This window comes from Pseudomonas sp. KNUC1026 (assembly GCF_021650705.1).
Lineage (GTDB): Bacteria > Pseudomonadota > Gammaproteobacteria > Pseudomonadales > Pseudomonadaceae > Aquipseudomonas.
Window position 1 is genome coordinate 399,751 of sequence record NZ_CP087138.1, and the last position, 57,671, is coordinate 457,421.

General features: G+C 63.4%; 33 protein-coding genes and 10 pseudogenes (2 of these 43 only partly in view). 29 read left to right on the forward strand and 14 right to left on the reverse strand.

Annotated elements, in window-relative coordinates:
* The 17 genes and pseudogenes from hscA to LN139_RS24625 form a co-directional block, all read left to right on the forward strand.
* Positions 1-1,068, forward strand: the 3' portion of a protein-coding gene (gene hscA, locus LN139_RS01595; RefSeq protein WP_236358206.1) for a Fe-S protein assembly chaperone HscA. 795 nt of this gene lie to the left of the window's left edge; 1,068 of the gene's 1,863 nt are visible here — the last part of the coding sequence; the start codon falls outside the window, past its left edge; its stop codon occupies positions 1,066-1,068.
* Between the two features lie 3 nt (positions 1,069-1,071).
* Positions 1,072-1,411: pseudogene (fdx, locus tag LN139_RS01600) on the forward strand (ISC system 2Fe-2S type ferredoxin).
* A gap of 13 nt (positions 1,412-1,424) precedes the next feature.
* Positions 1,425-1,625, forward strand: coding sequence for a Fe-S cluster assembly protein IscX (gene iscX / locus LN139_RS01605; protein WP_236358208.1), 201 nt, complete (start codon positions 1,425-1,427; stop codon positions 1,623-1,625).
* Positions 1,626-1,713: 88 nt separating this feature from the next.
* Positions 1,714-2,145: a nucleoside-diphosphate kinase gene (ndk, locus tag LN139_RS01610; protein ID WP_236358209.1), complete on the forward strand. Its 432-nt coding sequence runs from the start codon at positions 1,714-1,716 to the stop codon at positions 2,143-2,145.
* Between the two features lie 28 nt (positions 2,146-2,173).
* Positions 2,174-3,324: pseudogene (gene rlmN / locus LN139_RS01615) on the forward strand (23S rRNA (adenine(2503)-C(2))-methyltransferase RlmN).
* Positions 3,325-3,351: 27 nt separating this feature from the next.
* Entirely contained in the window at positions 3,352-4,107 is a 756-nt protein-coding gene (pilW, locus tag LN139_RS01620; protein WP_236358211.1) for a type IV pilus biogenesis/stability protein PilW, read from the forward strand.
* Positions 4,107-5,117 (forward strand): RodZ domain-containing protein, encoded by a 1,011-nt coding sequence (locus LN139_RS01625; protein WP_236358213.1) that lies wholly within the window; start codon positions 4,107-4,109, stop codon positions 5,115-5,117. Before pilW ends, LN139_RS01625 begins: the two co-directional genes overlap by 1 nt.
* A 1-nt stretch (position 5,118) precedes the next feature.
* Positions 5,119-6,229 (forward strand): annotated as a pseudogene (ispG, locus tag LN139_RS01630) (flavodoxin-dependent (E)-4-hydroxy-3-methylbut-2-enyl-diphosphate synthase).
* Between the two features lie 21 nt (positions 6,230-6,250).
* Positions 6,251-7,542 (forward strand): annotated as a pseudogene (gene hisS / locus LN139_RS01635) (histidine--tRNA ligase).
* Positions 7,543-7,578: 36 nt separating this feature from the next.
* On the forward strand, positions 7,579-8,220 hold the full coding sequence (locus LN139_RS01640) for a tetratricopeptide repeat protein (protein ID WP_236358215.1): 642 nt from the start codon (positions 7,579-7,581) through the stop codon (positions 8,218-8,220).
* Positions 8,213-9,364, forward strand: coding sequence for an outer membrane protein assembly factor BamB (gene bamB / locus LN139_RS01645; protein WP_236358218.1), 1,152 nt, complete (start codon positions 8,213-8,215; stop codon positions 9,362-9,364). Before LN139_RS01640 ends, bamB begins: the two co-directional genes overlap by 8 nt.
* 101 nt (positions 9,365-9,465) lie before the next feature.
* A pseudogene (der, locus tag LN139_RS01650) lies at positions 9,466-10,922 on the forward strand (ribosome biogenesis GTPase Der).
* A 54-nt stretch (positions 10,923-10,976) separates the two neighbouring features.
* Positions 10,977-12,124, forward strand: a pseudogene (locus LN139_RS01655) (pyridoxal phosphate-dependent aminotransferase).
* Positions 12,112-12,909, forward strand: a complete 798-nt coding sequence (locus LN139_RS01660; protein WP_236358220.1) for an amidohydrolase — start codon at positions 12,112-12,114, stop codon at positions 12,907-12,909. The pseudogene LN139_RS01655 and the gene LN139_RS01660 overlap by 13 nt, the downstream one beginning before the upstream one ends.
* Positions 12,910-13,035: 126 nt before the next feature.
* A complete protein-coding gene (locus LN139_RS01665) occupies positions 13,036-13,368 on the forward strand; it encodes a hypothetical protein (RefSeq protein ID WP_236358222.1) in 333 nt (110 codons plus the stop codon).
* A complete protein-coding gene (locus LN139_RS01670; RefSeq protein WP_236358224.1) occupies positions 13,301-17,386 on the forward strand; it encodes an RHS repeat-associated core domain-containing protein in 4,086 nt (1,361 codons plus the stop codon). The genes LN139_RS01665 and LN139_RS01670 overlap by 68 nt, the downstream gene beginning before the upstream one ends.
* 525 nt (positions 17,387-17,911) lie before the next feature.
* On the forward strand, positions 17,912-18,040 hold the full coding sequence (locus tag LN139_RS24625) for a hypothetical protein (protein ID WP_268944804.1): 129 nt from the start codon (positions 17,912-17,914) through the stop codon (positions 18,038-18,040).
* Positions 18,041-18,074: 34 nt separating this feature from the next.
* Here LN139_RS24625 and leuA read toward each other — a convergent pair whose 3' ends face one another.
* The 3 genes from leuA to xseA form a co-directional block, all read right to left on the reverse strand.
* On the reverse strand, positions 18,075-19,745 hold the full coding sequence (gene leuA / locus LN139_RS01675; RefSeq protein ID WP_236358226.1) for a 2-isopropylmalate synthase: 1,671 nt from the start codon (positions 19,743-19,745) through the stop codon (positions 18,075-18,077).
* 309 nt (positions 19,746-20,054) lie between these two features.
* On the reverse strand, positions 20,055-20,885 hold the full coding sequence (locus LN139_RS01680; RefSeq protein ID WP_236358228.1) for a M23 family metallopeptidase: 831 nt from the start codon (positions 20,883-20,885) through the stop codon (positions 20,055-20,057).
* Positions 20,886-20,891: 6 nt separating this feature from the next.
* Positions 20,892-22,271 (reverse strand): exodeoxyribonuclease VII large subunit, encoded by a 1,380-nt coding sequence (xseA, locus tag LN139_RS01685; RefSeq protein ID WP_236358230.1) that lies wholly within the window; start codon positions 22,269-22,271, stop codon positions 20,892-20,894.
* Positions 22,272-22,355: 84 nt separating this feature from the next.
* Here xseA and LN139_RS01690 point away from each other — a divergent pair, with 84 nt between their 5' ends.
* The 3 genes from LN139_RS01690 (at position 22,356) to guaA (ending at position 26,167) form a co-directional block, all read left to right on the forward strand.
* On the forward strand, positions 22,356-22,904 hold the full coding sequence (locus LN139_RS01690) for a sugar ABC transporter ATPase (RefSeq protein WP_236358232.1): 549 nt from the start codon (positions 22,356-22,358) through the stop codon (positions 22,902-22,904).
* A gap of 80 nt (positions 22,905-22,984) precedes the next feature.
* Entirely contained in the window at positions 22,985-24,454 is a 1,470-nt protein-coding gene (guaB, locus tag LN139_RS01695; protein WP_236358234.1) for an IMP dehydrogenase, read from the forward strand.
* 135 nt (positions 24,455-24,589) lie between these two features.
* A complete protein-coding gene (gene guaA / locus LN139_RS01700) occupies positions 24,590-26,167 on the forward strand; it encodes a glutamine-hydrolyzing GMP synthase (RefSeq protein ID WP_236358236.1) in 1,578 nt (525 codons plus the stop codon).
* A gap of 144 nt (positions 26,168-26,311) precedes the next feature.
* Here the strand turns inward: guaA and LN139_RS01705 are convergent, their stop codons facing one another.
* Both LN139_RS01705 and LN139_RS01710 read right to left on the reverse strand, forming a co-directional pair.
* Positions 26,312-27,406 (reverse strand): hypothetical protein, encoded by a 1,095-nt coding sequence (locus LN139_RS01705; protein WP_236358238.1) that lies wholly within the window; start codon positions 27,404-27,406, stop codon positions 26,312-26,314.
* A 37-nt stretch (positions 27,407-27,443) separates the two neighbouring features.
* The gene (locus LN139_RS01710; protein WP_442964365.1) at positions 27,444-29,282 is read right to left on the reverse strand and encodes an ATP-binding protein; all 1,839 of its coding nucleotides are present in this window, start codon (positions 29,280-29,282) and stop codon (positions 27,444-27,446) included.
* Between the two features lie 309 nt (positions 29,283-29,591).
* Between LN139_RS01710 and LN139_RS24630 the strand changes: the two genes are divergently transcribed.
* Together LN139_RS24630 and LN139_RS24635 are read left to right on the forward strand one after the other, a co-directional pair.
* The gene (locus LN139_RS24630) at positions 29,592-30,590 is read left to right on the forward strand and encodes a type VI lipase adapter Tla3 domain-containing protein (RefSeq protein ID WP_268944805.1); all 999 of its coding nucleotides are present in this window, start codon (positions 29,592-29,594) and stop codon (positions 30,588-30,590) included.
* Between the two features lie 63 nt (positions 30,591-30,653).
* Positions 30,654-31,103: pseudogene (locus LN139_RS24635) on the forward strand (type VI lipase adapter Tla3 domain-containing protein); the annotation flags it as partial.
* 38 nt (positions 31,104-31,141) lie between these two features.
* On the opposite strand, the gene LN139_RS01720 reads toward LN139_RS24635, so the two are convergent.
* Positions 31,142-32,530: a surface-adhesin E family protein gene (locus tag LN139_RS01720; protein ID WP_236358242.1), complete on the reverse strand. Its 1,389-nt coding sequence runs from the start codon at positions 32,528-32,530 to the stop codon at positions 31,142-31,144.
* A 206-nt stretch (positions 32,531-32,736) separates the two neighbouring features.
* On the opposite strand from LN139_RS01720, the gene LN139_RS01725 reads away from it, so the two are divergent.
* From LN139_RS01725 to LN139_RS01740, 3 genes are all read left to right on the forward strand, one after another.
* Positions 32,737-35,901, forward strand: coding sequence for a T6SS effector BTH_I2691 family protein (locus LN139_RS01725; protein WP_236358243.1), 3,165 nt, complete (start codon positions 32,737-32,739; stop codon positions 35,899-35,901).
* A gap of 64 nt (positions 35,902-35,965) precedes the next feature.
* The gene (locus LN139_RS01730) at positions 35,966-36,616 is read left to right on the forward strand and encodes a DUF6708 domain-containing protein (protein WP_236358245.1); all 651 of its coding nucleotides are present in this window, start codon (positions 35,966-35,968) and stop codon (positions 36,614-36,616) included.
* Between the two features lie 715 nt (positions 36,617-37,331).
* A complete protein-coding gene (locus LN139_RS01740; RefSeq protein WP_442964366.1) occupies positions 37,332-37,631 on the forward strand; it encodes a hypothetical protein in 300 nt (99 codons plus the stop codon).
* A 13-nt stretch (positions 37,632-37,644) separates the two neighbouring features.
* Here the strand turns inward: LN139_RS01740 and LN139_RS01745 are convergent.
* The 5 genes and pseudogenes from LN139_RS01745 to LN139_RS01755 form a co-directional block, all read right to left on the reverse strand.
* Positions 37,645-39,142, reverse strand: a pseudogene (locus LN139_RS01745) (MFS transporter).
* 148 nt (positions 39,143-39,290) lie between these two features.
* Positions 39,291-39,392: a WGR domain-containing protein gene (locus tag LN139_RS25050; RefSeq protein ID WP_329610994.1), complete on the reverse strand. Its 102-nt coding sequence runs from the start codon at positions 39,390-39,392 to the stop codon at positions 39,291-39,293.
* Positions 39,389-42,154 (reverse strand): AAA domain-containing protein, encoded by a 2,766-nt coding sequence (locus LN139_RS25055; protein ID WP_329610995.1) that lies wholly within the window; start codon positions 42,152-42,154, stop codon positions 39,389-39,391. The genes LN139_RS25050 and LN139_RS25055 overlap by 4 nt, the downstream gene beginning before the upstream one ends.
* Positions 42,151-44,757 carry a DUF4011 domain-containing protein gene (locus LN139_RS25060; RefSeq protein ID WP_329610996.1) on the reverse strand — a complete coding sequence of 869 codons (2,607 nt, stop codon included), beginning with the start codon at positions 44,755-44,757 and terminating at the stop codon, positions 42,151-42,153. Before LN139_RS25060 ends, LN139_RS25055 begins: the two co-directional genes overlap by 4 nt.
* The gene (locus tag LN139_RS01755) at positions 44,754-45,623 is read right to left on the reverse strand and encodes a hydrolase (protein WP_236358247.1); all 870 of its coding nucleotides are present in this window, start codon (positions 45,621-45,623) and stop codon (positions 44,754-44,756) included. The genes LN139_RS25060 and LN139_RS01755 overlap by 4 nt, the downstream gene beginning before the upstream one ends.
* Positions 45,624-46,127: 504 nt before the next feature.
* Here LN139_RS01755 and LN139_RS01760 point away from each other — a divergent pair.
* Positions 46,128-47,501, forward strand: coding sequence for a multicopper oxidase family protein (locus tag LN139_RS01760; RefSeq protein ID WP_236358248.1), 1,374 nt, complete (start codon positions 46,128-46,130; stop codon positions 47,499-47,501).
* On the opposite strand, the pseudogene LN139_RS01765 reads toward LN139_RS01760, so the two are convergent.
* Positions 47,502-48,421, reverse strand: a pseudogene (locus tag LN139_RS01765) (LysR family transcriptional regulator).
* A 105-nt stretch (positions 48,422-48,526) separates the two neighbouring features.
* Between LN139_RS01765 and LN139_RS01770 the strand changes: the two are divergent.
* Entirely contained in the window at positions 48,527-49,591 is a 1,065-nt protein-coding gene (locus LN139_RS01770; RefSeq protein ID WP_236358250.1) for an SDR family oxidoreductase, read from the forward strand.
* A 48-nt stretch (positions 49,592-49,639) separates the two neighbouring features.
* Complete coding sequence (gene tadA, locus LN139_RS01775) at positions 49,640-50,122, forward strand: tRNA adenosine(34) deaminase TadA (protein ID WP_236358253.1); 483 nt, start codon at positions 49,640-49,642, stop codon at positions 50,120-50,122.
* Positions 50,123-51,926: 1,804 nt separating this feature from the next.
* On the opposite strand, the gene LN139_RS25065 is transcribed toward tadA, so the two are convergent.
* Complete coding sequence (locus tag LN139_RS25065; RefSeq protein WP_329610998.1) at positions 51,927-53,057, reverse strand: dermonecrotic toxin domain-containing protein; 1,131 nt, start codon at positions 53,055-53,057, stop codon at positions 51,927-51,929.
* A 73-nt stretch (positions 53,058-53,130) separates the two neighbouring features.
* Positions 53,131-54,591, reverse strand: coding sequence for a membrane-bound lytic murein transglycosylase MltF (gene mltF / locus LN139_RS01785; protein ID WP_236360210.1), 1,461 nt, complete (start codon positions 54,589-54,591; stop codon positions 53,131-53,133).
* Between the two features lie 178 nt (positions 54,592-54,769).
* On the opposite strand from mltF, the pseudogene purL reads away from it, so the two are divergent.
* Positions 54,770-57,671, forward strand: a pseudogene (gene purL / locus LN139_RS01790) (phosphoribosylformylglycinamidine synthase); it runs 999 nt beyond the window's last position.

Genomic DNA, 57,671 nt, shown 5'->3' on the forward strand with positions numbered 1-57,671 from the left:
CAGTTGCTGCAGATCGCCTGTGCTGCAAAGGAAGGCCTCAGTGACGCCGCCCGGGTGCCCTTGGCTTATGCCGATTGGGCTGGTGAGCTGACCCGTGAAGCGTTCGAGGCGCTGATCGAGCCGATGGTTGCCCGTAGCCTCAAGGCCTGCCGCCGTGCAGTGCGCGATGCGAACATCGAGATCGAGGAAGTCAGTGCGGTAGTCATGGTTGGCGGTTCGACCCGCGTGCCTCGCGTACGCCAGGCCGTAGGTGGCCTGTTCGGCCGCGAGCCGCTGATCGATATCGATCCCGACCAGGTGGTGGCTGTAGGTGCCGCTGTGCAGGCTGACCAGCTTGCCGGCAACCGCCGCGATGGCGGCGAACTGCTGCTGCTGGATGTCATTCCGCTGTCGCTGGGCCTTGAGACCATGGGTGGGTTGATGGAGCGGGTCATCCCGCGCAATACCACCATTCCGGTTGCGCGTGGCCAGGATTTCACCACTTATAAAGATGGCCAGACGGCCATGATGATCCACGTGCTGCAAGGCGAGCGCGAGCTGATCACCGACTGCCGTTCGCTGGCGCGTTTCGAGCTGCGCGGCATTCCGCCGATGGTGGCGGGCGCTGCGAAGATTCGCGTGACCTTCCAGGTCGACGCCGACGGCCTGCTCAGCGTGTCGGCCCGTGAGCTGGCCTCGGGCGTCGAGTCGAGCATTCAGGTCAAGCCTTCCTATGGCCTGACCGACGGCGAAATCGCTCGCATGCTCAAGGATTCCTTCGCCCACGCAGCCACCGACAAGGACGCCCGCCAGCTGCGCGAGTACCAGGTGGACGCAGAGCGCCTGGTCGAGGCTGTTCGTGCGGCAGTGGCTGTGGACGGCGAGCGCCTGCTCGGCGCCGACGAGCGCGAGATGATCGAGCAGCACGTCAACGAGCTGGCCGAGCTTGCAAAAGGCAGCGACGGTGATGCGATCGAGGCCCAGACCAAGCGCCTTTCGCAATTGACCGACGCCTTCGCCGCGCGGCGTATGAATTCTACTGTCCAGGCCGCTCTGGCCGGGCGCACCCTGGACGATATCGAGGACTGACCCATGCCGCAGATCATCTTTCTGCCCCACGCCGAGCACTGCCCTGAAGGGGCGGTGGTCGAGGCCCAGCCAGGCGAGACCATCATCGCCGCGGCCAAGCGCAACGACATCGACATCGAGCACGCCTGCGAGATGTCCTGTGCCTGCACCACCTGCCATGTGATCGTGCGTGAGGGTTTCCAGTCGCTGGAGGCCTCCGATGAGCTGGAGGACGATATGCTCGACAAGGCCTGGGGCCTGGAGCCTCATTCGCCGGCTGTCGTGCCAGGCAGTGGTCGGTGACAAGGACCTGACTGTCGAAATCCCCGAATACACGATCAACCAAGTGTCCGAAGGCCACTGACAGGAAGCGACCAGTGAGTCTTCAATGGGTGGATGTGCAGGAAATCGCCATTCAATTGGCCGAAGCCCATCCTGAGGTGGACCCGCGTACCGTGAATTTCGTCGCCTTGCGCACCATGGCGATGCAACTGGACGGTTTTGATGATGATCCGAACCGCTGCGGCGAGAAGGTTCTGGAGGCTATCCAGGCCTTGTGGATCGAAGAAGCGGATTGAAACGCACCGCGGTTAGGAATTACCCGAGAACCCGCGTATAATTCGCGGGTTTAATTTTTGGCTTCACTCACTCTTTTCGGAGTTTCAAATGGCTGTTCAACGCACTTTCTCCATCATCAAGCCTGACGCTGTCGCCAAGAACGTGGTCGGCAAGATCGTTTCCCGCTTCGAAGAAGCCGGCCTGCGCGTCGTTGCCTCGCGCATGGTACAGCTGTCCGAGCGCGAAGCCGGCGGTTTCTACGCAGAGCACAAAGAGCGCGGCTTCTTCGGCGACCTGGTCAAGTTCATGACCTCCGGCCCGGTCATCGTTCAGGTTCTGGAAGGTGAAAACGCCATCCTGAAAAACCGTGAGCTGATGGGCGCCACCAACCCGGCCAACGCCGAGCCAGGCACCATTCGCAAGGACTTCGCCGAGTCCATCGACGAGAACGCCGTCCACGGTTCGGATTCCGAAGCTTCGGCCGCTCGCGAAATCGCTTACTTCTTCTCCGAAACCGAAGTGTGCGCTCGCATCCGCTGATCGCGGCTGCAGCCAAGGTGTTGTGACCATGACCGCTACGACCGGTAAAACCAACCTGCTGGGCCTGACCCAGCCGGAAATGGAAAAATTCTTCGATTCGCTCGGGGAAAAACGCTTCCGCGCCGGTCAGGCGATGAAATGGATTCACCACTTCGGCGTCGACGATTTCGACGCGATGACCAATTTCGGCAAGGCCCTGCGCGAACGGCTCAAGGCTACTGCCGAAATTCGTGGCCCGGAGGTGGTCAGTGAAGACATCTCCGCCGACGGCACCCGCAAATGGGTGGTGCGTGTGGCTTCGGGCAGCGTGCGTCGAACCCGTCTACATCCCCCAGGGCAAGCGCGGCACCTTGTGTGTTTCGTCCCAGGCGGGCTGTGCGCTGGATTGCAGTTTCTGCTCTACCGGCAAGCAAGGCTTCAACAGCAACCTGACCGCCGCCGAAGTGATCGGCCAGGTCTGGATTGCCAACAAATCCTTCGGTAGCGTCCCGGCCACCATCGACCGTGCAATTACCAACGTGGTGATGATGGGGATGGGCGAGCCGCTGCTGAACTTCGATAACGTCATCAGTGCCATGCACCTGATGATGGACGACCTGGGCTATGGCATCTCCAAACGCCGGGTCACCCTGTCTACCTCGGGCGTCGTGCCGATGATCGATGAGCTGGCCAAGCACATCGACGTGTCGCTGGCGCTCTCCCTGCACGCGCCGAACGATGCGCTGCGCAACGAGCTGGTGCCGATCAACCGCAAATACCCGCTCAAGGTGTTGCTCGACTCCTGCATGCGCTATATGAAGGCCCTGGGCGAGAAGCGCGTGCTGACCGTCGAGTACACGCTGCTCAAGGACGTCGACGACCGCCCCGAGCACGCCGTCGAGATGATCGAGCTTGCTGCGCGATGTGCCCTGCAAGGTCAACCTGATCCCGTTCAACCCTTTCCCGCATTCGGGCTACGAGCGGCCGAGCAACAATGCCATTCGTCGTTTTCAGGATGCCTTGCACCAGGCCGGCTTCAACGTGACCGTGCGCACCACGCGTGGCGAGGACATCGATGCCGCCTGTGGCCAGCTCGTGGGCCAGGTAATGGACAAGACTCGCCGCAGCGAACGCTATATCGCCGTGCGCCAGCTGGCCGCCGATGGCGAACCGGCACAGGTGGCCACTTCCAGGCAATGATGCCCGCACCCTGAAGAGAGGAACTCCATGACGTTGCGCGCCGCGCTCCTGCTGTTGCTGGTTGGCCTGTTACCCGGTTGCGTGACCACCGGGAAGGTCAACCCGATGGACACCCAGAAGGGCCGCAACGAAGCCCGCGACGCTTACGTTCAGCTGGGGCTGGGCTATCTCATGCAAGGTGATACCGAGCGCGCCAAGGTGCCGCTCAAGAGCGCGCTCGATCTCGACTCTTCCAGCCAGGACGCTAACGCGGCCCTGGCGCTGGTGTTTCAGGCCGAACGCGAGCCGAAGCTTGCCGAGGAGTATTTCCGCAAATCGCTGAGCAGCGGCGAGAACGCGCGAATTCGCAATAATTACGGGAGCTTCCTGTTCGAGCAGCAGCGCTACCCGGAAGCTTATGAAATGTTTCAGAAAGCGGCGAGCGACCCGTTGTATCCTGAGCGCTCGCGGGTATTCGAGAACCTCGGCATGGCTGCGCAACAGCTGAATCGGCCTGATGAAGCCCAGGGCTGGCTGGAAAAAGCCATCGCCATGAACGGGCGCCAGCCACGCGCGCTGCTTGAGTTGGCCGAAATCGCGTATGATCGCAAGCAATTCGTGCCCTCGCGTGACTACTTCCAGCGTTTCAGCCAGTTGAGCGAGCAAAACGCGCGCAGCCTGTTGCTGGGCATCCGCCTGGCGAAGGTATTCGAAGACAAGAACACGGCCGCCAGTTATGGCCTGCAACTGAAAAGACTGTATCCCGGGACGCCGGAATACCAGCAATACCTGTCGGAGCATTGATGAAAGTGGCTGACCCAGAAGTTGTCGCAGCGGCTCGCACGAACCCCGGGGAAACACTGCGTCTGGCTCGCGAAAGCAGGGGCTGGACCCTCCCTGAGGTCGCGACGCGGCTGAACCTCACCCAGGTGTCGTTGGCGAACCTTGAGGCGGGCGCATTCGATCGCCTGCCTGGCCACGCATTTGCCCGAGGTTATATCCGCGCTTACGCCAAGCTGATGGGCATGGACCAGGGCCCGCTGGTCGAAGCCTTCGACCATGCCACCGGCACCAACGGCAAGGGCAGCGAAGTGCACGGCCTGGGCCGCATCGAGGAGCCGGTGCGCCTGTCGCACAACCTTTTGCGCATTGTCAGCCTCGTGCTGCTGGTGGCGCTGGTGGGCGGCGGTTTCGTCTGGTGGCAGGATCAGTACGGTAGCCACCGCGAAGCCTCCAACGTGCCAATGGAGCATGTCGAGGTAGAAAGCGCTGACGGCACCACCCAGATCCATACGATCGACGAGCCCGAGGCTCCGGCCGGGAATGCCACTCAGAGCGGCGTGATACAGCCGCCGGTGCCCGGCCAGGTCGAACAGCCTGCACCTTCTGCTCCATCACAGCCTGCGCCTGAGGCCGCCGCGCCAGCGCAGCAGCCCGCGCCGGCTCAGAATCACGGGCAACCTTCGGTTTCTGCCCCGGCCAACCCAGCTGCTACCGCACCGGCAGGCAGCACTTCGGGTGCGGCCTCGCAGGTACCCGCGCCCATTACCCAAGCCGCACCGCCTGCAGCAGGCGAGGGCCAGGTACGCATCGCTTTCGTTGCCGATTGCTGGTACCAGATCACCGATGGCAACGGCAAGGTCGTGCTCAACGGCCTCAAGCACAAAGGCGACAGCGTCGACTACAACGGCAAGCCACCCTTCCAGATACGCCTGGGCTTTGCCCGAGGCGCCGAAGTGAGCTACAACGGCCAGCCTGTCGACCTGAAGCCTTTTACCAGCGGCGAAACCGCACGCGTCAAACTGGGGCAATAACATGCACGGTGAAAATCCGATCAAACGCCGGCCTTCCCGCAAGATCTGGGTAGGCTCGGTGCCGGTTGGCGGCGACGCGCCCATCGCGGTGCAGAGCATGACCAACACCAACACCCTCGATGTGGCCGCGACCGTGGGCGCAGATCACCCGCCTGGAAGACGCGGGTGTCGACATCGTCCGGGTATCGGTCCCCGACATGGACGCCGCCGAAGCGTTCGGCAAGATCAAGCAGCTGGTCAACGTGCCACTGGTCGCCGATATCCATTTCGACTACCGCATCGCATTGCGCGTGGCTGAGCTTGGCGTTGACTGCCTGCGGATCAACCCCGGCAATATCGGCCGCGAGGACCGCGTGCAGGCGGTGGTGTCGGCTGCGCGCGACCGTGGCAGTTCCGATCCGGATCGGCGTGAACGCAGGCTCCCTCGAAAAGGACCTGCAGAAGAAGTACGGCGAGCCGACGCCTGCCGCGCTGCTCGAGTCGGCCATGCGCCACGTCGAGCACCTCGACCGCCTCGATTTCCAGGACTACAAGGTCAGCGTCAAGGCCTCCGACGTGTTCATGGCCGTGGAAGCCTATCGCTTGCTCGCAAGGCAGATCAGCCAACCGCTGCACCTGGGCATCACCGAGGCCGGGGGCTGCGTTCCGGTACGGTCAAGTCGGCCGTGGGCCTTGGCATGCTGCTGGCCGAGGGCATCGGCGACACCATCCGCATTTCGCTGGCGGCCGACCCGGTCGAAGAAGTGAAAGTCGGCTACGACATCCTCAAATCGCTGCACCTGCGCTCACGCGGCATCAATTTCATCGCCTGCCCCAGCTGCTCACGGCAGAACTTCGACGTGGTCAAGACCATGAACGAGCTCGAAGGGCGCCTTGAAGACCTGCTGGTGCCGTTGGATGTGGCCGTGATCGGCTGCGTGGTGAATGGCCCGGGTGAAGCCGAGGAAGCCCACGTCGGGCTTACCGGCGGCACGCCGAACCTTGTGTACATCGATGGCAAGCCGGCGCAGAAGCTCAACAACGACAACCTGGTGGATGAGCTGGAGCAGCTGATCCGCCGAAAGGCCGCCGAAAAGGCCGAGGCCGACGCGGCAGTGATTGCCCGCGGCTGAATACCCGTTTAAGGATTATTTGTGAGCAAGCCCTTGCAAGCCATTCGTGGCATGAACGACATCCTGCCGGAGCACACGCCCCTGTGGCGTTATTTTCGAAGGCACCGTGGCCGGCCTGCTGGACGGCTACGGCTACGCCCAGATTCGCATGCCCATCGTCGAATTCACCGAGCTGTTCAAGCGCTCGATCGGTGAAGTCACCGATATCGTCGAAAAAGAGATGTACACCTTCGCCGACCGCAACGGCGATTCGCTGACCTTGCGCCCTGAAGGCACCGCAGCCTGCGTGCGCGCCGTGCTCGAGCATGGCGTCACCGGCGGCGGGCAGCCGCAGAAGCTGTGGTACATCAGGCCCGATGTTCCGCCACGAGCGCCCGCAAAAGGGCCGCTATCGGCAGTTCCACCAGATCGGCGTGGAAGTGTTCAACCTTGCAGGCCCGGATATCGACGCCGAACTGATCGCCCTCACCTGGCGCTTGTGGGGTGCGCTGGGCATTCGCGATGCGGTCAAGCTCGAACTCAACAGCCTGGGCACCGCTGAGGCGCGCGCGCGTTACCGTGATGCACTGGGTGGCCTATCTGGGCGAGCGCCACGAGCAACTCGACGAAGACAGCCAGCGTCGCCTGAAGAGCAACCCGCTGCGGATCCTCGACAGCAAGAACGCCGATACCCAGGCACTGCTGGTGGACGCGCCGAAGCTCGCCGATTACCTCGACGAAGAGTCGCGCGTGCACTTCGAGGGCCTGAAGACCCGCCTGGATGCTGCCGGCATTCCCTACGTCATCAATACCAAACTGGTGCGTGGGCTCGACTACTACAGCAAGACCGTATTCGAGTGGGTTACCGACCAGCTTGGCGCTCAAGGCACTGTTTGCGCCGGTGGCCGTTACGATGGCCTGGTCGAACAGATGGGCGGCAAGGCTACCGCAGGTGTGGGCTTCGCCATGGGTATCGAGCGGTTGATCCTGCTGCTCGAAACCCTCGGCAAGGTGCCCGAATCCATAGCTCGCACCGTCGACCTTTACCTGTGCGCCTTTGGCGAGCCGGCCGAAGTGGCCGCACTCAAGCTGACCGAGCAGGTCCGCGACCAGTCGCCGGAGTTGCGCCTGCAGGTGAACGCCGGCGGCGGCAGTTTCAAGAGCCAGTTCAAGAAGGCCGACAAGAGCGGCGCGCTGTACGCGCTGATTCTGGGGACGACGAGCTGGCCCGCGAAGTGGTAGGGTTCAAGCCCCTGCGAGGGCAGGGCGAACAACAGAATATCGCCTGGGATGACCTGGCACGTTTCCTGGGCAGCGTCGACCTCAAGGGTTGAGCCGCTGGCGCCAAATTCGAAGATAGGAGTATTGGGGTGTCGGGTACCGAAGATGAAGAGCTGGCCCATTTCAAGGACTGGTGGCAGCGCAACGGCAAGCCGCTGGTAACGGGCGGGCTGCTGGCGTTGATCGCCGTGTTCGGCTGGCAGTGGTGGCAAAAGCATCAGGCCAATCAGGCCCAGGGTGCATCGATCCTCTACCAGCAATTGGTCGAAGCTTCGCTGGCCCCGGGTGGCAAGCCTGATCTGCCCAAGGTGAACTACCTGGCAGGTGAGCTCGACAAGAATTTCGCCGGCACTGCCTATGACCAGTACGGCAAGCTGTTCGTGGCCAAGGTGTCGGTGGACGCCGGCAAGCTCGACGACGCGGCCGTTCAGCTCAAGGCGGTAGTCGACAAACCCGCCAACGCTACTTTGGGCGAAGTCGCTCGCCAGCGCCTGGCGCAGGTGCTGGCGGCGCAGAACAAGGCAGACGACGCGCTCAAGCTGCTCGACGGTGAAGCCGACAAGGCCTTCGCTGCCAGCCGTGAAGAGCTCAAAGGTGACCTGCTGGTGCGCCTGGGCCGCCAGGCCGATGCCTATGCGGCCTACAAGAAAGCCAAGGCTGCTCTGCCGGAAGACGCGGCGGTGGGTGGCCTGCAGACCAAGCTCGACGATTTGGCCAAAGGGGATGCCTGACGTGATCGGATGGAAACATGTAGCGCTGTTGGCACTGGCCCTGGCTGTCGTGGGCTGCAGCAGCAACAGCAAGAAAGAACTGCCCCCGGCCGAACTTCACGATTTCAAGGAAGAGGTCAGCCTCAAGAAGGTCTGGAGCCGCAGCATCGGTGATGGCCAGGGCAAGACCTACAACATGCTGGTGCCGGCGATCGAGAACAACACCATCTACGCTGCCGACGTAACTGGCGTGGTAATGGCCATCGACCGCATGAACGGTAATGTCGAGTGGAAGAAGGACTTCGACCGCCCGATCTCCGGTGCCATCGGCGCAGGCTACGGCCTGCTGACCTTCGGTACCCTGCGTGGTGATGTGGTGGCGCTGGATTCGGCCACCGGCGAGAAGAAGTGGATCGCCAACGTCAAAGCCGAGGTACTGGCGCCGCCGGCCAACAACGGTGATGTAGTGGTGGTGCAGACCCAGGACGACCGTGTCGTCGGGCTCGATGCCAGCACCGGCGAACAGCGCTGGGTGTATGACAGCACGCCGGCCGTGTTGACCCTGCGTGGCACTGGCGCTCCGCTGGTGACCAATCGCCTGGCCATTGCCGGCCTGTCCTCGGGCAAGGTCGTCGCGCTGGACATCAGCACCGGTACCCCGATCTGGGAAACCCGTGTGGCGATCCCGCAAGGCCGTTCGGAGCTTGACCGCGTAGTGGATATCGATGGCGGCCTGCTGCTGTCGGGCGGCGTGCTTTATGTTGCCAGCTACCAGGGCAAGATGGCCGGGCTGGACGTGGACAGCGGCCGTACCCTCTGGGAACGTGATGCTTCAAGCTATGCAGGCGTCGCCCAGGGTTTCGGCAGTGTCTACATCGCTGAAGCCAGCGGCACCGTCGAGGGTGTGGATGAGCGTTCGACCACCGGCCTGTGGAGCAACGACCAACTGGCCCGCCGCCAACTGAGCGCGCCTGAGGTGTACTCCAGCTACATCGCCGTGGGTGATTTCGAGGGCTACCTGCACCTGCTCAGCCAGGTCGACGGCCGTTTCGTAGGTCGCACTCGTGTCGACAGCGATGGCCTGCGGGCCCGCCCGCTGGTCGACGGCGACATGATCTACGTCTACGGCAACAGCGGCAAACTCGAGGCGCTGACCGCCAAGTGACCGCTTGACTATGCTTGGGCAATACGTTGCCCAGCTGCTGCAACACGGCCGCTGCCTTGCAGCGGCCTTTGCATTTTCAGAAATTCGAAGTGGAGAGCCGCATGGTTCCCGTAATCGCCCTGGTGGGCCGCCCGAACGTGGGCAAGTCCACGATGTTCAACCGCCTGACCAAGAGCCGCGACGCCATCGTCGGCGATCTCTCGGGCCTGACCCGCGATCGCCAGTACGGCGAGGCGCAGTGGCAGGGGCGCTCTATATCGTCATCGACACCGGCGGGATTTCCGGTGACGAAGAAGGCATGGACGAGAAAATGGCCGAGCAGTCGCTGCTGGCCATCGAAGAAGCCGATGTGGTGCTGTTCCTGGTCGATGCCCGCGCAGGCTTCACTGCTGCCGACCAGATGATCGCCGAGCACCTGCGCAAGCGGAACAAGCGCTCGCTGCTGGTGGCCAACAAGATCGACAACTTCGACCCGGACGCGGCCCGTGCCGAGTTCTCCCCGATGGGCATGGGCGATGCGATCCCGGTGGCCGCTGCTCATGGCCGTGGCATCAACAACCTGCTCGAAGCGGCGCTCGGTGAATACCCGCGCGACCCGGAAGAGCCCGTGATCGAAATCGCCGAGGGCGAGGACGCTGCGCGCATTCCGGGGCCAAGCGAGAAGGATGGCATCAAGATCGCGATCATTGGCCGGCCCAACGTGGGCAAGTCGACGCTGGTCAACCGCATGCTCGGCGAAGAGCGCGTGATCGCCTATGACGAGCCGGGCACCACCCGCGACAGCATCTACATCCCGTTCGAGCGCGACGGTGACAAGTACACCTTCATCGACACTGCCGGGGTACGCAAGCGCGGCAAGATCCACGAGGAAGTCGAGAAGTTCTCGGTGGTCAAGACGCTGCAGGCCATCAAGGATGCCAACGTCGTGATCTTCGTGATGGACGCCCGTGAAGGTGTGGTCGACCACGACCTGAACCTGCTGGGCTTCGCACTGGAAGCGGGCCGGGCGATCGTCATCGCGCTGAACAAGTGGGACGGCATGGCCCCGGGCGAGCGCGACTACGTCAAGACCGAGCTGGAGCGCCGGCTGTTCTTCGTCGATTTCGCCGACATCCACTTCATCTCGGCATTGCACGGTACTGGCGTGGGCCACCTCTATGGCTCGGTGCAGGCCTCGTTCAGGTCGGCGGTCACTCGCTGGCCAACCAGCCGCCTGACCCAGATCCTCGAAGACGCTATCAGCGACCACGCCCCGCCCTTGGTCAACGGCCGCCGCATCAAGCTGCGCTATGCCCACCTCGGTGGTGCCAACCCGCCGCTGATCGTGATCCACGGCAACCAGACCGAGAAGGTGCCCAACTCCTACGTACGTTACCTGGAGAACACCTACCGGCGCGTGCTCAAGCTGGTCGGTACGCCGATCCGCATCGAGTTCAAGGGCGGTGACAACCCCTTCGAGGGCAAGAAGAACACGCTCACCGACCGCCAGGTCAACAAGAAGCGCCGCTTGATGTCGCACCACAAGAAAGCCGAGAAAAAGCGCAGGGACAAACGCTGAGGGCCGGGTTAAGCTCGGAAGCCTTTGTCAGCAAAGGTTTTCGGGCACCAGACCATGATCGACAGCAAGTTGCCCAACCTGGGCACTACCATTTTCACCACCATGTCGCAGCTCGCCGCCGAAACGGGGGCGATCAACCTCTCTCAAGGCTTTCCTGATTTCGATGGCCCGCAAGCATTGCGTGAGGCGGTCACTCGCCATATCGCAGCGGGCCACAACCAGTACCCGCCCATGACAGGCTTGCCCGCGTTGCGCGAGCAGGTCGCCTTGAAGATTCAGCGCTTCTATGGCGTCCAAGTGAACGCCGAGCACGAAGTCACCATTACGCCGGGGGCAACCCAGGCGATCTTCTGCGCAATTCAGGCATTGGTGCGCGCGGGTGACGAAGTCATCGTGTTCAACCCCACCTACGACAGCTACGAGCCCTCGGTGCAATTGGCCGGTGGCCGTTGCGTGCATGTGCCACTGGTTGCGCCAGCGTTCGGCATCGATTGGCAGCGGCTGGCCGATGCCATCGGCCCGCGCACCCGGCTCATCATGCTCAACAGCCCGCACAACCCCAGCGGCGCGCTGCTGAGCATGGCCGATTTGAACCGGTTGGCTGAGCTGATCGCAGGCCGCGACATCTATGTAATCAGCGATGAAGTCTACGAGCATCTGGTCTATGACGGCGTGGCCCACGCCAGTGTGCTGGCCTGCCCGGCGCTTTACGAGCGTGCCTTCGTGGTCAGCTCGTTCGGCAAGACCTACCACGTGACCGGCTGGAAAACCGGCTATGTGATCGCCCCGCCTACGCTGACTCGCGAGTTGCGCAAGGTGCATCAGTTCGTCAGCTTCTGCGCGGTTACACCGCTGCAATGGGCCTTGGCCGACTTCATGGCAGCTCATCCCGAGCACCTCGATGAGCTGCCCGCGTTCTACCAGGCCAAGCGCGACCTGTTCTGTGGTCTGTTGGGCGAGTCCAGGTTCGGCTTCACGCCAACGCCTGGGACTTACTTCCAGCTGGTGGACTATGCTCAGGTTCGCCCGGACCTGAACGATGTCGAGATGTCTCTATGGCTCACCCGTGAACACGGTGTGGCCTGCATCCCGGTCTCCGTGTTCTGCCAGCAGCCCGACCCACCTGGCGCATGGTGCGCCTGTGTTTTGCCAAACGTGAGGAGACGCTGCGCGATGCGGCGGCACGACTATGCGCAATCTGAAGGAACAGCCAGACCTCAAGCTGGCGATGGTGCAAACCACCCTGGCCTGGCATGACCGCGCCGCCAACCTGGTGCAGTTCGATTCCCTGCTGGAAGCGGCCAGGGGCGCGGACCTGATCGTACTGCCGGAGATGTTCACCACTGGCTTTTCCATGGATTCTGCCGGCCTCTGTGAAGCAGAGGAGGGGCCCACCACCGATTGGCTGCGGCGCAAGGCTGCTGGCCTGAATGCGGTCGTTACCGGTAGCGTGATCATCCAGGCTGCAGACGGCAGCCACCGCAATCGCCTGCTGTGGGCTGAACCAGGCGGCCAGGTACTTCACTACGACAAGCGCCACCTGTTCCGCATGGCCGGCGAGCACAAGCACTACACCGCAGGCGACACACGTGTTCAGTTCGAGCTCAAGGGATGGCGAATCCGCCCGCTGATCTGCTACGACCTGCGCTTCCCGGTGTGGAGCCGCGATGGCGAAAACACCGACCTGCTGCTCTACACCGCGAACTGGCCTGGCGCGCGTCGCCATCATTGGAATCGCCTGTTGCCGGCGCGGGCAATCGAGAATTTGTGTTACGTGGCCGCAGTGAACCGCGTAGGCACCGACGGCAAGGGCTATGCCTACACCGGCGACAGCCAGGCACTGGATTTTCAGGGTGAGACACTGGTCTGCGCTGGGGATGCAGATGGGGTGTTCAACGTGACGCTCAGTGCGCAGGCGCTGGCAGCGTACCGGGAGAAATTCCCGGCCTATCTGGATGCCGATGGGTTCGAATTGGCTGCCTTATAGCCAGCATTGTCATCCCGCCAGGCGCTGTTAATATCCGCGCCTTCTCGTTTGTACCGGGCCACAATGGAATTGCACCCGATGCTCACCCCTTTCAATGCCTGCAGCGCCTCGGTCATGGAGTGCTGCATGTCTGACGCCCTCTTCGCCGCCCGCCTGGGCGACGACCTGTTTCACACCTCGTTCATGGCCGACCTCACCTCCGGTGTGCTGGAGCTGGCTGCCTATGCCGCCGTAGGCGCCGCCGCCACCGCACTCGCCGGCGCGGCCTTGGCGGCGGTGGGCCTGACGGTACTCACGGCTGGTGTGGGCGCCTGCGTGCTCGGCGCTGTGGTCGGCATTGCGGTGGGCGTGGGCATGAGCCTGAGCGGCATGGACACCGGCCTCACCCAGTATGTGCGACGCGATCGGCAGCGGGCTGTTCCCGCCGACGGTGCAGGCGCACATCGCCACCGGCGCTAAAAAGACTTTCACCAACGGCAAGCCCGCCGCCCGCGCTGCCGGCAAGCTCGGTGCGCCGCAGCCGCCGGCCGGCGAGGCGGCGATCAAGCAGGCCGAGCCCAGCTACCTGGACATCGCCAAGTCGATCTTCTCCGAGCTCTGGCAGCCCACGGTCGAACCGGCGCCGCACCCGCTCGCGGTGCCCTGCGACGACGACAAGATTCTCTGCGACAAACACCCGCCCGGCACGCCGCAGTACATGGCACAAGGCTCGAGCAAGGTCAGCATCGAAGGGCAGCCGGCGGTGCGCAGTGGCGACAAGTCCACCTGCGAGGCCATCGTGGTGGACGCCGGCAACATCTCGCCCAATGTGCGCATCGGCGGGCCACCGGTCACGGTTCGGCCGATCAAGAGCGGCAAGACCCCAGGCATCGGCCTGGCCTTGACGGTGCTCGCGGCCCTGCGCGGGCGGCCGGGCAAATTCCTCAGCAAGCTGCCGTGCATGATGCTGGGCATGGTCAATGGCTTTGTGATGAGCCAGGTCACCAGCGCGATCACCCGCGCCATCAGCGCGTCGCCCAACCCGGTGCATGCCAGCACCGGCGCCAAGGTGCTGGGTGATGAACAGGAGCTGGACTTCAGCCTGCCGAGCCTGGTGCCGCTGGTGTGGCAGCGCTTCTACAACAGCCATGACGCACGACGCGAGGGCCTGCTTGGCGCCGGCTGGAGCCTGCCGTGGGAGGTCAGCGTACACAGCGGGCCGCTGGACGGGGGCGGCGAGCAACTGGTGTACACCGACGAGCAGGGCCGGCCCATCGAGATGGGCGCCATCGCTCCCGGCAGCGCCACCTACAGCGCAGGCTTCGGCCTGGTGGTGCGCCGCCACGCCAGCGGCGCGGTGCTGATCGAGGGCGACGACGGGCTGTACCGGCTGTTCGAGGCCACGCCCGGCCAGCCGGGGCGGATGCGCCTGGTGTTGCTCGGCGACCGCAACGGCAACCGCCTGCTGCCTGAATACGACGCGCTGGGCCGCCTGCGTGCGCTGGCCGACGACAGCGGCCACTGGCGCGTGGAAATCGCCTTCGACCCGGTGCATGCACGGCGCGCCGCCAGCGTCAGCCAGGTGCTGGGTGAGCAACGCGACGTGCGCGTCAGCTACCGCTACGACGCCCAGGGCGACCTGGCCGAAGTGATCGACGCCGAAGGCCGTCTGTGCCGGCGCTTCGCCTACGACAGCGGCCGGCGCATGGTCTACCACCGCCGCGCCGAGGGCCTGGAGTGCCATTACCAGTGGGCCGAGTTCGGCGACCACTGGCGCGTGGTGCGGCACTGGACCGGCGAAGGCGAGCAGTACGATTTCCACTACGACCTGGCCCAACGGCGGATGCACGTGCGCGACGGCCTGGGCCGGGTGAGCCAGCGCCAGTGGAACGCGGCGAACCTGATCACCGACTACCACGACACCCTCGGCCAGCACTGGCAGTTTCGCTGGAACGACGACAGCCAGCTCATCGCCATGCTCGACCCGCAAGGCGGCGAGTGGGCCATGGCCTACGACGCGGCCGGCAACCTCAGCGAACGCCGCGACCCGCTGGGCCGCACCGTCAGCACGCAGTGGCTGGGGCACTGGCCACTGCCGATCAGCGAAACCGACGCGGCCGGCCACAGCTGGCGCTACCAGTACGACCCGCGCGGCAACCTCAGCGCCGAGACCGACCCGCTGGGGCACGGCGCTCAGTACCGGTACGACGCCGATGGGCTGCCGGTGGAGATCATCGATGCCACCGGCAAACGCAAGGTGTTGCGCTGGGCCGCCAACCATCTGCTGGCCGAGTACACCGATTGCTCGGGCTACAGCACCCGCTACGCCTATGACGCGCAGGGCAACCTGGCCCAGGTTACCGATGCGCTGGGCGAGCGCACCCGCTTCAGCTACGACAGCCACGGCGCGCTGCTCAGCCAGCAGTTGCCCGATGGGCGCGTGGAGCGCTTCGAGCGCGATGCCGCCGGCAACCTGCTGCGCCACATCGACCCGGCCGGCAACGTGGTGCAACTGCGCTACAACACCCGCGGCCAGGCGCAGGAGCGCATCGACCCGCTGGGCCGGCGCCAGCAATACCAGTACGACGCCTACGGCCGGCTGCAGCGACTGACCAACGAAAACGGCGAGCATTACGGCTTTGGCTGGGACATGGGCGACCGCATCGTGACCCAGGCCAACCTCGACGGCAGCGGCCAGCAGTTCGCCTACAACGCGCTGGATCAAGCCGTAAAGGTCACCTGGCAACCCCGCCCGCAAGCCCCGGAAGCGCCCATTGCGCATGAGCTGGAGCGTGACGCCGCCGGCCAGCTCGTCGCCCTGCACACCGCCGACGGCACCACCCGCTACCAGCTGGGCGCCAACGGCGAGCTGCTCGAAGCCGCGTTCACCGACCTGGTAGGCAACCAGACCAGGGCCGCCTTCAGCTACGACGCGCTGGGCCAGGTCACCGCCCAGCAGGGCACAGCCGGCACCCTGGCCTTCGCCTACGACGAGCTGGGCAACCGCCAGCGCACCGGGCTGCCGGACGGCCGCTGGCTGAACCGCCTGTACTACGGCAGTGGCCACCTGCACCAGCTCAACCTCGATGGCCAACTGATCAGTGACTTCACCCGCGACCGCCTGCACCGCGAGGTGTCACGCACACAAGGCGCGTTGCTGGCTCATAGCGACTATGACCGCTGCGGCCGCCTCACCGCGCGCAGCCGCCGGCCGTTGAGCACGCCGCCGCAACTGCCGGCACAAGCCCTGAAGCACCTGCGCTGGGACGCCAGTGACCAGTTGGTGCTGCGCCACGAACAGCGCCCGGCGCTGGACCTGCGCCAACACCTGCACTACGACGCCAGCGGCCGCATCATCGCCAGCCAGAGCAACCTGGCTCACGAACAATTCGCCTTCGACCCGGCCGCCAACCTGCTTGACCCGGCGCACCCCGGCGGCTACGTCAAACACAACCAGCTGCTCACCTGGCAAGACCGGCGTTACCGCTACGACGGCTTCGGCCGCCTGGCGGAAAAACGCAGCGGCAGCCAGCGGGTGCAACGCTTCGAATACGACGCCCAGCACCGGCTGATTGCCGTGCACGACCGCCAGGGCCTGCGCGAAACCGTCACGCGCATGGCCTACGACCCGCTCGGCCGCCGCGTGGGCAAAACCCACAGCGACGCCAGCGGCCAGGTGCTCAGCGACACGCGGTTCCAGTGGGACGGCCTGAGCCTGCTCAGCGAACAGCGCCACGGCCGGGTGAGCCTGTACGTCTACGAAGACGACGGCTACACGCCGCTGGCGCGCATCGACGGCCAGGGCGAGCAGCAGCGCATCCGCTACTACCACGCCGACCTCAACGGCATGCCCGAGGAGCTGACCGACAGCGACGGCTCGACGGTGTGGAGCGCGCAGTACAAGGTGTGGGGCAGCACGCTGCACGAACAGCGCGACCCGGCGTTCATCGAGGAGCAGAACCTGCGTTTCCAGGGGCAATACCTGGACCGCGAGACGGGGCTGCACTTCAATACCTTCCGGTTCTACGACCCGGAGGTGGGGCGCTTTACTACACCGGACCCGATTGGGTTGGCGGGTGGGGTGAACCTGTATCAGTACGCGCCGGAGCCGATGGGGTGGGTGGATCCGTGGGGGTGGGCGGGCTGTAACGCACGTTTCCCATCACGGCGGGCAGCGCTGAGAGCTGCAAAAAAAGACGCGGGCATTCTGAAAAATGCTGTTGCACAAATGAGGTATGCACCGTTAACCGACAGAAACGGGAAACAGGTCATAGGGAAAAATGGGATGCCTGTGCAAACACGCGAATACTTCTATCAAAATAGACACGGCAAGACTGTCGTCATTCAGGAGCATTCCCAAGGGCATATCTACGGGCCTCCCGGTACCCAAGGCAACCAGGGTGCGCATTTCAATGTCAGAGAATATGACCCGTTGAATCCGGCCGCCTATCGAAACAAGACTTTCCCGGGAGTGTTTGATCATTATGAGTTCCCTTGAGCCTATCCAATGGTGGGAGCCCTTGCAGGGTGCGGAAAAAGCAAGGTTCATGTTTTCCGGCAAGGTATCTTTCGCTGAAGTTTACATCGAGAGCTTTTCAAACATTGCTCGGTCGATGATAAAGATGATCTTCTTGCACAAGGGGTTGCCCCAGGCAGTCCAAAGAAATGGGAGGCGGCCGGGTTCGATGCGGTTCGGCTGATCGTCAGCTTTACCGAAGTGGAAGCACTGGCGATGCAAGGCGTTGGCGCGGGGCTATGCTGCAGGCCTGTTTGTGCAGTTGAAGGTGGCAGATTATCGGTACGCGTGCCCGCTCATTCTTTCGAGCTCTCCTTCCAGGCAGGCTTTGGTTTTCTCGAGGGTATCGAGGGTATCCGTTTACTCGCTGAAGACGACTACTTTGATTAGTGACTTGCTGCCAGCAAATGTGACGGCAGAGCCTAAGGGATTGTTAATGCATTACCGCCTTTTCAGAGCTTTGGTATCGCTGTGAAGTGGCAGGCATCATTAGCGGCAAGGAGCAAGATGGCAACGCGCAGAGCCTTCGAAGAGGCCGTTCTGGCCGACGTCAGGCGATTACTGGGCCAGGCCGCAGAGGAGGGAGGTGCGGTGGCTGACTTGCGCAAAGTACTCAAGGCGTTCACCGCAAACTAGAGAGAGGCGCCTTGCGGCACCTCCTCAAAAGCGATCAGGCCGCTTTCGCTTCCTTGCCGCTCAACGCACGGTTCAGTGCACTGAACAGCGCTTTGAAGCTGGCAGTGGTGATGTTCTCATCGATACCTACCCCATGCAGCGGCCGTTCGCCGGCTACGCGCAGCTCGATGTAAGCCGCTGCCTTGGCGTGGGTGCCGGCGCCGATGGCATGTTCGCTGTAGTCCATGATCTCGACGTTGATCGGCAGGCTGGCGACCAGTGCTTCCAGCGCGCCGTTGCCTTTGCCTTTCCAGTGGAGTGTTTCACCGTCGCTGCTGACTTCCACGTTCACCGTGCTGTTGCTGTTCTCCTCGGTGAGGCGGTGGCTGACCAACGCATAGGGCAGGTTCGCCTGCAAGTATTCCTTGTTGAGCAGGGCGTAGATCTGCTTGCCGGTCATTTCCAGGCCCAGGCGATCGGTTTCACCCTGCACTACCTGGCTGAACTCGATCTGCATGCGGCGCGGCAGGCTGATGCCGTATTCCTGCTCGAGCAAATAAGTGATGCCGCCCTTGCCCGACTGGCTGTTGACACGGATCACCGCCTCGTAGCTGCGGCCAATGTCGGCCGGGTCGATCGGCAAGTACGGCACTTCCCACAGAGCGTCGTCTTTCTGTTGGGTGAAACCCTTGCGGATCGCATCCTGGTGCGAGCCGGAGAACGCTGTGTGCACCAGGTCGCCCACATAGGGGTGGCGCGGGTGTACAGGCAACTGGTTGCACTCTTCGACCACCTTGCGTACGCCATCGATGTCGGAGAAGTCCAGTTGCGGGTCGATGCCCTGGGTGTAGAGGTTCAGTGCGCAGGTGACCAGGTCGACGTTACCGGTGCGCTCGCCGTTGCCGAACAGGCAACCTTCGACGCGGTCGGCGCCTGCCATCAGGCCCAGCTCGGTGGCTGCAACGCCGGTGCCGCGGTCGTTGTGGGTGTGCAGGCTGATGAGCACGCTGTCACGGCGATTGATGTGGCGGCAGAACCATTCGATCTGGTCGGCGTACACATTCGGTGTAGCGACTTCCACGGTGGCCGGCAGGTTGAGGATGATCTTGTGGGCGGGCGTCGGGTTCCACACCTCGATCACCGCATCGCAGACTTCCTTGGCGAATTCCAGCTCGGTTGCGCTGAAGGTTTCGGGGGAGTACTGGAAGGTCCACTCGGTTTCAGGTTGTTGGGCGGCGTATTTGACGAACAGCTTGGCCGCGCTCACCGCGATGGCCTTGACGCCTTCCTTGTCCTGGTTGAAGACGATGCGGCGGAAAGACGGGCAGGTTGCGTTGTACAAATGCACGATGGCTTTCCTGGCACCTTTGAGCGACTCGAAGGTGCGCGCGATCAAATCTTCGCGGGCCTGGGTGAGCACCTGAATGGTGGTGTCGCTGGGGATGTGGCCGTCTTCGATCAAGGTGCGCACGAAGTCGAAATCGGTTTGCGAGGCGCTGGGGAAGGCCGCTTCGATTTCCTTGACGCCCACTGCGACCAGCGTCTTCCAGAAGCGCAGCTTTTTCTCCGAATCCATCGGCTCGATCAGCGACTGGTTGCCATCACGCAGGTCGGAACTGCACCAGATCGGCGCCTCGGTGATGGCTTTGGATGGCCAGGTACGGTCGGGGAGGTCGATGGTCGGGAAAGCGCGGTACTTGCGGGAAGGATCTTTGAGCATGGTCATGGGGCTGTTCCTTGTACGGGCAGCCGCTTGATCGCGCGGCGCGCCCTTGAATCGAAAAAGGTGAACGCTGGAGGGCAGGGCTCAGGCCGATAGTCGATAGCTGACCAGGCACAGGCTGCGGTGCTGGCGAAGCAGAATATGGTTGTTGGTGTTTTTCATGGCTAAAACCCTAACCAGTGCGCGTTAACATCGCAAGTAGCTTGGAAAAATTGGTAACAAAACCTAATTATTCAGCAGGTGAGGCGAATTCTGCCGCTTTGCAGGCCGTGCCTTACTGGCAATTGCCCGCCCTGCGCGGCGCGCGCAACGCTATGGCTCGAATGCGCCGATGAAGATCGCAGGGTCGACGCGCGCGTCGTTCAGGCTGACGTTCCAATGCATGTGTGGCCCGGTGGCGCGGCCAGTGGAGCCGACGCGCCCCACCACCTCGCCACGGGCCAGTACCTGGCCGTTCTGCACATCGATCTTCGACATATGGCAAAACATGCTGATGAAGCCTTGGCCATGGTCGACGAACACGGTGTTGCCATTGAAGAAATAGTCACCGATCAGGATGACTTTGCCAGCGGCCGGAGACTTGATCGGGGTACCGGCGGGTACGGCGAAGTCCAGGCCAGCGTGGGGGTTGCGTTCCTCGCCATTGAAGAAGCGGCGTACACCGAAGCGGCTGGAAAGCTTGCCGCCGACTGGCCTGTCTAGCAGCAAGTTGCTCGGGGTGTTGGGGCTGAAGCTGCGGTAGGCGCGGGTCTGCTCGGCCAGCTCTTTGTCGATGCGTGCGAGGTCCGCCGGGTTGGGATTGACCTGCCGCTGGTTCTTCAGGGTGATGCGTTGCTCGGGGTAGCGCTTGCTGCCGAGTCCGAAGCTCAGGCTGCGTTGTGCTGCGCCCTCGCGCACCTGAATCGACTGCGCGCCCGGCTTGGCGGACAGCGGCAGGCCCACGATAGCGCGCCAGTTGGCTTGTTCCTTCACTACCAGCACTGGTTTGCCGTCGTAAAACGCCTCTGGCGCGCTGGGCGCCTTGCCCAGGTCGAGCACAGCGACCCCACCCGGAACGGGGTGGTTGAGCTGGCGGGTCAGGTAGCTGTCGGCCAGGGCCGGCAGGGAGGCGAGGCAGAGCAGGGCGGCAAGCAGCAGGCGCATGGGCGGTCAATCCAGCAGGGGCAGGGTGATGGGGGCCAAATGGTTGTCCTCGACGCGTACGCTCAGTTCACCTTCGCCCAGTCGGGCACTCAGGCGCTGGCCTGGCTGCGTTTGCGCGGCGTTGCGGATGGCCTGGCCACGCTCGTCTAGCAAGATGCTGTAGCCACGGCCGAGGGTCGCCAGCGGGCTCACCACATGCAGGGTTTGCATCTGGCCTTGCAACAGCAGGCGGCGAGCCCTGAGCTGGGCGTTGATCGCGCCCGGCAGGCGAGCGGCCAGCGCGGCGAGGCGCTGGCGCAACTGGCCGACCGCTCGGCCGGGATGTTGTGCCGCCAAGCGATTTTGGAGCTGTTCGAGGCGTTGCTGGCGAGCTTGCAGCGCGCGCTGGTGAGCGCGGCGCAGGCGCATGTCCAGATCGTCCAGGCGCTGGGCCTGCTGGCGCAAGCGTTCGCCGGGATGGCGCAGGCGCCGCGCCAGGCCATCGGCGCGCAACCGTTCGTGGGCCAGGCGCCCGCGCATGCGCAGCAACAGGCGGCGCTGCAGCGTTTCGAGGCGCAAGCGCAGGTCGCTGTTGTCCGGGGCCAGCAGCTCGGCGGCGGCCGAGGGTGTCGGTGCGCGAACGTCGGCGACGAAATCGCTGATCGACACGTCCGTTTCGTGGCCCACGGCACTGACGATCGGCGTCTGGCACGCCGCCACGGCCCGCGCGACTGGCTCTTCGTTGAAGCACCAGAGGTCTTCCAGCGAACCACCACCCCGGGCCAGGATGATCGCATCGAAACCTGCGCGATCAGCCAGGCCCAGCGCACGCACGATCTGCGCGGTGGCTTCGCGGCCTTGTACGGCGGTGGGAATCAACGTCAGGGCCACCTGTGGCGCACGGCGGCGGAACGCACTGATGATGTCGCGGATCACCGCGCCGCTCGGCGAGCTGACGATGCCGATACGCTTGGGATGGCGCGGCAGGGCGCGCTTGGCCTCGGCGGCGAACAATCCCTCGCCGGCGAGCTTTTCCTTCAGCGCCTCGAACGCCAGGCGCAACGCGCCGTCACCGGCAGGCTCGACGGTTTCGAGGATCAACTGGTAATCGCCACGGCCTTCGAACAGCGACACCTTGCCACGCACCCGCACAGCCAGCCCTTCACGCAGCGCCTGGCGCACGCGCGCGGCGTTCTGCCGGAACAAGGCGCAGCGCACCTGGGCATTGCCGTCCTTGAGGGTGAAATACACATGGCCAGAAGCGGGGCGGGCGAGGTTGGAGATTTCGCCTTCCACCCAGATGCTGCCGAACACATCCTCGAGCAGCAGCCGCGCGCGGTTGTTCAACTGGCTGACGGTAAGCACTTCGCGGTCCAGGCCCAGCCTGGCAAAGGGATCGTTCATCATGCTCGGCACTATAAAAGAAAATCGCCCGGCCTGCGCCCGGTGAAATGATAGAATCCCGGCCTTTGAGCTCGACACGGCGCAGTCATGGCCAACCAGTGCATTCTTGTTCCGAACATTTCCACCGTCCCCGGCCACGAGGCACTGGCTTCGCGCATGCTGCGCTGGCTGCTGCACAAGAATGTGGTCGACAGCCAGCTCACCACCTGCGGCGCCATCGGCAATCGAATGGGCTATGCCACTGCAGCCGGTGCGCGGCGGGTTGCGCGGGCGCCCGAGCGGCTGCCGTTCGACGAGCCGGTCAACGGCCTGCAGATCATTACCAAGCGCTGCATCTATACGCCTGGCGAAGGTTTCAATGAAGAAGCCGGCTGCCCGCATTGCCGGCGTGAAGTGGGCGAGCCGTTGTTCGAAAGCCTGGACGAATGGTTCCCCGGCCACACCGATAACTTCATGTGCCCGCTGTGTGGTTTCGAGGACGACATCAACGGTTTCCTGTTCCTCGAACCTTGCGGCTTTTCCAACCTGGGGTTCATCTTCAACGGCTGGCAACCGGCCGGCTTCACCGATGCCTTCGTCGCGGCCTTTTCCGATCAGCTAGGCTTTGCCGTGCGGCAGGTGAACGTCAAGCGCTAAAGGGCCATTACTGCGTTGAGTGGCGCCGCGTTCATCGGTATAATGCCGCGCTTCCTTTTTCCCGCACGGGAGCCCCCGCGATGCTGCGTATCAGCCAAGAAGCTCTGACTTTCGACGACATTCTGTTAGTGCCCGGTTATTCCGAGGTGCTGCCAAACGAGGTCAGCCTCAAGACCCGTTTGACCCGTGGCATCGAACTGAACATCCCGCTCGTTTCCGCTGCGATGGACACCGTGACCGAGTCCCGCCTGGCCATCGCCATGGCGCAGGAAGGCGGCATCGGCATCATCCACAAGAACATGACCATCGACCAGCAGGCCGCCGAGGTCCGCAAGGTCAAGAAGTTCGAAGCCGGTGTGGTCAAGGACCCGATCACCATCGAGGCCGACGCCACCGTGCGCGACCTGTTCGACCTGACCCGCCAGCACAACATCTCCGGTGTGCCGGTGCTGCACAACGGCGACCTGGTCGGCATCGTCACTTCCCGTGACGTGCGTTTCGAAACCCGCCTCGACATCCCCGTTCGCGAAGTGATGACCCCGCGCGAGCGGCTGGTCACCGTGCGTGAAGGCGCCGGCAAGGAAGAAGTCCGCCAGTTGCTGCACGAGCATCGCCTGGAGAAGGTGCTGATCGTCGACGAGGCGTTCCAGCTCAAGGGCATGATGACCGTCAAGGACATCGAGAAGGCCAAGGCCTACCCGCTGGCCAGCAAGGACGACCAGGGCCGCCTGCGCGTTGGCGCGGCCGTCGGCACCGGCAAGGACACCGGCGAGCGCGTCGCTGCACTGGTTGCTGCCGGCGTCGACGTAGTGGTGGTCGACACCGCCCATGGCCACTCCAAAGGTGTGATCGACCGCGTGCGCTGGGTCAAGGAGCACTATCCACAGGTACAGGTCATCGGCGGCAACATCGCCACCGGCGAAGCGGCCAAGGCACTGGTCGAGGCAGGCGCTGACGCCGTCAAGGTCGGCATCGGCCCAGGTTCCATCTGCACCACTCGTATCGTCGCCGGCGTCGGCGTGCCGCAGATCAGCGCCGTGGCCAATGTGGCCGCCGCGCTCGAAGGCACTGGCGTTCCGCTGATCGCCGACGGTGGCATCCGCTTCTCCGGTGACCTGTCCAAGGCCATCGTGGCAGGTGCCTACGCCGTCATGATGGGTTCGATGTTCGCCGGTACCGAAGAGGCCCCGGGTGAAATCGAACTGTTCCAGGGCCGTTCGTACAAGTCCTACCGCGGCATGGGTTCGCTGGGCGCCATGTCCCAGGCTCAAGGCTCGTCGGACCGTTACTTCCAGGACTCCTCCGCGGGTGCCGAGAAGCTGGTGCCGGAAGGCATCGAAGGCCGCGTCGCCTACAAAGGTGGCCTGTCGGCGATCATCCACCAGTTGATGGGCGGCCTGCGCTCCTCGATGGGCTACACCGGCAGCGCCGACATCGAGCAGATGCGCACCAAACCCGAGTTCGTGCGCATCACCGGTGCCGGCATGGCCGAGTCTCACGTTCACGACGTGCAGATCACCAAGGAAGCCCCGAACTACCGCGTTGGCTAAAGCCAGCGGCAAGCTAGAAGCTTCAAGCTGCAAGTCGTCAATGGCAGCTTGAGGCTCGCCGCTCACTGCGGCCTCACCACCACTTGCAGCTCGAAGCTTGCAGCTCGCAACTTCCAGCCTATTCCGAGAGCTACCATGGCCCTTGATATTCACGCCCACCGGATCCTGATCCTCGACTTCGGCTCCCAGTACACTCAGCTGATCGCCCGCCGCGTGCGCGAGATCGGTGTGTACTGCGAACTGCACCCCTTCGACATGAGCGACGAGGCGATCCGCGAGTTCGCACCGCGCGGCATCATCCTGGCCGGCGGCCCGGAGTCGGTGCACATGGCCGACAGCCCGCGCGCGCCGAAGGCTGTGTGGGACCTGAACGTGCCAGTGCTGGGCATTTGCTACGGCATGCAGACCATGGCCGAGCAACTGGGCGGCAAGGTCGAAGGCTCCGAGCTGCGTGAGTTCGGCTACGCCCGTGTCGACGTGGTCGGCAAGAGCCGCCTGCTCGACGGCATCGAGGATCACCTGGACGACGACGGCGTGTTTGGCCTCGACGTGTGGATGAGCCACGGTGACAAGGTCACCTCCATTCCCTCCGGCTTCCACGTGCTGGCCAGCACCCCGAGCTGCCCGATCGCCGGCATGGCCGACGACACCCGCGGCTACTACGGCGTGCAGTTCCATCCCGAGGTCACTCACACCAAGCAGGGCGGCCGTATCCTGTCCCGCTTCGTGCTCGACATCTGCCAGTGCGACGCGCTGTGGACCCCGTCCAAGATCGTCGACGACGCCATCGCCCAGGTGCGTGCCCAGGTCGGCGACGCCAACGTGCTGTTGGGCCTCTCCGGCGGTGTGGACTCGTCCGTGGTCGCTGCGCTGCTGCATCGCGCCATCGGTGATCGCCTGACCTGCGTGTTCGTCGACAACGGCCTGCTGCGCCTGCACGAAGGCGAGCAGGTCATGGCCATGTTCGCCGAGAACATGGGCGTGAAGGTGATCCGCGCCAACGCCGAGGCCCAGTTCCTCGACAACCTCGCCGGCGAACCGGACCCGGAGAAGAAGCGCAAGATCATCGGCCGCACCTTCATCGACGTGTTCGATGCCGAAGCCAGCAAGCTGCACAACATCAAGTTCCTCGCCCAGGGCACCATCTACCCCGACGTGATCGAGTCGGCCGGCGCCAAGAGCGGCAAGGCCCACGTGATCAAGTCGCACCACAACGTCGGCGGCCTGCCGGAGGAGATGAACCTCAAGCTGGTCGAACCGCTGCGCGAGCTGTTCAAGGACGAAGTTCGCAAGATCGGCCTGGAACTGGGCCTGCCCTACGACATGGTTTACCGCCACCCGTTCCCGGGCCCGGGCCTGGGCGTGCGTATCCTCGGCGAAGTGAAGAAGGAATACGCCGACCTGCTGCGCAAGGCCGACCACATCTTCATCGAAGAGCTGCGCAAGGCCGATTGGTACCACAAGGTCAGCCAGGCGTTCGTGGTGTTCCAGCCGGTCAAGTCGGTCGGTGTTGTGGGCGACGGCCGCCGCTACGCCTGGGTCGTGGCCCTGCGCGCGGTGGAAACCATCGACTTCATGACCGCACGCTGGGCGCACTTGCCTTACGAGCTGCTGGAGACGGTGAGCGGGCGCATCATCAACGAGATCGACGGGATCTCGCGGGTGACTTACGACGTGTCCAGCAAGCCGCCGGCGACGATTGAGTGGGAGTGATCCTGCGCCTGGCATTGCCCGGCACGATCTAGCGAAAAATGCCCTGAAGCCCGCGTAATTGCGGGCTTTCGGCTTTTTGGGTCTGGCAACTTCCGGTAGCGTTCTGCATCGCTCAGCGTGGGCTCTTTCCTGGCCATCGACTCCTCAGCGCAACTCCGTCCCATCCAGGAGGCAAACAGCATCAATCTGCTTCGCCAGCGACTCCAGCAGCGCCTGCGCACCACAATCCCGGCGCAGTCGCCCGGCATGCTCCCGTGCCCGCGTCAAATGATCCCTAGCCTGCACCAGATCCCCGCGCTTCAGTGCCGAAGGAATGCTGATAGCGGCGACTTGAATGACCAGCCGGTGTGCGCCGTGATGACCATGCTGCTCAATGACCTCCTGCAGCAGCTTGCCCAGCGCTGGAGTGTTGCGCTCCGGAGCGCGCCGCAACAGCTCCTCCAGCGCTCGTAGCCAGAACAGGCGGTAGCGTGGAATCAACTCATCTTCAGCCAGCAGCAACGCCCAAGCCTCGTCATCACGTTGTAGCTGGGCGAGCACCTGGGCCTTGTACATCAATCGCTGCTGCCGCTGGGTCGGCCACTCGCTGCCTTTTGCACTCGCATCCCACTCGGCCATCACCGCCCAGGCTTGTTCTGGCCGCTTCAGCCGTAGCAGGGTCGCTATTCGCACTTCGTGCATGCAGCTGAAAATCCGTTGCCCTGCGGCCAGGATCTTGCCTTGCTGCTCGTTCAGGAACGCCAAGGCGTCCTTGGGGCGCCCGCCGTCGAGCAGGGCGTCGGCTTTTTCGTAACTCATGCAGGAAAAGCAGCCCGTGCTCGGCGCCAGCCGTTGCAAGGCTTCGTCACAGACCGCGATCCTTTCCTCGGCCCAACCCGCACCGTCTACATTGGCGTAGCACGCCACCAGGTCCTGGGTCACGCAGACCGATTGCGGGCACTGCCGGGCATCTTCCCGGTTGGCACGCTCGAACAGCGCAACCACCTGCGGCAGGGCCGTTTCCCCTTCCAGCAGGCTGCCGACGCGATTGCGCATTTCCCAATGGCCGACGAATACTTCCAACCACGGATTGTCGACGCTCTTGGCCAGCGCCTTGACCTCGGGAAGCAACGCCCGAGCCTGAGCGACTTCCAGGTTGAAGATGTGTTGAAGCATGCGATCCAGCGAATCGACCGCTTGCCGCTTGCCCGACTCTCGCAGCTCGTCCTTGAGTGCTCCAACCCAACTCCAGATATCCATGTACATCACTCTCCACTCGAAGCCTTGAGTTCATCACTCATCTGGCAAGCAATACTTGCATCGACTGCGCCAACCCTTCCAGAGCCTCTGTCAGCAGAGAGGTGTTCTGCGCTGTGGCCTGCCCGGCGATGATGACCTTGAACGCCTTGAGCAACCGCGCCGCATCCCAGGCGCCCGGGGGATTGCCGTCTATGGCGTGGATCAGGGCCTGGATAGCCGGGTTGGCGAAGTTGAGATAAAGGCGGTGAGCCGCTTGGGCTTCTATCTGGTGCGTATATTGACGAGCCAGGTGCAAGGCTGCCGATGCGATGTGCCGATCCGCTTCGTCGCTTTCAAGCCGGGCCTTCAACTGCGCTTCGTGATTACCGACCACCACCAGTGGCAGTGCCTCAGGCGCGAAACGCGCCACCACCAGTTCTTCGTTCACCGCCAGCCGCGTGCTCAGCCAGTCGAGTTGTGACGCCGGCAGGCTCACCGGCGTGAACAACTGCCGGTTTCCACTATCACTGCCCAACTCGACCAACTGAACCCCTTGCACCTCACACCAGAGGCGCAGGAACGGCAGCACGGCATAACGATTGCCTTGCGCCACGGGAAACCCCAAGGCATGGAACAACATCGTTTCGAATCCGTCGTTGCTGTCCAGCAACACGTGGACGGCACCCTCGACCACCAGGCTTCTAGCCAGCAGGTCTCCTTGGGAGGTGGGGATGCGAAGGCTGTCCTTGAGCAGGTCGAAGAGGCGCTGGTCGCACAGGGTCGCCCCCAGCAAAGACTCGTTATGGCGCAACAGCACCCTTCGCCAGGCCTGTGGCTGATGTTCCGCGAGCCCGACCAGGCCGGCGATCAGCGCCTCACCAATTGCACCGCGAGCCGAGTCGTAATGCTGATCGCGCTGCAGCGCTTCGCGGCTCGCCGTCGGGGTCAGGTGCCTGGCCTCGATCACCCCGCCGATGAAGCCTGCCCAAGGCGGCAACAGGTCGCGGGCATTGTCGTCGAGCAGCATCCCGCGCAGGAACACACTGAGATTGCGGTTATCGTTCGAACCATAGGTCACGCCGTCCTGAACCCACAGCAACCCTTGCAGATCGGGTTGTTCGTGCGAGCCCACACGCATGCAACAGATCGGTTCGAAGGTGGGCTCGAACTGGCTGGCGAACGCCAATTGTCGTTTGTGCAACTGCAACGGATGCAGGCCGCCGGCCGCAGTCAGTCGCCAAGGTGGCGATTCCCGGTTGATGGGTTCGCCAGAGTCCACACCGACGTGGATGGGCACGTCCAGCAGCGCGCAATAGCGCTTCAAAATTGGACGCAAGAGCGCAGCCTCGGCCAGGGCGCAGTGTTGCTCATGCAATTCCAGGATGACATGGGTGCCCACCGGCCGCGCCTCGCAGGGTTCTACGCTGTACTGTTCGGCATTGCTGGACTGATAACAGAACCCCAGGTTTGGCTGCTGATAGGACGTGCTGCGAACGATGACCCGCTTGGCCAGTACAAACGCCGACAGAAACCCCAGCCCGAACATGCCGATCAGCGCTCCTGCATCTTCGCCGGCGTCGCGAAGGCCGCGGGTGTAGCCAACACCTACTGTCGCAAGGTAAGCGTGAATCTCATGCTCCGTCATGCCGGCGCCGGTATCGATGATGCTGATGGTGTTCGACTGGGTATCGCCGTTTACCTTTATTTGCCCCTCGCCGCGCCAGCCATCTTCCAGGCGCCGGCGCAGAATCGAGTCATGCGCGTTCTGTACCAGTTCACGCAACGCAACGATGGGCGTGGAATACAGGTGCTTGCCAAGGACCGACATCAGCCCCTTGAGATCCACGCCCGCCCGATGGATCCGGGCGTAGTCATTTGTCGCAGAACTGTTGTGCATGTCCATAATCGACCATTTGAAGAAAATCCACTTTCATTGGAAACAGCGTTGCGACTGCGCATTCTATACGGGCTGTGGATCAAATGCCGTCGATGCTGGTGAGGGCGATGGGGCTTTGCCTGCACTCGCACCGTCGCGAAAATCGGCGAGCAGTTCAGAGGAGTTTTCCGTGAACACCTGGCGGGGCGCGCTGGTACCCTTGTCAGAAGGCACCGGCCTGGAGCTCACCGGAACCGAGCATTATGGTTTGGGCCTATAGGTGCATGCAGCTACATCCGTGCTTCAACCAAAGGAATGGAGTCAAAGAACTTGGCAGATTCATGCGCAACACTCTCTGCGCTGATCGTGGGCGCAGGCCTCTTTATTTTCGGCGGTCCTTTGACCGGTAGTGCATACGCACAAGGCATCGCCGCCCAGAGCGCACCCACCTCGCAGCTCGAGCAAAACCGTCTCGACGAACTGGGGGATCATTCGCTGGAAATACGTGGCGCGGGTGTGGCTGTAGGTGAGTGGTATCAGACGGCGCTGTGGGGGCTGATCAAGAAAAAGAATGACAATTCCAGCTCGATATTTTCCCAGCGGCCCGAGGACTACCCGTCGGACCTGGATTCCCGACAAAACGTTGCAGATTTCGCGGTGCGTGGAGCCTTCAAGCATTCCGCCGGGCATGCAGTGGCCTACTGGCCAGTCCCTGCATTCGCCTTGGGGCCCCCCAAGCGGCCGGAACTGATAGGCGCGACTTCACTGATTCTGGACGGAAGAAACGCGGCGACTTTGGGTGTCACTCTGTTTGTCGCCGAGCACTCGAGCAATACCGCGCACGCGCAAGAGACGATCGAGCGGCTCTACAGTTTCATGGAAGCGAACAGCACCGTTCCGGAAGTGCTCATCGTTTCTGAAGACGGGGATGTGGTACGTGATGGCCGGGGCCCACAGGGACGCCCGAGATTGCCGCAGTTTGGAAGCAGTGTGCCTGTCATATACGAGAGTGTTGCAGGGCTGTTGCTGGCCCGTTCAGATCGAGTTGACCAGTATCTGCGCCCTTTCGCAGTCCAGGAAAAAGAAAACAATCAGGATAAATCTACGGACCTGGGCAAACTCTGGGCTTTTTACTGGCAGAAGGCTAAAGGTTACGGCGAGTATTATGCAGCGCACGAGCGCGAACAGCAGATTCGGCCCTACTTGGAACCGGGTACGATGTCCCGGGCCTATTGGCAGAGTCAGCTTCCTGAGTTAATGAAACAAGTAACGAACCGAGGGCCGGGCGAACTTCCAGCCTTCAGCGTGGTTACCTGTTCGATGGGCTGAACATCAGGTCAAAGAGTTCGATGACTCTCCGCTGCTGGGCTACCTGCACCCCCCGTCAAGGTTTCGATGCGGGATGAAAATGGAAAAACACTCAAACCTGCTCTTCAGGCCAAAGCATTGCAAGCGGGATGGCTAAAGGCGGTGGAAGGCCTGCCTGCTGGCCTGAAACCAGTGCGGGTTTTCTACGACAGCGTCGAAAGCCCCGACGGCCAGGTTGCTTTGGCCACCGCCTTGCGCACTCTGAACGCCGACGGCCATGGCCTGGACCTCGGCGATGTAGAGCAGGGCTACGACATCGGCCGCCGGTTGGGCAAGACCGGTGTCAGCGGCCCGATAGTGCAGATCGGCCTGGCGACTTTTGCCAGCTATCTGGAAGGTGGCGCCAGCGCAGTGTTGTACAACGGCGCCGATGGCAGCCTGAGCGTGCAGATGGTGCGGCCACCCAGCGAGGAAGCAAAAGCCATTAACGCCAGGCTTCGTGGTGCGGATCCATTTGCTCGCGGCGGGTCATAGGCTTTGCCTGAGCGACCTCTACCGGAAGCGGCGCTGCGCTACCTCGCATTTTCCACATGCATATCCAGCGCAGTGATGCCCTTGTCTTCAGTGCGTGCGTGATAGAAGAAGCCGTAGTCCGCGAGGTAGTAGTAATGCTCTTTCCGAGGCAGTACGAAGCCGCCACGGCTTTCGCGGCAGGCCAGGGTTTTCGCGTTGCCTTTGAAGTTGGCGTGCAGTTTGTTCGCGGGTTGTTCGCCAGCCACTGTGCACTCGACCGTGATGGGTTCTTCGCCCAGGTTCCCAAGTACGTTGCTGGCCAAACTGCGTGTGACGGTATAACCCACGGTGCTGCCCACATTCATATGTTGCCAGTCCCCCTGAAAGGCCAGGCTGCTGACCACTATGGTGTTGTGGGAAAGCTTGGCCTGCGACCGGCCGGAGAGCGTCAGTAATCCGCGCCAGCTGATCTGGCGCCCGGCTTCGTTCCTGGCTTTTTCAGCAATCGCAAGTTGCCCGGTCGCAGGGTCCGTAGAGAGGGTGAGTTCGGTGCCGTCACTCCACTGAGTTTCGCCGTTGCTGCGCGTCCCGGCCAACTCGATGTAGCTGAGCTGCCTGGACGGCGCTGGCATGTGCAATTGCTCGATACTTCTCAACACCGCCGGATTGACGTCGGGCAGTGCATCGGCCGCGACGGTCGCTTTGCTGCGTGGCTTGGCGGCAGGCAGGGAGGCCAGCGAATCGGGGGCAGTGCATACGCGCTCGAACAGCTTCGACAGGTCGCCGTCCGCTGCGTTGATGGCTTTGGGCGAGGGGAGCCTCTCGACCTGCCCGTCGGTTACCTCGTTCCTGGCATTGAGGTAATAGGCCGCCAGCAGCGTCGCGCTGCGCGCAGAGCAATCCATCGCGTAATGTTCGCGTGTCTGGGTAAAGGGCGCGGTGTTGATAGGGCTGATACCCGCTTTGGGTTCATCGTGGGCCGCCCAGAACTGCACTTTGCCGGCCTGTTTCTGCACACTGGCGATGTCGAGCAGCAACTGTTGTGTTTCGCCAGTTCCAGCCACCTGCCGCCAATCCGGCAATGGCAAGTTCTTGCAGGCACGAGTGAAGTCGCTATTGCTCATCAGCGCGGCAGAGTATTGCGCAGGCAGGGGAGTTGCTGGGGTGTAGTGGCCGAGATTACCCGGATAAAAGCGCCTGAAGTTGAACGAGTAGGCCAGTTTCACCTGGGGCTGTGAGCAGGTGGCTGCGAACTGGGAGGACTTCCAGAAGGGCGGGCCCGAATCGGTTGGGTCGGCTACCTGAAAGTTGATCACATCACCTTCACGCATCACGCTGTTCGGGGTGAAGGGCTGTTCAAGCAAGGCTGCCTGCTTGTCTGCCGGCACCTGATGGCTGGCGCATGCTGCAAGGCTCATGAAGGTAATAGGAAGAATCGAGCGTCGCACCGGTATCTCCAGTCAGTCCATTGATCCGGGAATGATTGCATACATTCGTTCAGCAGGTGCCTTTGCATTGAACAGCAAGCCTGCAAGCATAGGGCGTGATTCCAGATGAGGCGCACCCGTAGCAGTAAGAACTCAGAACTTAGCCAATTTCACCCCTTGCTTCAGCATGTTCCCATGCGGCCCTTTCCCAGCCCATGGACGCGCGCATGCAAGGCCCCTCCGACCTCGACACCCTGCTCAGCGAAGCAGACCCACTGCCCGACGGCCAATGCGCGGCATGCGGCCGTACCGGCCTGCCGATCCTGCTGTTGCGCAAGGCGTTCGCGCCGCCAGCAACGAACACCAACGCACAATTGCTGCCCGGCGCCACTCACGCCACCGCCTTCGACCTGCGCCTGGAGCAACTGCGCACCTTGCGCCAGGGCTATGTGTATGTGCTGCTCGACGCCCGCGTGTGGCAGGCCTACGAGGTCAGCGAGCAGGGCACCCTGCGCCAGATCATGCCACTGGAAATGCCGCTCGCCCGTCCGGCGCCGTTGACCCAAATGTGCGTACGCGCAAACCACATGCTGCCGGCGGCCTTCCTGACGTTCGACACCCAGCGTTACCGCAAGGCCTGGATCGCCTTCGCCAACGACCCTTGGCCGCGCGCGGTGCTGGATCGCTACAAGAACGCGATTGCCGCTGGCCACCTTGAGCTGAGCAAGCGCTTCAAAGCGCTGGATCTGAAGAGCGTACGGCAGCAACCCGACGCGCACGGCATTGCCATGACCGGCGAGGACATGAAGTTGGGCGAGGTGCTGGAACATGCTGCCGACCAGTACCTGGCGTTCACCAGCATGCACGGTTATTACTCGCGCCGGTTCGGGCCGGAGGAAGTTTTCCGGGGGTACATCGCCTCCTTGATGGCGCGGGAAAAACTGCCGAACGGGGTGCTGGCTTTGGCTTTGGAAGACCCTGTCGGCGTGGTGCAGGAGGTCAATGCCCAGCGCCTGTTGCAGTTCAAGGCCATGCAGGCCTGGCGCGGCGAGCCGCAGCGGCGGTTCGAGCTGTTCACTTCGCAGGCATTGGTGGGGATTCGCGGGGCTTACCTGCGGGCGGCAGTGCAGCAGGCCGAGCAGGAAACCAAGGACCTGAGGGCCAGACCAAAGCGGCAGCCTGTGATGGTAGGCGTCCCTTTGCCTGATGAAACGAGCGAGACGAAAGCCGAACAACGTAAGGAGGCTGCGCAGCAATCAGCCCTGGAGCGGCTGGAAGAACGCTACGACGAAAGCGCCCGTGCCGCATTCGAAAGCGGCTACCAGCGAGAGCTGAAAATCTGGCAAGTCAGCGTCGATGCCCTCGGGTGCACCTACAAAAGCCAGTTCGAAAACCCCGGGTTCGCGCTGATCGCCCAATACGATTACGACCCGGCCTCCGAGCTGTCGATGCAAGCCTTCATCCTCATGATGGCCGCCTCAATGGCCGGCGGCCCCACCGAACAGATACTTGCCGAAGACCAGGCGCTCGGCCCCACGCAACAACTGTGGCTCACCCTGCTGGAAGATCACGACAGCCTCGTCTATCAGACCCTCCTGGCCAAACAACGCCCCCTGATCGAGCTGATCCAGCAAGGCCTGGCCGGTGATGATCTGTGGAAAACCTACGACGTGATCAAAAGCATCATCACCAGCGACGAAGGCATGAAACTCATGGTCAGCCCCGTGCAGGATGCCATCGGCCAGCTGCTCGCGGCCGTTCTCAACGCCCAGCAAACCCTCGGCCCGCGCCTGCGCCAGCGAACCCGCGACCTGATCGGCCACAGCCACAGCGCCGCGTTGCTGCGCTACGCCGGGCTGCACATGAGCCAACTGGTGGTGTCGCTTACACCGAGTGAATACCTGCGGATGCTCAACGACACGCTGCAGACGCAAACCCGCAAGTTCGCCGACAAGCTCGACCAACAACTGCGCAGCCCGTTGCAGAGCAAACTGCGCGCCACGGTGCTGAATACAGCGTTTACCGCAGCTATTGCCTACCCCAATGGCAAGTTCATCGACGTCACGCTCTGGGCATTGGAAAGCGCGGAATCGCTCAAAGCCAAGATCATGCGGCTCAGCGCCATGGCCAAACCCGTTGCGGGTGAAACGTTTCGTACGGTTGGCCTAGGCAGCGGTGGGTTGCAAGGGCGGTTGGCGCAGTCGGTTCAGGGGCAGCAACTGACGGCGGGGCACGCCCGAGGGCTGGCGACCGATGTGATGGACGACACACGGCGAGCACTGGCCGGGATGGGGACAGGGAAGTTCGGGTTGTTGCTGAGCTTGGGCGGGGTGTGGTTTCAGCAGGACAGTTTGCTCAGGAACTACAAGGCATTGCAGGTGGTGTCGGGGGAAGAGCATTCCGAGGCGGTAGCGGCGGTGGGATCGGCGACGCTGGGGGTGATCGGGATGGGGGTTGAGGCGGCGGGGGCGGCGTTGAAGGTGGCCAGTTCGATGCGGGTGTTGAGTGCGCAGGGTGTATTACATGCGAGTGAAAAGATCATCAGGGGTGGCGGGTTTCTAGCGTCTTTATCCGGAGCGCTAGATAGCATTCAGTATTTTATCGCTTATGAGCGAACTTCGAGACAGGGAGATTTGAAATCGTCGAAGGAGTATTTTCTTGCAGGCTTCGTGGCCGCGGGGTCCGCTGGAATACTGGCTTTCCATGCAATTGGGATCGCGTTAGTGATGCATCCGTTAGCGGTCGGCTTGATGCTGCTTTTAGCAGCTTATGCGATTTATGGGTATGCAAAAAAGAACGAATCGACATTGTTGGAGAAGTGGGTGCGTAAAAGTTGCTGGGGCTTGCCTAAGGAGCAAAGATGTTGGAGTTTGGCGGAGCACATGGATGGGGCGGTCAGCGAGCTGAACTCAGCTCTGGTAGGCGCTTCCGCTTATCTGTCCATCTCGTGTACTGCCGCTATCGGTGAATATGACGGACCTATGCTATTAATGGGAGGTGGCTTTGCTAATAAGCATAAGGCTTTATTAAAGTTTGACATATCGCTGCCCAAATTCAGGTGCGAGGCTTCTCAGTATCAATGGACAATCTACGCAGGCAGTGCAGGCTCTGGAAAAAGCTTGCCCATATTCAGTGGTAATGAGAGTGGGGATCGCGAATACGGCCATGATAGAAAAGCGGGAACGGGGGAGGAGAAAACGGAATATAGAGAGATTCATGATGATAAAGATACAATGCTCAGAAAAATTAGTGGCTGGATTGATATCCATCTATATGGTTCTATCCAGAGTTTTGAAGTGCAAGTCGATTATTGGATTGATAAATCGATTGATATAAGGCCTCTAAAAATTAAACACAGGATGCTTGTGGTTGAAAATCAATTTCTTCAGTAGAAAATCGAAGCGGCCTCAGTTGTCACCCCCTTGTCGAGGATGGGTGGAGGATCTCCCGTCTCCAATGTCGCACGTCTTTGCTTCGGAGTTGCACAATCGTTTTGATGTGAATGGTATTTCTGAAATATACCTCGAAGCAAGGAGGCCTTTCGCAATGTTTCGAGAGTTGATGGGACTGATTCCTGTAATGTTCTCCATTATGACAATTTATTGTGTCTGCTCGGTAGGCTTCTTTTTTAAAGATCCCGATATGGAGAGCGTATTGTTTTATATGCTGTCCTTAGCTATTTCGGTTTGGTGTACGGCCATAAGCTTCCGGTTCGTATTATCGACTCCCAGAGACAACCCTATCCGATTCAACCGAGTCAGGCAGAAAATATACGCCTACAACACAAACCCGAACTGGCTTCTACCCTGGCGAAAGTGCCCTGTCGATATCGCCATATACGACTGGTCACAGGTACGCGCTGAATACTTCTTCATTAACATGAAAAACTTTTCCGGAGAAGGCATCATGCTCTCGATCGTAAAACCCGGAACCAGCGACGTCATCGACCGCTTCCCCCTCCGGTTTGGTGCTCAGGACGCCAGCCTCTGGAACTACATCTGCACCTACATGCAACACGGCCCCTCCGCACTCCCACCCTTCACCACCCCCGAGACGCCAACGAAGTCGCCCCCTACAGCCTCTTCCACCGCCTGGCTCGAAAGGTGAAGTGGCCCCCGGAAATAGACCGAGAATCAACCTCAGCGTCTTGAAAGCTCGTACAGAACGTAGAGATTGGTAGTCATGATTTTGGTATGCCTACGGCCGGCGGCAGTATTTGCGTCGCCGTTCCAGATTCCTTGAGGCGTGGCCCTGCGGGGTGAGGTAGGCATAGTTAATGCCACCGGCCGTGTTGTCTGAAAGCGAGCGCACTTCACGAATGCCACCGGGCTGGCGCAGTACTCGACCGTTGGGTGTAAAGCCTTGGCGGCGCCCGGCGGTGTAACCCGTCCATTTTCATCGGGTATGAGCTGCAGCGAGCGAATATGCATCTATCGTAAGGGCGCGTATCCAGGACGCGATTTTCTACCCGTTGCCATGCTTGATTCGCAAGCCTGGAGCGCCCCGTCTGCTGGTGTGCTACCTTGTGAACAAAACCGGCCAAGCCGTTTGGGGTACTCGAACCATGAATCCCAACCTCGACATCTATGGTATATCCATAGTTGAAAGGCCGAAGATCAAAGCCACCAAGAAACTCGACCTGAGTGGTGATCTGGGCAAACAGATTGTTTACTCAGAAACCAAGTTGGTTCTTAGAACTCACAAGAAAACCTTTCAGAAGCTGGCTGATATGTAATGAAATTGATTTTTTTTTCATTTGAACGTGTCATCGAGATAAATATTCAAATCTTGACCACCGAACCCAGTATGAGGCGCACGGTGAATGTTCCAATTTTCCAAGGCGCGCTCGCCCGGATCGATAATGCGATCGCATATGAGGGCCTCGGTGATATTTTTTGAAATTGCTGCCAAGAACCCTGCCAGCATCGCTCGAGGCCATGCGCTGCCTGACGCTAACAAGCGAACCGGGCTTGCGGTTGGCTTGGAGTACCTCTCGCTCAACGACTATGAGATCACTCTGGATAATGATCTGTTGGCAGACGCCGTCAGAGACTTAGTTACAGGCCATATCAATGAGCATGACTTTGCTGACGTTCTCTATCCCCGCCCCATCACGCACTGAGGCATAACCGGCACTACACCCGTGCCCGTCCGAACATCACAAACACCACCACCGCCAACACCCCGATCAACCCGGCGGAGGTGCCCAGCAAAACCCCATGAGCATGGGAAAACGCAAGCTTCGCGGAGTCGACCAAAGCCTGCGCTTGCTCGCCGCTCAGCTCACCCGCCACCACATAGCTGTCGCCGATCGACCGCGCAGCGCGCTCGGCGAGTGCCGGCGGCAGCCCTCCCGGCAACGTCAGCGCCCGCCCGAACACGTTGGCCATGAACACCCCGAAAAAGGTGATGCCCAACCCTGTGCCCAGCTCATAGGCCGTGGCCTCCAGCGAACCCGCCGCACCGCCCTTGCTCGCGTCCACCGAGCCCATGATGACGATGGACGATGCCGTGAGCCCGATGCTCAAGGCCAGCCCCAGCACCGCCAGCGTCACGGCTACCCCCAGGCCTGCCTGATGCAGGTCTGCCATGGCGAACAAGGCGAGGGCCACCGCGGAAATTGCCAACGACAGGCTGGCCACCCAGCGCACGCCGAAGCAGTTGGACAGGTAGCCCGCGACCGGGCCGCCCACTGCCGCAGCGGCCATGATGGGCACCATGAAAAAACCTGCCTGCAATGGGGTTTTATCGAGCACGTACTGCAGCTCCATCGCCAGGGTCAGCTCCACACCCGCCAGCGCGCCGATGGCGACCATGGCCATGACGATGCCGGCCACCAGCGCCGGATGAGCGAACAGCGACAGGTCGAGCAGCGGGGTGGCTGAGCGCAATTGCAGCCGGGCGAATATCGCCAGCAACCCCAGCCCGGCCAGCAGGATCGGCAACGCGACCACCAGCGGCTGCGTCGCGCCAGCCGCCGCCTTGATGCCGTACACGCTGGCGACGATGCCAGCGATCAGCACCAGCGCCTGGCCGATGGCCCACTGGCCTGGGGTGCGGGCCTCGGTGCGCGGCAGCATCGAGAAAACGACCGGGATAACCAGCGCCATCACCGGCACGTTGATGAGAAACACCGCCCCCCACCAGGAAGTGCTCCAGCACCACGCCCCCCACCAGCGGCCCTACCGCCGCGCCGGCAGCGCCCACCGTGCCCCACAACCCCAGGGCCAGGGCACGCTCCCGCTCATCCTCGAAGGTACGGCGGATGATGCCGAGCACGCACGGCATGATCATCGCGCCACCCAAGGCCAGCAGCACCCTGGCGCCGACCAGCATCGCCGGTGTCGGGGCGAAGGCTGCCAGCAGCGAGGCCACACCGAACACGCTCAGGCCCACCAGCAGAATGTTGCGGTTACCCACACGGTCGGCCAGCGTGCCCATAGGCACCAGCAAGCCCGCCATCAGCAGCGGGTAGATGTCGATGATCCAGAGGATTTCGGTGCTCGACGCGCCGAGTGCCACGGTCAGCGAAGGCACGGCGATATGCAGGATGGTGGCGTCGATCACGATGGGCAGGAAGGCGAGCATCACGGCGACGAGGATCAACCATCGTCTGGGTACGGCAGAGGGCATGGCAGGTGTTCTCGGTGGTGGCAGGCAACGGTCAGGTTACAGGTGCAGGGCCTGTGGCCGTGCGCCGGTTTCGGCAACGAGGCGTGCTACGGCCAGTGAAGCTTTCGGCTGGGTGCAGCGGCGCCAGGCGCCGCCTCACGCGAGCCGCTCACGCGTTGTCGGGCTCCTGCTCATAGCCCTTGCGCAGCTTCTCCGCGACCAGCTTGTCGAACTCCCGCCGTGCGCGTTCCTCGCTCTCGAAGGTTTTCACGCTGCCTTGCCCCTGCGTGCCGATTCGCCGAACGACACGGTGAACCGAGTGCCCTCGAGGCGCGCGTGCCAGAACTTGCGCGACGCCCCTTGCTCGAAGCGCAAGCGCGTTACCCGTGCCTGTGTGGTGGCTGATTGTTCAGCGGGCTCTTCGGCTGGTACGTCTGGTTCAGCGGGCGCTGGCGGTTGAACAGGCTGGAAATGCTCGACCTCCACCTGTAAGGCAGGGTCCTCTCCGGTACTGAGCATTGCCTCGACACGGCCCAGAACGGCCTGCGGGTTGGCGATCCAGTCCTTGCCCGGAACATCCAGCACCTTCCAGCCGAAACTGCGCAGGATGCCGGGCCTGAAGGTGTAGCGCTCATGGGTGTCGTCGACCGTGGCGTGCGGAGCGTCCAGAAGAATTCCCAAGGCATAGCCTTCACCGCCGGGCGCAACGATAGCCAGGTCGCACCGCAAGGTGGAGCGGCCGACGTTGGTTTCCACCTGGTGACCACGCCCGCGCAGGGCCTCGGCCAGCGCATCACGGATGCTGTCGGCGCTGGCGGGTTGGGCGAACGCCTGGCGAGCGCCGACGTTGAGGCCGGCCAGCACGGCCTGGGCGCGTTCGAACTGGCCACTGGCGCTGGCCTGGGCGAATTGCAGGAAAGCCCGCAGCGCAGCAGCGCCGTCGTTGTGAACGTTGGTGATGGCCTCGGCCTGGATGGTCGAGACCACCGCCATCCGGTGCCGGGCGCGGCTGAAGATCACGTTCAGCCGTTTTTCGCCGCCGCGCTGGTTGATCGGGCCGAAGTTCATCAGCATCTTGCCGTCGGGCCCCTTGGCGTAGCAGATGCTCAGGATGATGACGTCGCGCTCGTCGCCCTGAACGTTTTCGAGGTTTTTGACGAACAGGCCATTGAACTGGTCGTCGTCCTCGCGCAGGTACTCGCGATCCAGGCGGGTGGCAAAGTCGGCGTCGTCCTGGGCGAGCGTTTCCAGCGCCGTTTCGATAGCCCCCTGTTGAGCCTCGGAGAACGCCACGATGCCGAGGCTCAATGGCGTTTCACGGCGCAGCAGCTCCCGCACCAGCTGCGCGATATAGCGGGCTTCGCCGATGTTGCGGCGCCCTTCGTAGACGCCATCGCTGATGGCATGGAAGCTCACCGGCTGGGCCAGCAGTTGGTCGGCACCCTCGATGCCGGCGTGTTCATCGTCGGCACTGCGAGCGGGCAATTGCTGTTGCCCCTGGTCGCGTGTGCGGTCGGGAATGGTCACCAGGCGGCCATCGTAGAACGCAGCGTTGGAGAAGCTGATCAAGGCTTCGTGGCGGCTGCGGTAGTGCCAGGCCAACAAGGTGGCAGGCAGGTTGCGCCCGGCCTGGTTGAGCAGGCTGTCGGCATCGAGGTTGATGGCGATGCGTTCGCCGTCTTCTTCCACCAGGATTTCGTCATCCTCGCTGCTGCCGCCTGCGGAGAAGAAGCTGGTCGGCGGCAGCTGCATCTCATCGCCGACCACCACCACCTGCCGAGCCCGGCTCAGGGCAGGCACGGCCTCTTCTGTCGGGATCTGGCTGGCTTCGTCGAAGATCACCACATCGAACAGGTCGCCTGCCAAAGGCAACGTGTCGGACACCGACAGCGGGCTCATCAGCCAGATCGGCTTGAGATCGTTGATCACCTGGCCCGTCTCGTCGTCTGCCAGGTCGCGAATCGAGCGGTGGCGCATGCTCTTGCTGAATTCGTGTTCCAGCTCGCGCCGGCCGGTGGCGTACTGCTTCTTGAAGGCCTTGCCGGCCTCATCGAGTTGCGCCGCGCTCAGGCCGCTGCGCTGCGCATGCTCGCTGAACCTGGCATTGACCGCCGCGCACACCACCTGAGCGTTGAGCGCCAGCAGCTGTTGCTGGGCCTTTGCCACCGCCTGGGCAGCCTGTGCCAGCGCTGCGCCGTTGAACCGCGCCAAGGCGGGCTGCTCGCGTTCCAGCCGGTGCAGTGCCTCGCGCGCCACCAAGGCTTCGAGTGCATCGGGTGGGCTGTTGAAGCGTTGTAGCAACGCCGCGCAAGCGGGGTCGATGGCATGCACCGAGCGCAGCAACGGCAGCAACTCGGGCAGTTCATCCAAGGCCTCGCGCAGGTCGCGCAGGCATTCTGCGATGTCGCCCAGTTCAGCCTCCAGCGGCAGAATCAGGTTGGCTGAAACCCGCTGGGCGAGTTTCTCCAATGCCGGGGCCGCATTGGCGTGGGCCTGGGCTGCCTGGAGTGGGTCCAGGCTCTGGCGCAGCAGCGCCACCAGCTGCTGCGGCCCGCGCCCTTCGGCCAGCCTGGCTTGAAGCGCGTCCAGGTCGCTGACGAAGCTGCCCAGGTGCTCGACGCCGAAACGCTCGTTGCCCTGGCGCGCAGCGCTCGCCAGGCGCTCCACGCAAGCGTGTTCGGCGGCCAATTGCTCCAGCACCTTGCGAAAGCCTGGATGCACTGCGTGCTTGCTGAAGTCATAGCGGCGGTTGAGCTCGCCTCGCAAGCGCCACCAGGCCGGGCTGAACCAACGCAAGGCGCTGTTCTCGAAGCGTTGCAACTGGTTGAGGGCCGACTCGGTGTCCAGGCTGCTCAGCTTGTTGCCCCAGTGCGCGGTGGCCGCCTGTGCATCGGCCAGCGCCAGGGTGCATCGCTCCAGTTCCGCACGGGCCTGGCGCAGCTCCACCTGCGCGGCGGAGTCGCTATCGAGCAGGTCCAGGTGTTGCACCAGGCGGGTGTCGAGCAGTTGCCGTGCATCCTTGGCGATGCTCACCGCCTGCTCGAGGGGGTGTGCGCGGCGATCAGCGACGTGCTGCTTTCGAGCAGTGCATCGAGTTGCTGGAACAGCGCATCGCCGTCCTCGCACAGTTGTTCGCACCGCGCGTAGGCACGTTCATCGTTGACCAGCTCGCCAGCCAGCTGTGCGAAGGCATGGCCGCCGAGGCCATCGATTGCAAAACGCTCTTGCAGCATGCGGTGCAGGCGCTGGGCCAGTTCGCGATGCTGGCTCCAGCGGCTGAGTGTGGGCAGCGCCTCGCGCACGGCGGGTGTTGCATCAGGTGCATCGGGCAGCTCCGCAAGCCGCCGCAGCAGCGCGCGAACCGTTTGCCCGAGGCTTTCCGGTGCCTGCTGCAGCGCCTGTTCGAAGGCCTCGATCCGCCCGCCTGCGGCCTCCAGTTGCGTGACCAGCGCATCGCGTTGCTGGCGCAGGGCGGCATCCAGGGCAGGGCTGGCCAATCCTTGTTCATAGCAGCCCTTGAGGTCGGCGATGAACGCCTTCTTGTCGTCCTGGGCGTCGTGGATCAGGCAGCACAGCGGCTCCAGCCCGCTCTGCTTGAGGCGATGAAACACCACGTCGAGGGCCGCGCGTTTTTCGCACACGAACAACACCCGTTGCCCGCGCCCGGCGTAATCGGCGATGAGGTTGGTGATGGTCTGGGATTTGCCGGTGCCCGGTGGGCCCTGAATGATGAAGCTGCGCTCGCTGCGCGCCAGGCTCACCGCCGTGTTCTGGGTGGCGTCCGCGTTTACCACGTTCCACTGTTGTGCATAGGGCAGCGGGGCAGGGCGGCTGTCGTCGAGGGGCCGCGGCTCGATGGAGAACACCCGGTCGAAGGCCGGGTTGTCGTCAGGGCTTTCCAGCAGCTGGTTGTAGTCGCGCACCAGCGACATTTTCTTGTAGTTGAAGTTGGCCAGCGTGACCTGTGTAAGGTCCAGGTCCCAGGCGTAGCGATGGCCGTCCGACTCCTCCAGCACGTAGCCTTCGCGGTCCTGCTCCGGCTCCGGCGGCAGCATGAACGGCTGGCGAACCCGGGCCTGCGGTTTGGCCCCTGCTTCGAAGCGCTGCGGCAGCGGGCTGGGCCGCACCCAGTGGTCGAACATCGAAAGGCCCAGCGGCCGATAGTCGTCGCGGGCGTAGCTGTAAGGCGGCAGCCAGTGCTTGCCGGTGCTGCGTTGAGCCGTGCCGGCCTTGCGCCGTTGATACTGCTGCAAGCGCGCGACGGCCTTTTGCCTCACCTTGCTCACCGAGGCTTTCTCGATCAGCCGCAGCTCCACCGACGGTTCGGACTGGCGGATCTGCGCCAGCAGGTCAGCGTGGATCTGCTGCACGCTGACCTCGTTGAGGTCGCAGGTTTCCGGCAACGTGATGCCGTACAGCTGGCTGAGTTGATGGCGCAGCACCGGGTTGAACTCGGCCGGCTCGCCGGTATTGCGCAACACGTACTGGTCACGCACGCCCTTGCGCTTGACCAGCTCCACCGGCAGCCACAGCAGCGGCGTGAGAATACGCTCCTCGGGGTTTTCCTTGAGGTTGTGCCAACGCAGGAATGCGACCACCAGGCGCAGTGTGCTGAAGCCGTACTCGGCGCGGTCGCGGCGGGTCTCGGCGATGAGTTTGTCGAAGGCCGCCGGCAGATACGGCTGGTCATCGAAACGCAGCCATTGCTGCAGCGCGATCGGGCGTTCGGCGATCAGGTCAGTGGCGAACGGCCCGCCCCAGGTGCAGATGTCCTCGGCCCGCACTCGTTCGAGCTGGAGCATCAACGGCACGCTGGCGACGGTGAGGTTGATGGTCGAGGCGCTCGGGCGGAAATGCAGCAGGCGGTTACGCCGCGACAGGTCGAACAGGCGGTCGCGCAGATGGCTTAGCACGGCTGTGCGGCGCGACGTGAGGTTGCTGCTGCCGCTGAGCGCGCGGTCGATGTCGATGCCGGCGGGCTGGTCACGCCAGGTGCGCAAGCGGGTCGCCAGCGCTGCGACGTCGGTGGCACGTTCGTGGCGATTCACCTGAGTCATTTCGGTGATCACCGCGGCCACGATCGGATGCAGCCGTTGCGCCAGGCCGAACAGGTTGCGGCGCTGGGCGACGAAGGCACGCAGGTCCTGCTCGTCGGTGAAGTCCAGGCCGCACGCCAGGCTGGCCAGCGCCATCCCCAGGCTGTAGACGTCGGTTATTTCGTCATGGTGGCCGACGCTGTGCTCCCAACTGCGAGGCCCGGGCAGGTAGACCGGCCGGGTCACGGGCGCGTCGATGTCGGTTTGCAGAGCTAGGTCGGTGACCTCCTGCAAGCCGCCCAGGCTCGCGTCGCGCTGCAAGGTGCCGATGATGTTCAGCCCCGACAGCGGCGCCGGTTGCACCCGGTTGATCGCGCCGATATCCATCTGCGCAGGCTGCCCGGCGGGTGCTGCCAGGTGCAGGGCCTGGTCGCCGGCCAGCAACACACTGGCAGGCGCCAGGTCGGCGACCTTGCCCTGCTCGTGCAGTGCGGCGACCTCTTCGAACAGTGGCAGCATCAGCACGATGATGTCGTCGGTGGAGAGGGCTGCACCGGCTTGCGCGTCGATGACATCCTGCAGTGTCTGGCTGGCAGTCATGGCCGTGCCTCCTTGGCAAGTTCGCGCTTGAAGCGGTCGAGGTCTCGCTTGTTGAAATTAGCGTCACGGCGCAGGTTGGCCAACAGTGCCGGCAGGCAGCCGAGGCGTTCGGCCACAGCACCTGCCCGTAGCAAGGCAGCGTCCTGCTGGTCCGGGTCGGCCAGAGCGAGGTCGACCATCAGCGCGTTGAAGTAGCCCAGCACGCTTTTGTCGACGGCGGCGTCGAGCAACGCCTGCGGCTCCAGCGGTGTTTCATCGTTGGCCCAGTCGCTGAAGAGCAGCCGGACCTGCGCCAGCACGCTGTCGCTGCCAAGGCCGCTGCCTTGCAGGTACCAGGCGATGAACTGGCGCGTCAGGGCCTGAAGGTGAACCTGTTCCGGCAGGTCCAGCCGGTTCAGCGTCAAGGGGCCCTTGAGGCGCGCGTCGAGCCAGGCGTCCAGCTGCTCGTCGCCTGCCCACCACAAGGCCAGCGCCCGGGCGCGAACGAAGGTTTCCGGGTGGCTGGCCTCGGCGCTGGCGGCCGTCTCGCGGGCTTCGATTTCCTCGGCCTGGCGCAGATAGGCCTGCGCGTCGACGCTGGTCATGCCGGTGTGCATCTTGACCAGCGTGGTGATCGCAGGCGCAGTGCCGCCGGCCGCGATGGCGGCGCCCCGGTCGGCGAACAATTCGGTGTGCAGGCGATAACGGCGATAGCTCTCGCGATGGCTGTCACGCCCCTGGCCGCTATCGCTGGCGTGGGCCAGGATGCGCTCGGCGGCAAGATAGCAACGCTGCTGCTGTTGCCACAGTAGGTAGTGGGCCAGCTCGTGGCCGAATACGGCGAGCAGCTCGGCCTCGGACAGCCGCTCCAGCACCGGGCCTTGCAAGAGGATGTGAGCCTCGGAGGGGTGTAGATCAGCGACGCGTTCATGGCATCGCCCGGCGCCTGGTAAAGCGTTACCGGCAGATGTGGGATGCCCAGGCGCTCCTGGGCCAGTGCAAGGCTTGCATGCACCGCCTCGTGGGCGCCGGCGTCGATCCGGTAAGTGTCGCGCAGCAGTGAATCACGCAGTGCCTGTAACTGGGTTTCGTCCTGCTCGCGCGCCTGAGCCCAGGCCCAGACATCCGCTTCGTGCTCACGCAAGTAGTTCACGATGTTGCTGTGGTAATTCAGAGGGGCGAGGTCGCGATGATCGAGAGCGGGGCAGTCCATACCGGGCGTTCCATGTCGGGGGGCCGGATTTTAACCCTGCCACGCTCCGCTGCAAACGCGTTTGGTGCGGTGCCGATGAAACGTGGGCCGAGCAGATGTTGTTACTTGATATGTAGGGCTGTTAATCATTCGCACTGCAATGGATATGCTTCCCGGTTTTCAGCGAGCAGGTTCGCCTATGCCCATTCACCGTCGCCATCTGATCCTGGCCGGAGCCGGCCTCGCCGCTGCCGGTGGCCTGGGCGTGCTGGGGCGCAGGCTTTTGCTAGGAGGCACGCCGCCTCCCGGGTTCGACCACGAACTCATCGCACAGCCGGTCGCCCTCGAATTGGTCCCCGGCCAGCACACCCCCGCCTGGGCCTACGGGGCCACCGCACCGGGCACCGAACTGCGCGTGCGCCAGGGCGACTGGCTGCGGGTGCGCTTCCACAATCGTCTGCCGGTGCCCAGCACCGTGCATTGGCACGGCATTCGCCTGCCGTTGGAAATGGACGGCGTGCCCTATGTGTCGCAGATGCCCGTGCTGCCAGGTGAGTACTTCGACTACCGCTTTCGCGTGCCCGATGCCGGCAGCTATTGGTACCACCCACATCAGAGCAGCGCCGAGCAATTGGGCCGGGGGTTGGTGGCGCCGTTGATCGTCGAGGAACGCGAGCCCACCGGGTTCGTGCACGAACGCACCGTGAGCCTTAAGAACTGGCACGTCGACGAGCAGGGTGCGTTCCTGCCGTTCAGTGTGCCGCGTGAGGCGGCGCGCAACGGCACGCTCGGGCGGTTATCGAGCGTCAATGGGGTGCCGTTGGGCGTGGTGGAAGTGCCGGCGGGGGAGGTGACCCGCGTGCGCCTGCTCAACCTGGACAACACCGCCACCTACCGCATCAACCTCAAGGGGGACGCCGAGGCGCGCATCTACGCCATCGATGGCAACCCCATCGAGCCGGTGCCGTTGCAGGAGGACTACTGGCTCGGCCCCGGCATGCGCATCTGCCTGGCGTTGCGCCCCAGCGCCGAAGGCAGTGAAATCGCCCTGCGCGACGGGCCGATGCGCCTGGGCACTTTCAACGTGACGGCCGCCACCGGGCAAGGCCAGCCCTGGCCGCCTCGGTTGCCGCCCAATCCGCTGCCCGAGCCGGACCTGGCCAATGCCGAAACACTGCCGTTCAACTTCGAGTGGGCGGCCAAGCCGTCATCGAGCGCTGCCCAGGCCAGCGCGCCGAGCCTGTGGCAGGTCAACGGTGTGGCCTGGGACATCGACGACAAGACCTGCGCCGACCGGCCCATAGCACGCCTGCGCCTTGGCCGCAGCTATGTTTTCGAGCTGCGCAACCTCACCCAGTACCAGCACCCCATCCACCTGCACGGCATGAGCTTCAAGATGCTTGCCTCGAACAAGCGCAAGGTCACCCCGTATTTCACCGACACTTTCCTGCTGGGCCGCAACGAACGCGCGCGGGTGGCGCTAGTGGCCGATAACCCCGGCACCTGGATGTTCCACTGCCACGTGATCGACCACATGGAAACCGGGCTGATGGCGGCCATCGAAGTGGCCTGATCAACCGCCGCCGTGCACCTTCAAGTGCTTGCCCAGGTGTTCGAGCAACACTTGCACCTTGGGCAGGTGTTCACGGCGCTTGAGCCAGGCCAGGTTGATCGGCAGCCCGTCGACCGCCATGCCTGGCAACACCAGGCGCAAGGTGCCTGCCGCCAGGTGCGGGTCGATCAGCCACAGGGGCAGTTGCGCAATGCCGTGCCCGGCCAGGGCGGCCGCGACCTGCGCTTCGCCGTCGCCCAGGGTGAGGCTGGCGCGCATCGCACGGCGTTCCACGTCACCCGCCTGTTCACCCGAAACAGCCACGGGCTGGTGTGGCCATCGGCCTGGCGGAAGCAGATGCAGCGGTGTTGGGTGAGGTCGGCCGCATGATCGGGCGAGCCGTGCGCGTCCAGGTAGCTCGGCGAGGCGCAGAACACCTGGCGTTGTGCGCCAAGGTAAAGGTGCCCGACCGCCGCAGGCCACGCATCAGGCCCGCCCACGCGCACCAGCAGGTCTACCTCCTCGTGCACCGGGTCGATGAAACGGTCCGAGAATGAAATGTCCACCTGCAGCGCCGGGTAGCGCGCCGCCACATCCAGAATCAGCGGCACCACGTGCAGCCGGCCGAACGAGGCAGGCAGGTCGATGCGCACACGGCCGGCAGGGGCCTGCGCCTCCTGGCGCATGTTCACCTCGGCCTGTTCCAGCTCCCCCAGCACAGTGAGGCAGGTGTGGTAGAAGGCCGTGCCTTGGTCGGTGAGCGCCAGGCGCCGCGTGGTGCGCCGCAGCAATTGCACGCCAAGGCGCTGTTCCAGGCGGGTGACGCCTTTGCTGACCGCCGAAGGGCTGAGGTTCAGCCGCTCGGCGGCTGCGGCGAAGCTGCCGGCTTGGGCGACCTGAACGAAAACGTCGATGCCCTTGAGGCGTTCGGATGCATTCATAACGGTATTGGTGAAGCCTGTTCACGAGTGTGCTGCATTTATAGCCGAGATACGCACAGGTTTCTGCAATAGGCTGATGCACTACTTCACCGTTGGAGAGATTTCATGCGCAAGGGCACTGCCTTGATCGTCGGCGTGACCGGCATTTCCGGCCACAACCTGGCCAATACACTGGTAGCGCGCGGCTGGTCGGTCTACGGCCTGGCGCGCAACCCGGTGCCGCAGGAGGGTGTGATACCGGTCAAGGCCGACCTGCTCGACTCCCAGAGCACCGGGCAAGCGCTGGCCGGCCTGCCGATCACCCACGTGTTCTTCTGCACCTGGACCCGCCGTGACAGCGAAGCGGAGAACGTCAAAGCCAACGGCGCAATGATGGAAAACCTCTGCCAAGGCCTGGCCCAGGCGCCGTTGCAGCACATGGCGCTGGTCACCGGCACCAAGCATTACCTGGGTTCGTTCGAAGAGTACGGCACCGGCCGCGCCGAAACCCCGTTCCGCGAAAGCGAACCACGCCTGCCGGCTGCCAACTTCTATTACACCCTTGAAGACATCCTCTTCGCTGCTGCCGAAAAGCATGGCTTCGGCTGGAGCGTGCATCGCTCGCACTCGATGATCGGCCAGGCCAAAGGCACCAATGCCATGAACATGGGTTTGACCCTCGCCGTCTACGCTTCGCTGTGCAAGGCCACCGGCGCGCCGTTCATCTTCCCTGGTTCGCGCACCCAGTGGGACGGGCTTACCGATGTCACCGATGCCGGCCTGCTCGCCGAGCAGATGGAATGGGCCGCGCTTGCGCCTTCAGCGCGTAACCAGGCGTTCAATACGGTCAATGGCGATGTGTTCCGCTGGCGCTGGCTGTGGGGTGAGATCGCAGCGTTTTTCGAGCTGGAAGCCGCGCCTTACCCTGAGCAGCCCATGCCGCTGGAGCCTCGCCTCAAAACCCAGGCGCCTGCGCAATGGAAAGCCCTGGCCGAACAGCACGGCCTGGTGCAGCCCGACGTAGACAAGCTCGCCTCCTGGTGGCACTCCGATGCGGACCTGAGCCGCGAGATCGAATGCCTGAACGACATGACCAAAAGCCGCGACCTGGGCTTCATGGGCTACCGCGACACCCGCGCCAGCTTCCTCGACCTGTTCACCAGCCTGCGTGCGCAACGGGTGATTCCCTGAGCGATCAGGGTGGCGGATAATCGCGGCCTCCGAAATTGAGGTAGTGACATGCGCCGCCCTTTGATCATCGACCGCTCCCGCGATGCCGACTTCATGCAGCTAGCCCTGGAACTGGCCCGCCAGGGTGCGGCGCTGGGCGAGGTGCCGGTGGGGGCGGTGCTGGTACGTGACGGGGAAGTGCTGGGCCAGGGTTTCAATTGCCCGATCAGCCAGAGCGACCCCAGCGCGCACGCCGAGATGGTCGCTATTCGCGATGCCGCCCGAGCTGTGGGTAACTATCGGCTGCCGGGCACCACGCTGTACGTGACGCTGGAACCGTGCAGCATGTGCGCCGGGTTGATCGTGCATTCACGCATCGCGCGGGTGGTGTACGGCGCCAATGAGCCCAAGGCGGGCGTTGCGCACAGCCAGGGGCGGTTTTTCGACCAGATGTTCCTTAACCATCGGCCGGCGCTCGAAGGTGGAGTGATGGCCGAGCAGTGCGGGCAAGTGCTCAGCGAGTTCTTCAAAGGCAGGCGCAGCGGCGCGTAAAGCTGCCACGCCCTCGGCCCTCAGAGCACCCGTTGCAGGCCCCGCAGCCGCAGCGCTGCCAACAGGTCATCCATGCCGTTGAACTGTCGTCCACTGATCTGCGGCCATTGTTCGCGTTGCAGGCTGTACAGCCGGCCGCTGCGCTGCACCTGGGTGTAGACCAGCTCACCGGTGCGGCTGCGGTGAACGAGCTGCAATTGCTCGCCATTCTGAAGCAGCAGGAATTGCCCCGGCTGTGTGAGCTTCAGTTCAACTGACAACGAAGGCACGCTTGAGCCAGGCAGGTCGCTGGAGGTCGCGCGAAAACGCAGGTCGCTCTTGAGCATCAAAGCGGGATTGTCGCCACGTTCAATCACTGCACCAGGGTCTTTCTCGAAGCCTGTCGGTGTGCCAGGCGGAACGTCTTCAGCTCGGATGCTCGGCACCCCTTCAAGGTCCGCGACGCCGGGCACCCCCAGATAGCTGTCGGTGTGCGAGTTACCCATCAGGGCAATCCATTTGCCGGCCCCGGGCTCGCTGGTAATCACCCGGTGCGCGTAGTAGTTCATCAACTGCTGGCGCGTCGTCTGGTCAGTGCCAAATGGGCTGGTTTCGACTCGGTAGCTGGCCACACAATCCAACGCCCTGACGCGTATGCCGCTTTTTTGCGCTGCCTTGATGACGGCTGTGAAACTGTATTGCCCGGTGGGATCGGTGTGCTGGCCTCGGTCCAGCACATCGAGGTAGCGCCGCAACCTGGCGGGCATGTCGCCGGTTTGAGAAAACTGGTCCAGGTCGGCCTGGTGAGCGTCGCTGAGCAGGTGTTCCATGTACAGGGTGTCGACGCCTTCCTTGGCGAACTGATCCATCTGCTCGATCAAAAGCTGCTTGGATGCTCGAGCCCAGTGCGCTTCACCCACCACCAGGCCCTGGCTGCGCGCAAAAATGGCGCGGATCACCTGCTTCGGCGGGGTTTGCGGTGCGAGGATCGGAAGGTCCGGGTGCGGCTGGGCAACCGCAGGCTTCAGGAATGCCTCGGCATCCCGAGTCAGCTGTTGCTGTGCGTTGAGGTAGACGTTTGAAATATCCGAACTGTTCTGCGGGTCGGTGACATAGCCTTCGAGCCGGCGGTCGCCGGGGTGGGTCATGATGTCGGCGAGTTCAGCCTCATATTGCGCGGGCAGTTCGTAGGGCAGCAGTACGCGTGGCACCAGCGGCGCCGGTTTGCGCTGGCGTACCCAAGGCAACGATTTGTCGAGCCGGCCGCCACCTTTCAGGCCGGGCCGAGGTGCCAGTTCCCACTCGTCGCCCGCAGCCAGGCGCAGGGGGGCGCTGTGCTGAAACGAGCCAGGGTTGGCGGGGTCCACAACCACCCAGCTCTGCAGTTCGCGCACATAGCGCACCGCGTAGGCATCACCATTGACCCGGGCGTAGGTCCGGCCATCGGGCAGCGCATAAACGCCCTTGCCGACGCCTTCGGTGCCTGGGGTATAGGGGGCCAGCAGCACATTGGCCTGCAAGGGCCGCAGCGCTTCGGCATCGCCAATATAGGCCGGCCCCCGGGGAAGGTGCTCGGGCCCAGGCAGCACATCCGGTGGTACGAACGGGTCGGGTTCGGCAGCCTCTTGAGCAGGTGCTTGCACAACCTCGCGCTCTGCTTCTTCCGCCCCTGCGCCTGCCCAGGCTCCCCACAGGTAGGCCGCGTTGAACAGCACATCGATACTGGCAATGATCGCGGCGATGATGGCGGCCTTGCGTTCGCCGTGGGTGGGTGCGTTCACCGCCTGGTCGATGCTCAGCCCCACGTTGGCAAGGCCCGCGCCCACTACTGCCAGCGCCACCGGCCAGTCCACCGCCGCCATGGGGCCGAACACCCGGTTGAATGCACCCAGGTAGCCTTGCCACATCTTCTCGCGTTGCTCGGCGTTGCTGTGCAGCACTGCCTGGGCATCGGCGAGCATCTCAGCCGTGCGCGTTCGGCCAGCACGGTGAAGGGGTCGGCCTGCAAGCGGTCTTGCGGGTGGTAGATCAGTGAGCGGTCATCGCGGCCCCAGGTCGAGTAGAGCAGGTCGATCACAGGATTCAGGCCAATGCGGGCGCCTTCCAGATGAGTGTCCAGTGCAAAGTGCAGCATGAACCTCGCCCGTGGCTCTGCATCCTTGTTCTGGTCCAGCAGCCACCAGTGCAGCGCCTGCACGGAGCTGAATTTCTGGATCGCGTTCACTTCACCGGGCATCCAGACAAAATGCTCACCGGTCGGCGTTTCGGCGCAGAGGATATCGGTGGAGGTGTAGTCGCCGACGCGCAGCAGGTACAGCCGGGCGTCGCTAGGTGCGGTTTGGGATTGCTCCAGCATCGGCAGGGTCAGAGGTGCGCTGGCGGTATTCGCCACCGCCCGCAACAGCCATTGCGCGTCTTCGTCGCTGAGAGCGCCAGCTTGGCGTTCCTCTAGTATCTGGCCGAGAAAGTGCGCCTTGGCCAGCAGGCGGTAGTCGTCGCGGTGGTCTTCCCAGAACACCGTCACGTAGCGAATGAAGTCGGCCTTGAAATCGATCCTCCATAGCCAGGCAAGCAGGGTGCTGGGCAACAGCGGCACCTCATTGCTGCTGTCGTACCGCTCGGCGCCCGGGCCTGCTGTATAGAAGCCGCTCACGGTGTCCAGGTCGTCGGTGGCGTCCTGATCGTTGCTGTTGAAACGGTGCATCACCAATTGCACCAGCGTCAGCGATTGCGCCGGTGGCTGGTAATGCGCCCAGCCGCTGAACGCCTTCGCATCGCTCGCCAGGTCGGTGAAGCGGTGCCAGTAGATGGCTTCGGGGTCCAGGCCGGTGATGCCGTGCTCGTTCAGAAAGGCACAGGCCAGGTCAAGGACCTGCCGTCGCAGGTCGGGGCAGGCCTGGGTAATCGTCGCTGCCAGTTCGTGCAGGGCTGTTTGCGCGTGGGAAGTGTCGGTCATGGGAACATCCTCGGGTAGGGAGTGCCGAGGATGTACAACGCCAGGTGGCCGCTGGCGCTAGAGGATTAACACCTCAGAGTGGCGAGGCGTCAGGTTCGGGCTTGGCCTTGTCTACGCCCGGCACGTGCAGTTTGCCGTCGGCCACCTGATTGCCTTCAAGCTGCGGCTGGGTCACCCAGTTGAGGATGTCGTAGTAACGGCGCACGTTGGCAACGAAATGTACGGTTTCACCGCCTCGGGCGTAGCCGTAGCGGGTTTTGCTGTACCACTTCTTCTGTGACAGGCGTGGCAGCATCTTCTTTACATCCAGCCACTTGTCCGGGTTCAGGCCTTCACCCTGCGCCATCTTGCGTGCGTCTTCGAGGTGGGCGGTGCCGATGTTGTAGGCCGCGAGGGCGAACCAGGTGCGGTCCGGCTCCTTCACGCTGTCGTCGACCTGGTCGACCATCGAGGCGAAATACTTCGCGCCGCCCATGATGCTCTGGCGCGGGTCGAGGCGGTTGGCCACACCCATGGCCTGGGCGGTGTTCTGGGTGAGCATCATCAGCCCGCGCACGCCGGTCTTGGAGGTGACCGTGGCCTGCCACATCGACTCCTGATAGCCGATGGCGGCGAGGATCTTCCAGTCGAGCTTCTGCTCGCGCGCGTAGTTCTGGAAGTGCTTCTCGAACTTGGGCAGGCGCTCCTGAAGGTGCTGGGCGAAGGTGTAGGCGCCCACATAGCCGAGCACGTCGACATGGCCGTAGTAGCGGTCTTTCAGGCGTTGCAGGGTGCCGTTCTTGCGGGCCTGGTCGATGAAGGCGTCGATCTCGTTGAGCAGGCTGTTGTCTTCGCCTGGCGCCACGGCCCAGCGCTGGTCGCGCGCATCGCCCAGGTCGAAGGCCACGCGAACGTTGGGGAAATACACCTGGTTCATCGCCACTTCGTTGGAGTCGACCAGGGTGTAGTCGATCTGGCCTTCGTCGACCATGCGCAGCAGGTCGACCACCTCGACCTGGTCGGACTCCTCATACTCGATGCCGGGGAACTGCTGCTTGAGCTGGGCCAACTGCTCGGCGTGGCTGCTGCCCTTGAGCACCATGATCTTCTTGCCGATCAGGTCCTTGGGTTCGGTAGGGCGTGCCTGGCCGTTGCGGTAGATGATCTGGGGGGTCACTTCCAGGTAAGGATGGGAGAAACGCGCGTCGATGGTACGGTTCTGCGAACTCACCAGCCCTGCTGCCGCCAGCACGGGGCCGCCGGGCTTGCCCAGTTGCGAGAAGATGTCGTCGAGGTTGTCGGCCGTGCTGATTTCGAGCTTGACGCCCAGTTCGTCGGCGAAACGCTTGACCAGCTCGTACTCGAAGCCGGTTTCGCCGTTCTTGTCCTGGAAGTAGGTGGCAGGGCTGTTGCGGGTAATCACGCGCAGCACGCCATCCTCCTTGACACGCTCAAGGGTGCTGGGTTTATCCACGCAGCCGCTGAGCATCAGAAGGAGACCGGTTGCGAGCAGCCACAGCGCGTGGCGCAGTCGGAAGGCAGTCTGGGCGAACATGGCGTGCAGTATACGCAAAGCACCCTCGCCACCATATATCGACAGCGCCTGATAACTCTGATAGGCGAAAGCTTCGTGAACCAACCGTCATTGCCCGTTGCATACGGGTGCCCTGCGCAAACGGTTTAGGCTAGAATGCACGGCCTCTATGCACACCCCCTCCGAGGCTGTTCCGAAGATGCTGATCCTGCGCGGCGCTCCTGCCCTTTCTGCCTTTCGACACGGTAAATTGCTCGAGCAACTGAGCCAGAAGGCCCCCGCTGTCACTGGCGTTTACGCCGAATTCGCCCACTTCGCCGAAGTCACCGGCGAGCTGGGCGAGGCGCAGCAGGGCGTGCTGGCACGCCTGCTCAAGTACGGGCCCAGCGTGCCGGTGCAGGAGCCTTCGGGCCGGCTGTTCCTGGTGCTGCCGCGCCTGGGCACCATTTCGCCCTGGGCGAGCAAGGCCACCGACATCGCCCGCAACTGCGGGCTGGGTGAGATCCAGCGCCTGGAGCGGGGCATCGCCTACTACGTGCAGGGCGAGCTCAGCGACGCCGACGCCGCCCTGGTCGCCCAGGCGCTGCACGACCGCATGACCCAGCGCGTGGTCAGCCGCCTCGAAGATGCCGCCAGCCTGTTCAGCCACGCCGAGCCCAAGCCACTGTCGGCGGTCGACGTGCTCGGTGGCGGCCGGGCCGCGCTCGAGGCTGCCAACGCAAGCCTGGGCTTGGCCCTGGCCGACGACGAGATCGACTATCTGGTCAGTGCGTTCCAGGGGCTGGGGCGCAACCCGCACGACATCGAACTGATGATGTTCGCCCAGGCCAATTCCGAGCACTGCCGCCACAAGATCTTCAACGCCAGTTGGGACATCGACGGCCAGGCTCAGGAAAAGAGCCTGTTCGGCATGATCAAGAACACCTACCAGCTGCACAGCGAAGGCGTGCTCTCGGCCTATAAAGACAACGCCTCGGTGATCGTCGGCCACACCGCCGGGCGTTTCTACCCCGAACCCTGAAACCCGCCAGTACGGCGCGGTGCAGGAGCCGGTGCACATCCTCATGAAGGTGGAAACCCACAACCACCCGACCGCCATCTCGCCGTTCTCCGGTGCCTCCACCGGCTCCGGCGGCGAGATCCGCGACGAAGGCGCCACCGGCCGCGGCTCCAAGCCCAAGGCGGGCCTCACCGGTTTCACCGTGTCGAACCTGAACATCCCCGGCTTCGAGCAGCCCTGGGAGAAGCCTTACGGCAAGCCCGAGCGCATCGTCACCGCACTGGACATCATGATCGACGGCCCGCTGGGCGGCGCTGCGTTCAACAACGAATTCGGCCGCCCGGCCCTGACCGGCTACTTCCGTACCTTCGAACAGGCTGTCGGCAGCCCGCGCGGCGAAGAAGTGCGCGGCTACCACAAGCCCATCATGCTGGCCGGTGGCCTGGGCAACATCCGTGAAGACCACGTGCAGAAGGGCGAGATCACCGTCGGCGCCAAGCTCATCGTGCTCGGCGGCCCGGCCATGCTGATCGGCCTGGGGGGCGGTGCGGCGTCCTCTGTCGCGACCGGCGCCAGCTCCGCTGACCTGGACTTCGCCTCGGTGCAGCGCGAAAACCCCGAAATGGAGCGCCGCTGCCAGGAGGTCATCGACCGCTGCTGGCAGCTGGGTGAGCACAACCCGATCGCCTTCATCCACGACGTGGGCGCGGGCGGCCTCTCCAACGCCTTCCCGGAGCTGGTCAACGATGGCGGCCGCGGCGGGCGCTTCGAGCTGCGCAACGTTCCCAACGACGAGCCGGGCATGGCGCCGCACGAAATCTGGAGCAACGAATCTCAGGAGCGTTACGTGCTGGCGGTCGACGCTGCCAACTTCGAGCGTTTCAAGGCCATCTGCGAGCGCGAGCGCTGCCCGTTCGCCGTCGTGGGCGAGGCCACCGAAGAGCCGCACCTGACCGTCACCGACAGCCACTTCGGCAACAGCCCGGTCGACATGCCGCTGGAAGTGCTGCTCGGCAAGCCGCCGCGCATGCACCGCAGCGTGCAGCGCGAGCAGGAGCAGGGCGACGGCTTCGACGCCTCCAGCCTGGACCTGGCCGAAAGTGTGCAGCGCGTGCTGCGCCACCCGGCCGTTGCCAGCAAGAGCTTCCTGATCACCATCGGCGACCGTACCATCACCGGCCTGGTCGCCCGTGACCAGATGGTCGGGCCATGGCAGGTGCCGGTGGCCGACTGCGCCGTCACCGCTACCAGCTTCGACGTGTATACCGGTGAAGCCATGGCCATGGGCGAGCGCACCCCGCTCGCGCTGCTCGACGCGCCAGCTTCTGGGCGCATGGCAGTGGGCGAAACGCTCACCAACCTCGCCGCCGCGCCGATCGAAAAACTTTCCGACATCAAGCTCTCCGCCAACTGGATGGCCGCCGCCGGCCACCCCGGTGAAGACGCGCGCCTGTACGACACGGTCAAGGCCGTGGGCATGGAACTGTGCCCGGCGCTGGGCCTCACCATCCCCGTGGGCAAGGACTCCATGTCCATGAAAACCCGCTGGAGCGATGAAGGCACCGAGAAAACCGTCACCTCGCCAATGTCGCTGATCGTCAGCGGCTTCGCGCCGGTCAGCGACGTGCGCAACGTGCTTACGCCGCAACTGCGTATGGACAAGGGCGAGACCGATCTGATCCTGATCGACCTGGGCCGCGGCAAGGACCGCATGGGCGCCTCGATCCTGGCCCAGGTACACGGCCAGATCGGCCAGCAAGCGCCAGACGTCGACGACCCCGAAGACCTCAAGGCCTTCTTTGCCGTGGTCCAGGGCCTGGCTCGCGATGGCCACCTGCTGGCCTACCACGACCGCTCCGACGGCGGCCTGCTGGTCACTGCGCTGGAAATGGCCTTCGCTGGCCACTGCGGCCTCGACCTGCGCCTGGATACCCTGGCCCAGCACGAGGGCGAGATCGCCCAGGTGCTGTTCAACGAAGAGCTGGGTGCGGTGATCCAGGTACGCCAGGACGCCACCCCGCTGGTGCTGTCGCAATTCAGCGCTGCGGGCCTTGGCGAGGATTGCGTGATGGTCGTTGGCCAGCCGGTCAACAACGGCCAT

Bases quoted from the DNA above. Each gene is read 5' to 3' on its own strand.
- ndk (WP_236358209.1), top strand. From the start codon at position 1,714: ATGGCTGTTCAACGCACTTTCTCCATCATCAAGCCTGACGCTGTCGCC.
- pilW (WP_236358211.1), top strand. From the start codon at position 3,352: ATGACGTTGCGCGCCGCGCTCCTGCTGTTGCTGGTTGGCCTGTTACCC.
- LN139_RS01625 (WP_236358213.1), top strand. From the start codon at position 4,107: ATGAAAGTGGCTGACCCAGAAGTTGTCGCAGCGGCTCGCACGAACCCC.
- bamB (WP_236358218.1), top strand. From the start codon at position 8,213: ATGCCTGACGTGATCGGATGGAAACATGTAGCGCTGTTGGCACTGGCC.
- LN139_RS01660 (WP_236358220.1), top strand. From the start codon at position 12,112: ATGCGCAATCTGAAGGAACAGCCAGACCTCAAGCTGGCGATGGTGCAA.
- LN139_RS01665 (WP_236358222.1), top strand. From the start codon at position 13,036: ATGTCTGACGCCCTCTTCGCCGCCCGCCTGGGCGACGACCTGTTTCAC.
- LN139_RS01670 (WP_236358224.1), top strand. From the start codon at position 13,301: ATGTGCGACGCGATCGGCAGCGGGCTGTTCCCGCCGACGGTGCAGGCG.
- LN139_RS24625 (WP_268944804.1), top strand. From the start codon at position 17,912: ATGGCAACGCGCAGAGCCTTCGAAGAGGCCGTTCTGGCCGACGTCAGG.
- leuA (WP_236358226.1), bottom strand. From the start codon at position 19,745: ATGACCATGCTCAAAGATCCTTCCCGCAAGTACCGCGCTTTCCCGACC.
- LN139_RS01680 (WP_236358228.1), bottom strand. From the start codon at position 20,885: ATGCGCCTGCTGCTTGCCGCCCTGCTCTGCCTCGCCTCCCTGCCGGCC.
- xseA (WP_236358230.1), bottom strand. From the start codon at position 22,271: ATGATGAACGATCCCTTTGCCAGGCTGGGCCTGGACCGCGAAGTGCTT.
- LN139_RS01690 (WP_236358232.1), top strand. From the start codon at position 22,356: ATGGCCAACCAGTGCATTCTTGTTCCGAACATTTCCACCGTCCCCGGC.
- guaB (WP_236358234.1), top strand. From the start codon at position 22,985: ATGCTGCGTATCAGCCAAGAAGCTCTGACTTTCGACGACATTCTGTTA.
- guaA (WP_236358236.1), top strand. From the start codon at position 24,590: ATGGCCCTTGATATTCACGCCCACCGGATCCTGATCCTCGACTTCGGC.
- LN139_RS01705 (WP_236358238.1), bottom strand. From the start codon at position 27,406: ATGGATATCTGGAGTTGGGTTGGAGCACTCAAGGACGAGCTGCGAGAG.
- LN139_RS01710 (WP_442964365.1), bottom strand. From the start codon at position 29,282: ATGCACAACAGTTCTGCGACAAATGACTACGCCCGGATCCATCGGGCG.
- LN139_RS01725 (WP_236358243.1), top strand. From the start codon at position 32,737: ATGCAAGGCCCCTCCGACCTCGACACCCTGCTCAGCGAAGCAGACCCA.
- LN139_RS01730 (WP_236358245.1), top strand. From the start codon at position 35,966: ATGTCGCACGTCTTTGCTTCGGAGTTGCACAATCGTTTTGATGTGAAT.
- LN139_RS01740 (WP_442964366.1), top strand. From the start codon at position 37,332: ATGTTCCAATTTTCCAAGGCGCGCTCGCCCGGATCGATAATGCGATCG.
- LN139_RS25060 (WP_329610996.1), bottom strand. From the start codon at position 44,757: ATGACTGCCAGCCAGACACTGCAGGATGTCATCGACGCGCAAGCCGGT.
- LN139_RS01760 (WP_236358248.1), top strand. From the start codon at position 46,128: ATGCCCATTCACCGTCGCCATCTGATCCTGGCCGGAGCCGGCCTCGCC.
- LN139_RS01770 (WP_236358250.1), top strand. From the start codon at position 48,527: ATGCGCAAGGGCACTGCCTTGATCGTCGGCGTGACCGGCATTTCCGGC.
- tadA (WP_236358253.1), top strand. From the start codon at position 49,640: ATGCGCCGCCCTTTGATCATCGACCGCTCCCGCGATGCCGACTTCATG.
- LN139_RS25065 (WP_329610998.1), bottom strand. From the start codon at position 53,057: ATGACCGACACTTCCCACGCGCAAACAGCCCTGCACGAACTGGCAGCG.
- mltF (WP_236360210.1), bottom strand. From the start codon at position 54,591: ATGTTCGCCCAGACTGCCTTCCGACTGCGCCACGCGCTGTGGCTGCTC.